We start from the raw sequence: 41,069 nt of genomic DNA, 5'->3' as shown, positions 1-41,069 counted from the left end.
GTCGTTTGGCAATATGGCGGGATTTGGCTTAATTTGAAGATGGTTTTGTACTTGGGAAATTAGTCATTAACCGAAAGATTAGGCTTTCTTAATCCGCCAAGCGACCAAAATTTAGCGTTAAGGCTAAAAAAAAGCAGAAAACAATGCAATTCAATACATGTAAAACAGAAAATATAAAATAATACTTATGATAACACATTTTGAAAATTTAATTAAAAAAGCATATCCAGCTTTTAATTCAAGAGATATTGACACTGCACTTTCTACATTTCATTCAGAAGTTGAATGGCCAAAAGCATTTGAAGGTGGTTATGTAAGTGGACACGATGAAATAAGAAATTATTGGACAAGACAATGGACTGAAATAAATCCAACTGTTGAACCAATTGAATTTAATGAAAGACCAAATGGAAAATTTGAAGTGTCTGTTCACCAAATAGTAAAAGACTTGGAAGGCAATGTTATATTTGACGGAAAAGTAAAACATATATACACATTAGAAGACAGCTTATTGCGAAGAATGGATATTGAAATTTAATAAACATAAATTATGCAAATTTTAAAGTAAAGAAAAGTCAAAAATTAGAAAATAATTCAAAACAACTTATTAATAATTTAAATATTTACTAAAGCCCGAACCGCTAAAAGCAGTTTCAGGAAATTAAAAGCAGTTTCAGGAAATGACGAGAAATGTGGTAAATTCACGTTTTTCTTGTGAAAGAAAAACTAGCTTAGTGTAAAATATGCGGTTACAAAGTTCGCCAATTCTTGAAGCCACGAAATATTCGCGTTATTGTAGAACGACACACTAAAATAAACTCAAATATTTGAGAATGAAACAATCAATAGTTCATATAGCCATAGTAGTAAAAGACTATGATGAAGCTATAGATTTTTATACAAAATAACTACGTTTGATTTGGTTGAAGATATTTATCAACCAGAACAAGACAAAAGATGGGTCGTAGTAGCACCACCAAATTCTACAGGGACAACAATTTTATTGGCAGGAGCTTCAAAACCAGAACAACAAGAATTTATTGGAAACCAAACGGGTGGAAGAGTATTTTTATTCTTAAACTCTGATAATTTTTGGAGGGATTACAATGAAATGGTAATTAAAGGAATTGAGTTTGTTCGAGAACCAAAAAAAGAGGACTTTGGAACTGTAGCTGTATTCAAAGACTTATATAGAAATTTATGGGACTTATTAGAACTCAATGAAGTAAAAAACTCCATATTATTCCATCGCAGTTTTAAGAATAAAAGAAATAGAAAAAACCGCACTTGCAATAAGTGAACTTAAAAAATTACAGCAACTTACAATACTTGAAAAGGGAAATATCAGCTTCGATATACAACAAGAAATTGAAAACCCAACAAGAATAATAATTTCGGAGTGTTTTGCCAATGACCAAAATTTTAAAGAACATTTAATTTCTAAACACTTCCTGGCCTTTATGAAATTTGACTTAGTTGAACTTCAAAAAGGCTACTCAACGAATAAAATTCAATAGAAAACAACGAACCGCTGACAAGGATTTAGCAAAAAAGGCAGAATTGCTAAATTGAAATTTGTACTTCTATAAAACATTTATGCATTGAAACCCCCTTTTTCGCAAAACCTAAGACGTTAGAAGAAATATTATGAAGAAACACACATCAGTATTTGTATTATTTAGTTTCAACAATGATATTCTAAAAGAATTATTTACGAGATTTGGGTTTTAGGCTGGATTTAAAGATAGTTTTATAGTTGGTAAATTTGTATTTAACCGAAAAATCTAGCATCTTTAATCCCAAACGTCGCATTCTATGGCAAAATCCAAATAAAAAATGCTAAAATTATGCTGCAAATTTTTGAATGTTTGCATAAGGTGTTCCGTGGTTAGTGGTGGAGAAAATTCGTCCCAACTGCCAAGACATTACAGGCAAGCATAAAAAGAAGAAGCCTAAATATGAAAAAAGATAATCCTGATTTTGATGCATTTTATAAATCTTAAAAAAATATAGTATGATTATTACGAAAACTTCCTTAAAATTGATTTCCACAACTGTCCTTATTGTGAGTAGCCTTTTATGGAGCTTAACAATCAAAGCTCAGCAAATTACAGGCCCCGAAACTGCTTTCGATGCAAAAGAGGCTAAAGCCCTTTTAGAACCCGGCAAGAGTATTGTTAAAGGTATTTCTTACTACGCACCCAAAGCAAAAATTGGTATTCGGAACATGAATAAGAGCACTTGGAGAATGAATGTAAATGAAGAAGTATTTCTTTATCCTATGACCAAACACTTAGAAGAATGGGCAAAAATGCGAAAGAAAACAACTTATGGAAACAAAATTTATAAACTTTCCAATGAGTGTATGGAATACTACAAATCAGCAATCATTAATGAATATGGAAAATTTGAAATTAAGAATATTAAGCCCGGAAGATATTGGATTTTGACGAATTATGATTGGAGTGGAAATGCATATGGTGATGAAAAAACTCTTAGGTTCGAGAAATTTATCGAAATAAAATCGGATGGAGATGTATCAGATATTAAGCTAACAAATTAAAAGAATAAATGAAAAACAGCAATTTATACTAAAATTTAAAGCAGAAGACCTACCTATAAAAATGACTTTACGTCAGGCAGACTAAGTGCATAATTCAACTTTAGTTTTTTCAATTGAACTTTAGTAATAATATCTACTTTTTTGCTTCGATTTCCTGCCCGAACGCAAAGCTCCAAAATATTCACATTCTATAAAAACCAAAATGCACAAAACAAACTCAAAACAAATTCTAGTCATACTTTTTTTGACTTTAACTGTAAATTTCATTTTTGCACAGAAAAAAGAGTTTAGGGAAACCACTGTTGATAGTTTAACTTTCGCAAATAACAGAAAAATAGTAAACAGCCTCAATACAGATGGCTTTGTAAAAAAAATATTTATTAAAGAAGATATACAAATTCCTTATAGGCTCTTAACGCCAAAAGATAATAGTAATAAACAAAAATATCCTTTAGTAATTACTTTTCATAATTCGACCCGAATTGGAAATGATAATGAAAATCAACTTGAACCGTTTGCCAAAATTTGGTTGCGGCCTGAAATTTACACTCAATATCAATGTTATGTTATCGCCCCTCAATTCAGCAAACGTTCTTCCAATTATGAAAAAAACAGCGATAGTATTCCAATCTCAAAACCTTCAAAAGATGTTTTTGCCTTATTGGAATTAATTCAAAATGTCGAAAAAGAATATTCCAACATTGATACAAACAGAATTTACCTGATTGGTTATTCTATGGGTGGTTCAACAGCACAAAATTTACTCAATATGGCGCCAGACAAATTTGCGGCTGTTGTTTCTGTTGCTGCAGTTCCTGATTTTTCTAATCTTAAAAAATTAAGCAGCAAAAATATATGGCTTATTCACGGAGAAAAAGATGATGAGAATCCTTATGCAGGAAGTGTTGAATTGTTTAACAAACTCTCTTCAAACAAAAAAATGGTTTTTACCACTTTAAATAATCTGAATCATAATAACATTATTATTCCGTTTTTAATAACAGAGGAAATTCCAAAATGGCTGTTTGAAAAGCGTAAATAAAAATACTAACGTTTAAAAAAACGGTCAGCTAAGTGTGCAATCTGACACAGTTTTAATCAAAAATGAACAGAATCTATCTACATGCAATTATAATCATCCTCTTATTTGATAATTGTGCAGTTGAAAAATAGAAAATAGCAAATAATCAGACCAACCCTGATTATATGGTTAAAATAGATAATATAATCCTACACGACAGTTCAAGAAACCGTGAAGTACCAGTTACTTTCTACATTCCGGATACCAACAATAAAATAAAACAACAGTTAATTATTTTTAGTCACGGTTATTATGAAAACAAAGGAGGTTCGAATTTAAAATATTCCTACCTGACCAAATTCCTGGCATCAACAACAACTTCCGCCTGGAGTGCAGGAATTACCGCTATCCGAATTTAATTGGGTCAGTTTCAATTTTGTTTTTTCGGCAGGAATTCCACATTGCTCTTGAGCCAGACAAGCAGTTTGTTTGTTTATTAACAAAAAATCTTTTCCATTAAAACCTAAATCATATTTTCCAATAGTAGTATTCTGATATTCAACCTCAATTTCAAAATCTTCTATTCCTAAAATCTTTTCCGAAAGTTCGATAATATGAATCAGTTTTTGGGGTTTTAAACGATGTTCAAAATCATTGGCATCCCAAAGCTGAAAATTCACAACAGTTTCGTTACGAATCGTTCCTCCGCAATCAATGAAGTTTTTGGTAATTAAACCGACTTCAGTAACATGAAAATATTCCGGAACATAGCTTCCGTTTGGTAATTGAAAATTTACTGCTTCAACAATATTCAGTATTTGTTTAATTTCTGAAAGTTTCATAATTTTAAGTTTAGTTGTTTATTGCAATATTGCGATTTAATTGGCTAAAAAAATGTTTAACAGCATTTTTGATTGGTAACCGTTATAATAATTTTAGAAAAATAATCATTCAAAACAGCAAAGGCTTTTTCATCAATGCAATAACAAATGGCATTACCTTCGATATTTCCTTTAATAAGTCCGGCGTTGTTCAGTTCTTTTAAATGTTGGGAAACAGTAGGCTGGGCAAGAGGCAGCTCATTGACAATATCACCGCAGATACAGGCATTTACTTTAAGCAGATATTCGATAATGGCAATTCTGGCAGGGTGTCCCAAGGCTTTTGCAATTATGGCAATCTGATTTTGTTTGTCTGTAAAGTGATCTGTTTTAGTTGCGCCCATTTTAATATTTTTATATTGCAATATTACGATAAATATTTTTATAAAAATAAAATAATAACATTTTTAATATTTAAAAGGAATCTTAATCACAGTCCTTTTTTAAGATGTAAATAATAATAACAAATATCATTCAAAACGCATTCTTCACATTTTGGTTTTGGTCTGCATATTTCCCTTCCATGAAACGATATTGCCATACCTATTTCTGACCACATTTTTTTAGGCAATACTTCCATCAATTGCTTTTCAACCTTATTGCCATCTTTGCTTTCTTTTGCGATTCCAATTCTGGGCGCAACCCTAATTACGTGTAAGTCGGTAATAATTCCTTCGGCTGGCTGATGGGTTTCCCTTAAAATGACATTGGCAGATTTTCTTCCCAGACCTTTCAAAGCGGTCAATCCATTCATGGTTAACGGAATTTCGTTATCATTTTGAATTGTTTTCGCAATTTCCAAGAGCCATGAAGTTTTGGTGGCATGATTTCGAACCTTGCTGACATAGGGCATAAAAGTTTCAGAATCTGTTTTTGAAAGACTTTTTAAAGTTGGAAATTTAGCGAAAAGGGCAGGAGCAATATTATTTATATTAGCATCGGAATCCTGGGCTGACAATACAACCATTACCAGCAATTGATATGTATTTTCATAATCCAAAGGATGTTTCTTTCCCTTATATTCTTTTAAAATGGGTTTTAAATCGTTTTCCCAATTTTTGTTTTCCTCAAATAAATTCATCTTTACAATTTTAGGGTTGAATGAATTCAACAATTTTTTGAATAACAGTCTGATTTCCTAACAGCTTTCGATGTCCTAAACCTTCTGTTAAAAATAAGACACCGTTTTTTAGATGTTTATGAATGTGAATTCCCGCTTTTACGGGAACTTCCGGATCATCATTGTCATGAATTACCAAAACCGGAATTTCAATTTTTTCTACTGCTTTGTAAGCTGAAAAATCATCCATCTTAACCTGATATTTGTTTTCAAAATAATCACGCAGTCGAATACTAATTTCGGGTTTTAATCCCAATTTAAAAATAAATTCATTCAAAATATCCTGGACAATATCACCACTGCCAATAATAACTGCCTTTTTTACATTCAGGCCATTTTTAATTGCATTTAAAACCGACATTCCGCCTAATGAATGGCCAATAGCAAACTCAAAAGGGCCATATCGCTTTTCAATTTCCAGAACTGATTCAATAAATTCAGACATTATGGTTGTCTTTCCTTCTGATTTTCCGTGAGCCGGAGCATCAAAACTCACAGCAGAAAATCCATTTTCTATTAAAACATCGGCAATTTTAAACAATTGTGTTCCCCGTCCTGACCATCCGTGTACAAGCAAAACTTTTTTCACACTTTCTCCATATTCATACACCACAATCTTTTTATTAATGGATGGAACATGTAAAGTATTTTGACTGCTTTTTGAATCCATATCCAATTCTCTTTTAGGAATCTTATGTTTTATTGGAGTTGTAAAAAGCTTTGCCGCATATTTAGTAACTAATTTAGAAGATATAAGAGCACATATCTTGGTTGTAACAATAATAAATTGTGGAATTTTTAAAGATTGCGTAGGATTAGGCTTCTTTTTTGGCATATCAATAAATTTTATTTGGAGTCTCTATTTTATTTTATTTTTCCTAAATTTAAAAAACATAAAAGTACCACAAATATGAAAGTGTTCGGTATAATTTAAATTACAATTTATTCTAATTATTTGATTTCTAAATGGAAATATTTCACATAAGTGCAGAATGTTACCCAATGGCAAAAGTGGGAGGCTTGGCTGATGTTGTCGGAGCATTGCCAAAGTATCAGAAAAATGCAGGGCATCAGGTCAGGGTAGTGGTTCCGGGTTATGATACAAAGTTTAAAAAAGAAAATGTTTTTGAAAATGTATATTCCGGAAATGTCAAATTAGGAAATTTTGACTTTCCATTTAGTGTATTAAAAGAAAGCACTGATAAGTTGGGTTATGAATTGTACCTGATTGAAATTAAAGAATTATTTGACCGCCCCAATGTATATGGATATGAAGATGATATTGAGCGGTTTTTATCTTTTCAAATTGCGGCTTTAGATTGGATTTTGGCTGAAAATATAATTCCGGATGTCATCAATTGCCACGATCATCATACGGGATTGATTCCATTTATGCTTAAATACAGTTATAAATATGAAGTCTTAAGTAATGTAAGGACGGTTATTACCATTCATAATGGTTTGTACCAGGGTTGGTTTGATTATGATAAAATGAATTATCTGCCTGAATTTGATGTCCGTCATGCCGGATTTTTAGAATGGAATAATTCGTTGAATTCATTGGCTGTAGCAGTTAAATGTGCGCATGCCGTTACGACTGTTTCGCCTAGTTATCTGGATGAAATCAATGTTTCAGCAAACGGACTGGAATCCTTATTTAATAAGGTACGCAGCAAATCAATAGGTATTTTAAACGGAATAGATATTGAAGTCTGGAATCCATTAACCGATAAAATGCTCGAAAAACATTTTTCTATTGAGGATTTTAAAACTGGAAAACAAAAGAATAAAGAAAAATTATGCGAACGTTTTGACTTAGATCCAACACAACCATTGTTTAGCTTTATTGGGCGATTGTTTGAGGAAAAAGGCGGTGATCTTTTGCCTCAGGCTTCTGCATTAGCTTTATCTGAGAATTTACAAAAGATCAATATTCTGATTTTGGGGTCCGGAAATCCGGAAATTGAAACACAATTATTACAATTAAAAGAACAATATAAAGGAAATTACAATGTATTTATCGGATATAATGAAGAATTATCGCACCTTATTTATGCAGGCTCTGATTTTATTTTGATGCCATCCAGAGTAGAACCATGCGGATTGAACCAGATGTATGCCTTACGTTACGGAACAGTTCCGATTGTGAGGAAAACAGGAGGTTTGCGTGATACGGTAATTGATTTTGGGGATAATGGAAACGGAATTTGCCACGATCAGGCATCGGTGGGGGATATTTTTTATTCTATTAACCGTGCCGTAAAATTGTATGCAGATGCTGAAGAATTCAATAAAATAAGAGAAAAAGGAATGGCAATTGATCATTCGTGGGAAAGAGTTTGTCAGGAATATATAGAAATATACAATCAAATAATTCAGAAAAATGAAAACTAATAAAAAAGGAGTAGTAGCCATTATTTTAGGAGGCGGTCAGGGGTCGCGTTTGTATCCTTTAACAGAAACAAGGTCAAAACCTGCTGTTCCAATTGGTGGAAAATACAGACTGGTAGATATTCCGATATCCAATTGCATCAATTCAGATATCTTTAAAATATTTGTATTGACTCAATTTAATTCAGCTTCCTTAAATGCACACATCAAAAACACCTTCAATTTCAGCATTTTCAGCCAGTCATTTGTAGATATTTTAGCAGCTGAGCAAACTCCTGATAATCCCACCTGGTTTCAGGGTACAGCAGATGCCGTTCGTCAGTGTATGTCGCATTTTTTAAAACATGATTTTGAATACGCCTTAATTTTATCAGGTGATCAGTTGTACCAAATGGATTTTAACGAAATGCTGGAAGCCCATATTGCAGCTGACGCCGCAATTTCTATCGCTACTTTACCGGTAAATGCTAAAGATGCTCCTGAATTTGGAATTCTTAAAACCAATCATGAAAGCTGTATTGAGGCTTTTATCGAAAAGCCAAATGCATCGCTTTTGCCTCAATGGGAATCTGAGGTTAGCGAACAAATGCAGGCTCAGGGAAAAAAATATTTAGCCTCAATGGGAATCTACATCTTCAATCGTCAATTGTTAGAAGATTTGATGGCTGACCCCGATACAAAAGATTTTGGAAAAGAAATCATTCCGCAGGCCGTGGGCAAACATAAAATCCTAAGCTATCAGTACGAAGGATATTGGACAGATATTGGAAATATAGAATCATTTTTTGAAGCTAATATTGGTCTGACAGCAGATATTCCTGAGTTTAATCTGTTTGATAATGAAAATAAGATTTTTACCCGTCCAAGATTATTACCTCCTTCAAAATTCAGAGACTCTAATATCAATCAATCCTTAATTTCTGAAGGTTGTATCATCAATGCACAGGAAATCAAAAGTTCTGTAATTGGTATTCGTTCCCGAATAGGCAACGGAACTGTAATTCAGCATTCGTATGTAATGGGTAATGATTTTTATCAGGATCTTGATGAAATGAATCAGGACACACATAATAATAAAAATCATGTTGGAATAGGAGAAAATTGCTTTATAAAAAATGCTTTGGTTGATAAAAATGTTCGCATTGGAAATAATGTTCACATTAACGGAGGTAAGCATCTGGAAAATTTCACCAATGATTTGTATACCATTAAAGATGGTATTGTTGTGATTAAAAAAGGCGCTGTTCTCCCTGATAATTTTAGGATAGATTAATTTTTAGTCCTTAGTAATTAGTCCCTGGTGATTAGTTCTTAATCTTTAGCTATTTGTTTATAGCAAATTAGTAAAGAGTAATTTGGGATTAGTCTTGTGACCTTGATCATGAAAATTCATTAAATGTTCTTTAAAAGAATATTAATTACTTAATAATAATTGCCGAGAATCAAGAACTAAGAGCTATTATTAAAACTAATTACAAGGAACTAAACTAAACTCATATAATTACCAATGACTAACAGCTATTAACTATCAATTAAGTACTAATTAATAATCACGAGGTACTAGCCACTAATTACTAAGTACTAAGTACTAATCACTAAGAACTAAAAACATATGTCCAACGTTATTACGCATTCTCTATTTACTGATTTTGATATCGACTTATTCAAAGCAGGGAAACACTTCAAATTATACGAAAAGCTGGGTGCACACTTAGTGGAAGTTAATGGAGTGAAAGGCGTTTATTTTGCAGTTTGGGCACCTACTGCACAATCAGTTTCAGTAGTTGGAGATTTTAATTACTGGACACAAGGCGAGCATTTACTTCAGGTACGTTGGGATTCTTCGGGGATTTGGGAAGGTTTTATTCCGAATTTAGCCAAAGGTGCCGTTTACAAATATAAAATCCAGTCCAGTATTGACGGAGTTCTAACCGAAAAAGCAGATCCTTTTTCTTTATACTGCGAAAAACCGCCTCATACAGCTTCTGTAGTATGGGATTTAGATTATAGCTGGAAAGATGAAACTTGGATGCAGTCGCGGCAGCAGCATAATGCGTTAGACAAACCCTATTCGGTTTACGAAGTACATTTAGGCTCCTGGAAACGTGGCGATCATAATCGTTTTTTAACGTATTTGGAATTAGCCGATGATTTAGTAGCTTATGTCAAAGAGACAGGTTTTACGCATGTAGAATTTATGCCGGTAATGGAATATCCATATGATCCTTCATGGGGTTATCAATTGGTTGGATATTTTGCACCAACCTCCCGTTTTGGGAAACCTCAGGATTTTATGGTGTTGGTAGATAAATTGCATCAGGCAGGAATTGGTGTGATTTTGGACTGGGTGCCATCGCATTTTCCTGATGATGCGCACGGTTTAGGATTTTTTGACGGCTCACATTTATATGAACATCCTGACCGCAGAAAAGGCTATCATCCGGATTGGAAAAGCCTTGTTTTCAATTACGGGCGTAATGAAGTTCGTGCCTTTTTAATCAGTAATGCTGTCTTTTGGCTGCACTATTATCATATTGATGGTCTGCGGGTTGATGCTGTAGCTTCCATGTTATATTTGGATTATTCCAGAAATGAAGGCGAATGGGAGCCTAATATTTATGGTGGAAGGGAAAATCTGGATACGATTAGTTTTCTTAAAGAATTCAATGAAGTTATTTATGCCAATTTTGATGGTGTTCAGACAATTGCAGAAGAAAGTACGTCATTTCCAATGGTTTCCAGACCAACATTTACAGGAGGATTAGGTTTCGGAATGAAATGGATGATGGGATGGATGCATGATACTTTACAATATTTCCAAAAGGATACCATATATAGAAAGTACCATCAAAACGATTTGACTTTTTCGATGACATATGCCTTTACTGAAAACTTCATGCTGCCTTTTTCACATGATGAAGTGGTTTACGGAAAACAATCGATTGCTAATAAAATGCCCGGAGACGAATGGCAGAAATTTGCTAATCTAAGATTGCTTTACGGCTACATGTTTACGCATCCCGGAACTAAATTATTATTCATGGGTTCAGAATTTGGACAAACTGCCGAATGGAATTTCGAAAATAGCCTGGATTGGCATTTACTGCAATACGACTATCATATTGGAATTAAAAAAGTTATTACCGATTTAAATGCACTGTATAAATCGCAACCGGCATTGTATGAAAAGCAGTTTAGCGGTGAAGGTTTCGAATGGATTAATTATTCCGATCATCAGAATGCTGTTTTATCGTATATCCGTAAAGGGAATAATTCACAGGAAAATTTAATTATTGTATGTAATTTTACTCCTGTTGTCCGTGAAAATTATAGAATTGGAATTCCTGTAAAAGGAAAATTAAAAGAAATATTCAACAGTGATTCACCAATTTATGGAGGAAGTGGGGTTGGCAATTCAGGAATATTGAACATTGATTCATCGCCTTATGATGGCAGGGATTATTCTGTTGAATTAATTTTACCTCCATTAAGTGTTACGATTTATTCTTTTGAATAGTGAAGTCACGTATTTAACACTTGTCATTTAACCAATTTTTAAGTTATAAATTACTGAATTATTGATTTTTCTATATTGAATTTATCACTAAATCAAAAAAAACGTTTTCGTGAATAAACCTAATATTCATAGGGGCTTACTTAGTTTTTTTGTATGTTTGAAAACAAACTTAATTCGGCTTAATTAATTCATCAGCAATATGATTGTAAATACACAATTAGAATACAAAGGAGATTTATATCCATCAAAAATTGTGTCGTTTGAACATCAGGGTGATACCATTTTTTTCAATACGGACAATAAAGTAATCCTGAAAGTTACTGTTCTTAGGGATAGTTTAATTCGTTTCCGATTTACAACTAAAGGTTATTTTAGCAACGATTTTTCATATGCAATCGATAAAACCCAGCTGCATGGCTATAATTTTCTTGAACTTACAGAAGAGGAAACTTTTTTTCAGATCAGAACCAGTAAGGTAAAATGTAAAATTCAGAAAATAGATCTTCGATTATCAATTTTTAATTTGGATGATCAGCTGATTCTGGAAGATGAACTTGGATTTCATTGGGAAGAAAGCTATGAATATGGTGGGAATATTGTAAAAATGAGCAAGTCTTCTAAAGACGGAGAATGTTTTTACGGTCTTGGAGATAAAGCTACTCAAATGAATTTAAAAGGCAAAAGAGTAGAAAACTTTGCTACTGACCAATATGCTTATCAAAAAGACCAGGAACCTTTGTATAAAGTAGTCCCATTTTATATCGGTTTGCAAAACAAACAATCTTACGGTATTTTCTTTGACAATACATTTAGGACTTTTTTTGATTTTTGTCAGGAAAGACGAAATGTAACAAGCTTTTGGGCTGAAGGCGGTGAAATGAACTATTATTTTATTTACGGTCCACAAATGCAGGATGTGGTAACAACTTATACCGATTTAACTGGTAAGCCGGAATTGCCGCCACTTTGGGTTTTAGGATACCATCAATGTAAATGGAGCTATTATCCTGAAAGCAAGGTCAAAGAAATCACTTCTAAATTTAGGGAATTAAAAATTCCGTGCGATGCCATTTATCTGGATATTGATTACATGGAAGGTTTTAGATGTTTTACCTGGAATAAAGAATATTTTCCTGATCCAAAGAAAATGGTGGCTGAATTAGCCGAAGATGGTTTTAAAACCGTTGTAATCATAGATCCGGGAATTAAAATTGACAAGGATTATTGGGTGTATCAGGAAGGATTGGAGAAAGATTATTTTTGCAAAAGAGCCGATGGGCCTTATATGAAAGGAAAAGTATGGCCGGGCGAATGTAATTTTCCTGATTATACAAATCCGGTTGTCCGTGAATGGTGGGCAGGATTATTCAAGGAATTAATTTCGGATATTGGCGTAAAGGGAGTATGGAATGATATGAATGAACCAGCTGTTATGGAGGTTCCAAATAAAACTTTTCCGATGGATGTTCGTCATGATTATGATGGTAATCCTTGTAGCCACAGAAAGGCACATAATATTTATGGTACCCAAATGGCCAGGGCAACTTATCATGGTGTGAAGCGGTTTGCTTATCCAAAACGCCCATTTGTAATTACCCGATCAGCCTATTCAGGTGCTCAGCGCTACACTTCATCCTGGACAGGAGATAATGTAGCAACCTGGGAACATTTATGGATAGCCAATATTCAGGTACAAAGAATGTGTATTTCCGGAATGGGTTTTACCGGTTCTGACATTGGAGGTTTTGCAGAACAGCCAACAGGTGAATTATATGCACGTTGGATTCAATTAGGCGTTTTTCATCCTTTTTGTAGAACACATTCATCTGGCGATCATGGAAATCAGGAACCATGGGCTTTTGATGAAGAAGTAATTAACATAACTAGAAAGTTCGTGAATTTACGTTATCAGTTGTTACCTTATTTGTATACCATGTTCTGGCAATATATTGAAGAAGGTATTCCAATGCTAAAACCTTTGGTCTATTACGATCAGGATGATATTCAGACACATTATCGCAATGATGAATTTATATTTGGAGAACAAATATTAGTATGTCCTATTCTGGAACCTAATTCCTTAGGAAGAAGAATGTATATTCCAAGAGGCGAGTGGTATAACTACTGGACAAATGAATTTTTATCCGGCGGAAGGGAAGTTTGGATTGATACTAAATTCGATGAAATTCCACTTTTTGTAAAAGCAGGAGCCATCATTCCAAAATATCCGGTACAACAATATGTTGGGGAACTTGAATTTGATGAACTGACTCTCGATTTGTATTATAAAAATGGTAAAGAAAAATCGGTAGTGTATGAAGATGCTCAGGATGGCTACGATTATAAAAAGGGGCGCTACAGTTTTTTATCTTTCAGGACTATTGGAAAAGAAAAAGAACTGATTATTCAATTACATAAGGAAGGTAAATACGACACAGCTTACAGTAAATATAAAATCAATTTAATTGGATTGCCATTTAAAGTTACTCAAATAGAAATCGATAATGAAATAGTCGAATTTGATTCGGGTAGTTTTGAATTGAATCACTTCTTAATTGTTGACAAAGAGTTTAATGAACTTCATATCAGCGGAGAATAAAGGATTATTTTTAAGATTATTATAAAAGGCGAAACATCAAAAAATGAAGTTTCGCTTTTTATTTTTTTGAAGCTCCTTAATTATCATATTTTGATAAAATACTATTAATTCCGGTACACCAAAAATGATATCTTTATCAACTTTGCTTAACTATCAAATTAACCGGAATTACTATGAAATCTATTTCACTTCATCAAAGCTGGCTTTATTTTATTTGTTTAATATTCTCTTATACACAGGCACAAAATAAATCTGAAAGGGATTTACTTTTAATTGACAAAGACTGGACTTTCAATTTTGGTCATCAGTACGATACCGAAAAAGATTTTAGTCATGCCACAGGTTATTTCTCTTACTTAACTAAAACAGGATATGGGGATGGGCCTGCAGCACAGGGATTTGATGATCGCGCCTGGAGAAAATTAGATTTACCTCATGATTGGGCAGTGGAACAATCATTTAGTGAAAAAGCAAGTTTTAGTCATGGTTTTAAAACAGCAGGAAAAGGTTTTCCAGAAAAGAATATTGGATGGTACCGAAAAAAAATAAATATTCCCGAAACAGACAATGGTAAAATAATCTCTTTAAAATTCGATGGTGTTTTTAGGAATTCGAAAGTCTTTTTTAACGGATATTATCTGGGAACGGAACAAAGCGGCTATAACGGATTTGAATATGATGTTTCTGCTTATGTAAATTATGGTGGAGAAAATACCATTGTCGTTCGTGTTGATGCCTCAATGGAAGAAGGCTGGTTTTATGAAGGTGCTGGAATTTACAGGCATGTTTATCTGCAGAAAACCAATCCGATTCACATTATGACAAACGGAACTTATGTTACTTCTGAAATTAAAAATGATAATGCAGAAGTTACTGCACAGGTTACAATCCAAAACAAAGGAAACTACAAAGGTACAATTGAACTAATTCAGTACATATATGATGCTTCGGGCAAGCAAGTTGCAACAACTACAGAAAATGTAGCAGCTCCCGAATTTTATAAAACAACAAATTATACTTCAAAATTGGAAGTGAAAAACCCGTTATTATGGGATCTTGAATCCCCGTATTTGTATAAACTGGTAACTCAGATTCAGCAAAACGGAAAAATAATTGACAGTTATGAAACGCCTTTCGGAATCAGAACGATTCGTTTTGATGCAGAAAATGGTTTTTTTCTTAACGGAAAATCAGTAAAACTAAAAGGTACAAATAATCATCAGGACCATGCAGGAATAGGAACTGCCTTGCCGGATGAACTGCAGTATTTCCGAATCAAAAAACTGAAAGAGATGGGATCCAATGCCTATCGTTGCTCACATCATCCTCCAACTCCTGAATTGCTTAAAGCTTGTGACGAATTAGGAATGCTTGTAATTGATGAAACACGTTTAATGGGAATTAACGATTACCATTTGAATGATTTAAAAAGAATGATTGAGCGCGATCGTAATCATCCAAGTATTTTTTGCTGGTCGGTTGGAAATGAAGAATGGAATATTGAAGGCGGAATTGTTGGTGAACGGATCACAAATGTGATGCAGGGATTTACAAAAAGTATGGATACAACAAGACCTGTAACGGTTGGAATCAGCAGTGGTTTCAGAAGCGGAATATCTTCTGTTGTAGAAATTATGGGGTATAATTATCTTGGAAACGGAGATATTGATGCGCATCGAAATCAATTCAAACAACAACCAGGAATGGGAACGGAGGAAGGTTCTTCTTTTGCCACCCGTGGAGTTTATTTCACTGATGATGCCAAACATTATCAAAGTGCCTATGACAGAAAACCTAGACCAAGTTTTTACAGTATCGAGGAAGGCTGGAAGTTTTATGATGAACGGCCTTATTTAGCAGGAGTATTTTTTTGGACCGGTTTTGATTATCGGGGAGAACCAACTCCATACGGCTGGCCATCGGTTACATCCTATTTTGGAATGATGGATGTTTGCGGTTTCCCGAAAGACAATGTTTATTATTTAAAATCCTGGTGGGGAAGTGATCCTGTTTTGCATATCATGCCACATTGGAATTGGAGTGGGATGGAAGGGAAAGAAATCGATGTCTGGGTACATTCAAATTGTGACGAAGTGGAACTTTTCGTGAACAAAAAAAGTCTCGGAAAAAAGAAAATGGAACTCAACAGCCATTTAGAATGGAAGGTTAATTATACTCCTGGAACTTTAGAAGCGATTGGATATAAAAACGGAAAAAAGATTTTAACGGAAACTAAAAAAACAACAGGAATTGCAGAAAATATTCAGCTTTCTTTGGATAAAGAAAATAATTTGAATACAAATGTAAGCGTTGTAACAGTTGAAGTTATGGATAAAAAAGGTTTTCATGTACCAACAGCGAATAATGAAATTATTTTTTCTATAAAAGGTGGAAAAATCTTGGGAGTAGGTAATGGTGATCCAACTTCATTAGAAAACGATAAATTTATTGATGACATAAGCCTTGTTGCCATAAATAATTTTGAGGAGAAGAAATTAGCTTCTGCTGATTTGACTGATCAAAATACTAATGATCCAGAAAACAATTGGATGCCGGCTTTTAAAGAAAGGGATTATAAGAATCAGGCCCCTTCTTATGTTTACAGAGGCAAATTTGAACTATCAAATTCTATAAAAAACTCAACTGTTAGTTTTTTTTACAAAAAAATTGGTCTAAATGCAGTAGTTTTTGTTAACGGAAATAAAATTGCTCCAAGTACTGAAGATCCTCAAAAGTATATTTTTAATTCTATTTTTTTGAAGCAGGGAACAAATACTATTCAGATTATTGCCCCACCTTTGCAAAAAGCAAAAGAATGGGATGTTATGAATACAGATCCCGGAATCATTCAGGTAATTACGCCAGCTGAGCAGTGGAAAAGAAAATTATTTAATGGTTATGCCCAAATTATCATCGAGAAGGATGAAAATACTTCCGAAGTTATATTATCGGCTACAGCCAAAGGACTAAAAAAAGGAACCTTAGTTAAAAAATAGTTTAAAGTTTCAGGTTCGCAATGTTTGTTGTAACTAACCTGAAACTTTAAACAAAAAACTTATTTTATTCTTTGAATAGCATAAGCCGACTGACTTTTATCTCCGGATAAAAGTTTGCCTAATTTTGAACTGATGACATACACATTTCCATCTGAAGCTAAAGCAGCTGTTGTTGGAAAATCCTCTTTTCCAATAGTGGTTTCACTTATTTTGACAGCACTTGTCCAGTTATTTTTGCCTGACAAAGTATATGTTTTGCCTAATGCTAATCCATTTTCAACAACCACCAAATTATTATTTTTATCAAATTCGATACCATCCGGAGCACTAAATGTAGTTCCTTCAACCTCAGTAATGCTGGCGGGATTTGACAGTGATATTTTCAATAATTTAGAAGTATCGGTTTTGGCAACCAACAGATAACCATCCGGATGAAAAACTATTCCGTTTAAACCAAATTCATTTGGTTTGGGCTGAAACAAAGTATTGGTTGCAAATATGGAAGCAGCATAATTTGAATCTAATTTATAAATAACAGGAGAAAATGAATCAGTAATGTAGATATTACCTTGTAAGTCTACGGCAATATCATTTGGGCAAGAACCTGCATTAGGTGTAAAATTCTTCAAGTCTATTTCTTTGATCAATTCACCGGAAGTAAGGTTGAAAACACTCACAGTAGCTATTGAACCAGCGCTTGTTGCTGTGCTTTTTTGCGAGATACCCAAATCGGCATTAGCCACAATTAATCTGTTTCTGGCTTCATCTGTATAAACTCCTGTTGGTAAAACGAGTTTGCTGCTTGTAGCAAAAACCGAAAGTTGTCCTTTTGTATTCATTGCATATACAGCTCCCTTCTGTAAGGAACTAAACAGAAATCTTTCATTTTTAGAATCGTAATCAATTCCCTCCGGATAAAGTCCGACATCCGTTATGATATATTTGTTTTGGAATGAAACCGAAGTTTCTGTTGATTTTTTTTCACTGTCACAAGACAGGAAAAGAATTGAAAATGCTGCAATCAAAATTGTATTTTTCATTTTTATTAATTTAAATTATTTGTCGGTATTGACATTGCAAATTTGTGACAGAATAAGAAAAATAAAAATGAACTGGTTTAGGAAATTAAGTTGAACCAGTTTAACTTTTTGAATTTTTGCGATTGCGTATTTTACTTAAATATTCGGTACTGAAACCAAGATAAGAAGCTAAGGCATATTGTGGAACACGTTTGGCAATAGCAGCATATTTTTCCATAAACTCATCATAACGCTCTTCGGCTGTTTTTGTAAAATTGGATAACAGTCTTTTTTGCTGAAGAGCAAGTGAACGCTGGGTTATAATGCGTTCAAATTTTTCAAGTTTTGGAATTTCCTCCAGAAATTTTTGCTCGTCTTCGTATTCAATCTGAATAAGAACCGAATCTTCCAAAGCCTCAACAAATAAAGTGGCAGGTTCCTGGTAAATCAAACTGCTGTAATCAGAAATCCACCAGTCTTCGATAGCGAAGGATAAGGTATGTTCTTTCCCTTCATTGTCTACCAAATATCCCCTGAAAGCACCTTTTACCACATAACTTTTATGTTTACAGACAAAACCGGGCTGTACGATGAACTGTCTTTTTTTTACTTTGGTAATTTTCAAAAAAGTGGCCAGATGTTTTTTTTCATCATCTGTCAAATCCACATATCTTGAGATATAATCTATAACGGGTAATAAATCATTCATTTAGCAAAGATAAAATTTATTTAAGGAGAAAGTAATATGCATTTAAATATTTGATTTTTTAGAAGTGATACTATTATTTGATTTTCATAACTTTGTAAAATGAAAAATGAACCCCGCGTTTCTGAAGTCGGTACAAATGACTTAAAACTAAAAGGTTTTAAGGTATATGAGATAAATGAAAATATTAGTAAAATTCCAACTTACAACAGGAGAGATTTTTACAAAATTTGTATTTATACAAGTAAAAGCCTGTTGCATTATGCGGATCGAGGTATAGAAACGGATGGAACAGTATTATTTTTTGGAAATCCCTATATTCCATATTCCTGGGAAACTATTTCCTCTTCTTACCAGGGTTATGCCTGTGTTTTTACAGAGGAATTCTTAAAAGTAAATGACCGCTCTGAAAGTCTTCATGAATCGCCTTTGTTTAAAATAGGAGGAACTCCAATATTTTCATTATCAGCTGACCAAAAGCTATTTATAGATTCATTATTTTTAAAAATGATTGCAGAACAAGATACTGATTATGTGTTTAAGGATGATTTAATTCGGAATTATATCAATCTGATTATTCATGAATCAATGAAAATGCAACCTTCCGTGAATTTTTTTAAGCATAAAAATGCATCTTCCAGAATTACATCCTTATTTTTAGAATTGCTAGAAAGACAATTTCCAATTGAAAATAAAACTCAGCCATTAGTATTAAAAACACCACAGGATTATGCACAAAGTCTCGCTGTTCATGTAAATCATTTAAATCGTTCCGTAAAGGAAATTACAGGAAAACCAACTACGGCACATATTACAGAAAGAATTATTGGGGAAGCCAAATTATTACTGCAACACACAGACTGGAGCATCGCTGACATTGGATATTCACTCGGATTTGAATACCCAAGCTATTTTAATAATTATTTTAAAAGACTTACCGGAACAATTCCAAAATCGTTAAGAGTATAAAATGTTTCATATTCATAATTTTTTGTTTGATTTTTATTATTCGGAAGTGTCGTGCTTAATGTAATTTTGACCTAATGCAATATCTTAATCAGGACACATGATATAATATCGGGTTAAAATGGTCCTGAAAGTGTAAATTTTCAGAAGAATTAACAATAACTAATCTAAAACTATATGTCAGTACATTACACAACCGTTACAGAAGAAGGTAAGATTCCCAATACATATATGACCGGAGAGGTATTTTACAAAAAACAAACAAGTAATATTCATCCGGAAAATACCGTTATAAAAGAAGTAGTTTTTGAGCCTGAATCAAGATCTAACTGGCATATTAACTCCAGTCTGCAATTGCTTATTGCAACAAATGGTGAAGGTTATTTTCAGGAAAAAGGCCAATGCATACGAATACTCTGTAAAGACGAGGTCATTACTATTTTACCTGGAGTAGAACATTGGTATGGTGCAACACCTTTTAACAGCTTTTCGTACATTACCATCATTACAGAGATTGATAAAGGTTCTGGACAATGGCTTAAAAGCGTAACAGATAATGAATATTATAGTTTGATAAATAGCGTGGTTAAAAAATAAATTCTTAATGAGTTTATTTTTTAAGCTGTAAAAAATAGTTTCATTCCTTCTTCAATTGATTAATTAGTACCGAAGAAACTTTTAAAACAGTTCCATGACGTGTACCTTTAGGAAAACTAACCTGTTCAGAAATGTCTTCCCAGCCTTTTGAAGTCTGTTTTATCGCTCCATATTTTTTCAGAGTGTATTTGTCAAAATAAACAATCCATTCATTATTTACCTGAATGGCTGTCGGACCTTCTGCCCAGTAATTTCCTGTGATTGGATCACCAGCTTTTGTATATGGGCCTTCAAGATTTTTACTTGTGGCAATTTTCAAATTTTTCTGTACAGGAACTTTTGTTTCATCTTTAAGGTACATCGTAAATCCATTATCTGTTTTTACAATTGAAGCATCGATAACATTAAACCCCGGATCGTAAAGCAATTTGGTTTTAGAGAATTTTTTGAAATCCTTAGTTTTGGTATAATAAATTCGATGATTGTATCCTTTTTCTTCTTCCGATTTGGTTTCCGGAAATTTACTATCAATTGTTGAAGCCCAGTAGATCATGTATTCTTTTGATTTTTCATCATAAGTGATTTCCGGTGCCCATGTATTTCTCGTTTTTTCTTCATGCGCCATAACCGGAATAAATTCTTGTTTCGACCAATGGATTAAATCTTTAGAAGAAGCATACCCAATTCCTTTATCTGTCCAACTCACAGTCCAGACCATGTGATACAATCCATCGCCGCCTTTTATGATACAGGGATCACGCATTAATTTGTCTTTACCCACTTCTGGAGTCAGGAAAGATTCCTCTTTTTTTAAGGCTTCCCATTTATAGCCGTCTTCACTGTAAGCCAGATGCAGGCCATCTTCACCATTTCCTTTAAAATAAGAGAAAACATAACCATCCGGTTTTAAAATATAATCATTTGCTGCCAGCCATTTTGCACAGGTTTCAGGCCAAAATTGATTTGTTCCCTTAACTCCTAAGCCAAAACCATGTCCGCCATTTTCGTAAATATGCATTTCAGCAGGTACTTTTTCCCTTTTTAATGCGAGGTAATAATTGATAATGTTTTCAACAGGAACCGCTTTATCATCTGTAGCATGAATCAAAAATGCTTTTGGAGTATCGGCAGTAATTTGTTTTTCATTTGAAAATTTTTCAATAAGCTCTGATGAAGGATTTTTACCCAATAAATTATTTTTGGAGCCTTCATGTGTAATACTTTCCTGCATTGAAATTACCGGATAAATCAAAATAGAAAAATCAGGTCTTGCACTTGTATTATCAGTTGATTCATATACTCTTTCATTATAATGTGTCGATAGAGTTGAAGCAAGGTGACCTCCGGCTGAAAATCCCATAATTCCAATTTTATTTGGATTTATTTTCCATTTTTCAGCATTTTTCCTTACCATTCTAACTGCTTCCTGAGCATCCTGTAATGGTCCAACCGACTTGTTTTTCATAATTAAATCGCTTGGTAATCTGTACTTTAAAACAAACGCATTTATTCCTAAAGTAGTAAGCCATTCGGCTACTTTATGTCCTTCTTTATAGTTGGATAAATAGCTGTAACCACCCCCTGCACAGATAATGACACAAGAGCCGTTCGATTTTTCTGCATTGGCAAAATAGAGGGTAAGTGTAGGCTTAACTACTTCTTTTACTCTTTTTACGTTTCCGTTGTCTTCATAATCGGTTTTTTCAGTATATTCTTTAGACTCGATTGCATTGGGAACTTTATCCCACAATTGAATTTCTTTCTGTTGGGAAAAAGCATTAATGCTTATCCAAAAACATAGAAAGGCTATAGCAAGTTTGGTATTATGGAAGTTTTTCATGAATTCTATTTCGATAATGTACAGTATTCCTGTAAAGTTGCACATTTTTTTTATTTCATCTTATAAATTTCTGAACCAGCCAGTAAAAAACAACCTAATCCGTAATCTTCAAAATCAGGAATTTTATCATACGATAAGGGTTGTCCGTCTTTGGGCTCTTTTCCTGTCGATTGCAGGTAACCTAAAAAACCATTATCATGCAAAGCATCTTTAGTAATGGCATCCCATGCTTTTTGAATCACAGGTAAATACGTTTCTTTTTTCAAAATTCCGCTGTTGATTCCGTATGCTATTCCGTACACAAATAGCGCAGTTCCTGAGGTTTCTTTTTCGCCAAAATTCGTAGGATCATGTAAACTTACATTCCAGAACCCATCCGCTCTCTGAATCGGAACTAAAGCTGCTGCCATCGCTTTTAAATCTTTTACATATTGTTCTCTGTGAGGTGCATTCTTCGGAATTATCGTCAATACTTTTGCCAAAGCACCAATAACCCATCCATTACCGCGGCTCCAATAGCAATCTTCGCCGTTTGGTTCTTTGTACGGAGGATCAAAATCGGCATCACGCCACCACAAACCGTCTTTTGGATTAAAAAGCCCGTTATCACCATGTTTATTTCTTGAATACATATACATTTCGTACATCTTTTTATAGTAATGCTCATCATTTTCAAGAACTCCCAATTTAGCAAAAACCGGCATTCCCATCTGAATAGCATCAATCCATGACCAGTCATCAAGTTGAGGCGTATTCAACAGCATGTTGATATTGGCTTTTGTGTTTTTTATTTTTTCAGCATCCGGTTCTAAATTGTACAGATCAATATAAGTTTGAGCTGCGCAATAATTATCGGCATTACGGGTAACGTTTCCGCCGTTAAAACCCCATTTGTGAAATTCTGACCAGTTGTATGCATAGTTATAATAGGCTTCCTTAGGAAAAATTTCATGTAAAGCCATCAATCCTTCATAATATACTGCACGTGTCCAAATGTTGCTGGGGCGTTCTTTATTAGTAACGATTGTTTTTCCTGTTTCAGGCCATTTTTCCATAAAATAATCATTGGCTAAAATCATCTGTTTTAGTACTAATTTTTTATCAAATGATTTTTGTGCGTTTGTAGTGTTAGTATAGGAAAGGCATATAACGAAGAATAAAACTATTTTTTTCATTTTTTAATTTATTATTTTGGGAAATTAATTTTGCTGTTTTAAAGGTGTAATTGTAATAGGGCCTAATAATCCGGAAGGCATTGGCGCCCATTTTGTGGCATCGAATTTTTGATAGTCTTTGTCAACCATATTGATTTCATAAAAAATCTTCCATTCTTCTCCTTTTAATTCTTTATCACGAATCCGGTTGGCAGAAAGGTTTGTTACCTGAATTTTTAAAGTGTTTTTTCCTTGTTTTAATTTACCGATGTTTAATTTATAAGGAACAGACCATGCTGTACCCATGAGTTCGTCATTTAGCCAAACTTTTGCACTTTCACGGACATCGCCTAAATTTAAGTTCCACGATTCTGTTTTAGAATTTGGATTATCAAATTCTAAAGTGTATGTTGCTGAGCCTGAAAAAGCTTCTGCATCCGGGCTAAATTTTGTCCAGGACCCTAAATTTGAAACTGATGTATTTGAAGGTAACTTAGGACCTCCTTTATCAAAAACAATTTTCCAGTTTCCTTTTAACGCAATTGCATCAGCGGTTGGTTCGTAATAATTCCATTTTTTTTGCGAAGCAGTATTTTCAGTTTTTAATAAGAATGATTGTCCGGGTTCCATTTTTATTTTTACCAATGTCTTATTAGGTGATTTCTGTACAATTGCATTTCCAAATTCTCCATTTAAAGGATTTAAGAGTATTACCTCCTTATTACCGATTTGTAATGGAATAAAATCATCAATAGTTTTTGGAGTATGATTAACCAAATAATATATTTTTTCGCCCTCAACATTTCTTCTGATGAATTTTAGTCCGGTATCGACAAGTGTTTCAGGATATATCTGAGACTTCTCTAAAGCTTCAAAAATATTAGAAACAGGTTTTACGGATTCTTTATTTTCAGTTAAAACAGATTGAAGTTTTGTTTCCTGAATTTTATAATCATTAAAACCGGGAACAGAATCCGGTAATCCCTGAAAAATAATTTTACCCCCGGCTTTTTGTAATTCTATCAATTTTTGCAAAGTTGCAAGAGGCATTTTTTTACATGAAGGAACAATTAATGATTTAAAAGTACCCCCTGAAAGAATAATTTTTCCATTAATTACTTTGGCTTCGGCAATAAAATTATCAGAAATAAAATCGACTCCGTAGCCTTTTTTCATCAAGTCTTTTGTGGTGTCATAAAAGGAAGTTTCAGTTAGCCATTCAGATAACGAATGTATTTTGAACTGAAAAAACAAAGTTCCATTATGATATTTGTCCCAAGTATCAAAAATAGGCCAGTAAAGCAATATTTCATTATCTGATTTTCCTTGTTGCAGCATCGATTGACAGTTTGCTATATAAGAAAACAAAGCAGGTGCATCCTCCCAAATGCTATTAGTTTCATTAAAATTTACTGAAGCATAAAATTTCCATCCCGGCCAGGCGGCACTTTCAGGTGAATAAGTAGAGCCATGAAGAAAAATATGATTGACACCGTTTAACATTAAATCCTCCGCTTCTGGTTTGCATTGTGACAAAGCTGTTTTAAAATGCTCTCTTAACCAGGTAAATGTTTCTGATGAAACCAGATTTTTTCCCGAAATATGTGCAGCTGAAGATGAGAATTTAAGCATTACAGGATCAGCATCGCCTTCCCTAATATCCTCTTTATCACGTCTGAAACCGGGAATATCAAATGGCATAGAACCAAAAGTTTCACATTCAGGAATATCTGCAGAAGCATATAAATCAATTAAATTTCCAGGAGATCCATGTGCCTGAAGTTTGGTTCTGAAGTTTTTTGAATGTGCCCATTGCGTCCACGCATTATCAAATTTATTCAATAATAAGTCGGCTATGGTTTGTCTGTAATCGCTTCTTATTCGGTTAGCAACTTCATTGTCGGTTTCATTTAATAATAATGGTAATTGTTTTTTAAGGTCATAACCTCTTCGATTTTGAAATTCTTCGAAGAAATTAGAAGTAAAATCAGTACCGTAAACTTCATAGCTATCGTTAAAAATAGCCCTGATTTTTCCTTCACGTCCTTTTAAAGCATCGTTGAACGGAAGCACATAAGAATTTAATGCTTCTTCTGAATAATGATCTAAAGTATAGCCTTTGCCACCAGGAGCAGACCTTTTTACCTGTTGTCCGGTTTTGCCACTAAAAACAGCATATATAGTATAATCTGTTTTTTTTGCTTTCCATTTTAGTTTGTTTGGTGCTGATATGTTGGGTAGGGTTACAGAAGATCCTTCAATGCCTTTATCACTTAGCTTTGAATTTTTGTTTTTTAACTGATTAGTCAGGTTTATGTATCTCCCATCGCTGCCAAATGCTATTACATATAAAAGTTCCGAAGGAGTTTTTTCCTTAGTGTTTTCAAGTTTAATAGTCTTATCTATTGTTTCATTTTTTTTTAACTGATATTTTTCTACAATGAGTTTTGTAGCTGCGTTTGGTAAAGTAACATGAGAACCACCGTAAGGCCAGCCAGTTCCTAAAACCATATCGACCTGCATATTAAGACTATCTGAAATATGAATTGTATAATCCAGCATTTCAATCCATTTCGGAGACAGATAATCTATGAAAGTATTTTCTTGTCCTTTTACTCCATATATAGGAGTAATTTCAACACCACCAATTCCGGCTTTATGAAAATTAACAAGGCTCTTTTTTAAGTTGTTTTTATCTACGGCACTTCCCATCCACCACCAACGGGTCCAGGGCTGGTTGATATTAGTTGATTTTGGCCATGGTGATATTGTCTTTTCTTGTGTGTAAGACCTGAAGCTGACTAAAATAAAAATTAGAAGAATGAATGTTCTTATAGTATGTTTCATTGTAATAGGAATCATTGTTTATTAATAAAACAATTATTTGGATATTTTATTTAGCTGATAAGTAAAAATAGAAGTAGTTTACCAAATGCCTATCCTGTAGCGTCCTGTTTGTTTATTGATACTGCAATTTAAATATATCAATTTATGGTTTTAAATAACTATTACTAAAGATGAGAATTCATATTATGTTATAATAGAATATTTTATATTGATAATCAGTTTTTTATATGTTTTATTATCCCTTATCACTAAATAATGATAATTAAAATATAAGTAAATCACAGGATACTACAGGATGCTGGCAATTTCTGTTCTCTATAGATTTGAATATAATAAAATTTGCCCCAGATTTTTATTTTTTTTGAAGCAAAAAACCATCTCTTTTTTGAGATGGTTTTTTTATGTGTAAATAATTCATTAATGTTGATAATCTTAATATTTATTATTTCTTAATTGTTAAAAATAAACAAAATTATCCTATTATTGTTTTAATATTCAAGCTAAAAAAACATAATATTTATAAAATATATATTTTTTTTTAAGTTTTAATATTTAGTAATTTCCTAATTGTTTTGACTTATAAATCAACTTGTTAAAGGCTATATTCAATTTTATCAATTAAAATTTTTATGTAAAATATTGATAACTAAGACTATAAAACTTAATATCTACAGGATAGTACAGGATAGAGCGAAGACTACTTCTGGATAAATTTGAAACAACTAATAAATTAACCAAAAATTAACTTTTTATGAAAAACAAATTTAGTCTTCTGTTATTATTTACCTTGTTTGCGTTTATGCATACATCGGTTTATGCGCAGAACAAGGTGGTTAAAGGTACAATTACTGATGCTTCAGGGTTACCAATACCAGGAGCAAATGTACTTCTTAAAGGAACAAAACAGGGTACAAGTACAGATTTTGATGGTAAATATTCTATCAGTGCAGCTACAGGACAAGTTTTGGTATTTTCATCTACTGGTTCAAGAACCGTAGAAATGACAGTTGGCCAGAATTCAGAGATCAATGTAAAGCTTACAGAAGAAGTATCGCAACTTAATGAGATTGTTGTGGTAGGTTATGGAACACAAAAGAAATCTGATTTGACAGGAGCAATTGGAAGTGTAAATGCTCAGCAATTAATGAATCGACCTGTAGCCAATGCGGTAGAGGCATTGCAAGGAAAGGTTGCGGGGGTTGATATTACCACTAATGAACGTCCGGGAACTGTTGGTAGTGTACGTATTCGTGGTAATCGATCTTTAACAGCAAGTAATAATCCTCTTTATGTTGTAGATGGAGTTCCTTTATTATCCGATTCTTCTATTGAAACGCTAAATCCAAGGGATATTGAATCGATGGATATTCTTAAAGATGCTTCTGCTACAGCTATTTATGGATCACGCGGTGCTAACGGAGTTATTATTATAACAACTAAACAAGGAAAAAACGGCAGATTTAACTTAAATTATGCAGGAACTGTCACTACTGCAGATATCGTAGACAGGTCACCATCAATGAGCGCATCTGATTTTATTACTTTCAGACGCTGGGCTGCATACAATCTTGATTCTACTAAATATCCACACCCGGATTCACCTACTCTTGCCAATGATAAATTAATTTTTGACAGTGCCTTAGATGGCCAGACATCAAGAGATAATGTATTGAAAGGATGGGAAAGCGGTACATGGGATCCTTCAAAGGTGACCAATACAGATTGGACTGATTTTGTAACCCAGACAGGACTTAGTACAGAACACGTTATAAGTGCAAGTGGAGGATCTGAAAAAATAAATACATATGGTTCAATAGGTTATCTGGACAATACAGGTACACAAAAAGGGCAATGGTATAAACGTTATACTGCAAAGCTTACTTCTAACATCACTCCCGTTCCATGGTTTAAAATGAATGCTTCCATGAATGTTTCCTGGAGTGAGCAGGATTACGGTATGTCAACTTTAAGTGCAAGAAGCGGTACATCTCCAGATGCCATTTATGGTACAGCTAAACAAATTTATAATATTGCTGTTCCTTATGACGCAAATGGTAATATAATTATTAATCCGGGTGGTGAGTCAGGTGTATATACAATAATGGATGAATGGAACAGAAGTACACAACAGTCTCAAACATTCCGTGCTTTAGGTAATTTTTCTGCCACTTTTGATTTTGGAAAAATATCAAAGCCATTAGAAGGACTTACTTACAAAATAAATTTTGGACCAGATTTTCGTCATTGGAGAGAAGGTGTGTATATAGACGGAACATCATCACTTAAAGTAAATTCAAACGGTAGTGCGGGAACTAATTTTGCACGTCTTCAAAACCGTCGTGATTTATCATGGACAATAGACAATATTATTAGTTATGACCGTACATTTGCCGCTAAACACAAAGTAGGTGTAACGTTACTTCAGACAGCATCATCATGGGATTATGAGACTTCTTCAATGAGCGCTAATAATATTCCAAAACCTTCTTTTATCTGGAATGCAATGGGTTCTGTAGATGCTACAAATGCAGCTAATAATGCTCGTATGGGCTCAGGTATTAATCAACGTGGGATTAATTCCTATATGGCCCGCGTAAATTATGGATTTGATAATCGTTATTTATTGACCATGTCAGGACGTTGGGATGGAGTCACACAATTGTCTGAAGGACATAAATGGGACTTTTTTCCTTCTGCTGCATTGGCCTGGCGTATCAATAATGAAGAATTCTTAAATGATGTTACCTGGATTGAAAATCTAAAACTTCGTCTTGGTTTTGGTTCTGTAGGTAACTCGTCAGTTAATCCTTATGGGACTTTAGGAAATATCAGTCAAATATTCCTTCCTTTTAACGGTATGAGTAACCAAATAGGTTTTACAACTAATGAACCATATTACACCGATACTCAAACAGGAATGCCTAATCCAAATTTAGGATGGGAAAAAACAACACAATACAATTTTGGCGTTGATTTTAGTTTCTTAAACAATAGAATCAGCGGAAGTATAGAAACTTACAGATCTAATACCGATAAACTATTATTGAGAGTAGATATACCGCCTGTATCTGGTTATCCTTATATAGTTTCTAATATTGGTAAAACAAAAAATCAGGGTTATGAGCTGACTCTTAATCTTATTCCGGTTCAGACTGCAGGAGGATTTACATGGGAAACCAATTTAAATGGTGCATGGCAGAAAGATGAAATTGTAGAATTAGCGAATGGAGCAAATGATATGGTAGGAAATTCATGGTTTATTGGAGAGTCTATTGCTGTTCGTTATGGGTATGATAATCAGGGACTTTGGCAAAATACACCGGAAGATCTTGCCGAAATGGTGAAGTGGAATGCTAACGGAGCCAAATTTACACCAGGAAATGTACGCCCTAAAGATCAAAATGCTGATTATAAAATGGATGCTCAGGATCGTGTAGTTGTTGGTAACAATAACCCTAACTGGACAATGGGATGGAATAACAATTTTAGTTATAATGGTCTGGAGTTAGGCGTAAATATTTATGGACGTATGGGATATACGGCTTCTTTAGGTGGAGAAGCTTTGACCTCTCATGCCAATCAAAGAGAAACAGATTACTGGACTCCTGATAATCCAAATGCTGAATTTCAAAAACCAATCCTTGGTCAGGCAACATCTGGTTCACAAGATCCTTTTTCAGGACTTCTTGGGTTTCAAAAGGCATCTTTTGTAAAAATTCGTAATATTTCTTTGGGTTATAATTTATCTAAAGATGCCTTAAATCAAATTGGACTGGCAAACATGAAACTTTATGTTCAGGCAGTAAATCCAGGCAGTATTTATCAGTCTTTAGACTGGTATGATTTTGATACGGACAGAACTTATTTCAATCGCAGTTTTGTTATGGGTATTGAAGTTGGATTTTAATAAAAAATATTGTGACGAATTGAAGTATAACAATAAAAGTAAAAAAATGAATAATATTAAAAATATAGGAATTGGTCTTTTATTAATCGCGGGGTTGTCTTTTACTTCGTGTACAAAAGATTTTCTGGATGAAGAACAGACAAATGCATATTCGACTGCTTATTTTGATACCCCCGAAGGTCTTCAGGCTTTAACAGTATCTTTATACGGAAATATTCGCTGGCATTTTGGTTTTGAATGGTCTTACGCTAATACACTTTATGGAACTGATGAGTTTACTAATGCTAATGACCTTACTAACGAGATGTGGAATACCTATGATAACAGGTACGGACCTGCTGGAGCCTCACCAGCTACTGGTGCAGCTAATGGAAATTCAACTTCTCCGGCAGCACTTTGGGATGAAATGTATTATGGAATCGCATCTGCAAACACCATCATAGCAAAAGCAGAAACAGTAATCCCAGATTTAAAAATTAGAAATCGCTGTTTAGCGCATGCTTATTTTTTAAGAGGGTATAATTATTACAGGCTTACGGCACAATATGGCGGCGTTGTTCTGCAGACGAAACCTATTGTTGGGGTTGTTCGTAATTATACACGAGCTACTGATGAACAATGCTGGGAACAGGTGACTTCAGATTTCCGCAAAGCTTATGAACTTTTTGAAGGTGAAGTTTTTACTTACGGTAAAGGTGTTACCTGGACAAAAGCGACTGCTGCACATTTTCTGGCAAAATCATTACTTTTCCGTGCTTCTGAACGAAATAATTCATGGAACAGTTCTTATAAAGATATGGATCTTAAGGAAGCTATTGATGCTTGTAGCTACGCTATTACATCTCGTGGCGCTCTAACTTCTAATTATAGTGATCTTTATGCTAACTGGACAGGAATTGATTGTCCAAATGAGCAACTAAGTGAAATTTTAATGGCTGCTGCCCATAATGGTGATGCAGCTACTGTAGGACGTTTTGGAAACCGCACGTATAGTTATTTTAGCCCACAATTTTCCAGTTTTGCAGGAGGATGGGTGGCACGTGGAGTATGGATAGGTGCTATGGACTTTCAGCGTTGTCGTCCTACCGAATATAGCTATGCAGTTTACAATCACGTCAATGACGCCCGAATGTGGAAAACATTTAAAACTGTTTATGGTGTAAATAGTGTAAGAACTCCTAATCCTAATGGTGTTAAATTAGGTGATCCGGGTATTGTAATGATATTGAATACTAAAAACGACAATACTTATAATGCCTATAAATTTGGCGCAACTGTTCAGGCTCCAAACTGGAAAGATGATGCAGGGCGTTTACCTGAATGGACAGTAGGAATCAGACAAACTCCAAATGCCGGTAATTTGACAAGTAAAGTAGGTCAGTTTGTTCCTAACTCCTTAGTTCTTTACCAAAATGGGGCATATGTTGCTCCTACATTTAAAAATCAGCCAATTGCCAATTTCTTTGCAGGAATTAATAAAACTGAAGATGGTTCACGTACTGCGGAAAGAGGAGATGCTCATCGTGATGTTATTATGGCCCGTCTTGCAGAAACTTATTTAGTCCGTGCAGAATGTTATGTTCGCTTGCAGGATTATGGTAAGGCAATGATAGATATTAATGTTGTAAGAGCAAGAGCCCAATGGAAAAGCGGAGAAAATAGATCGTATTATAGTGATGGTTCACAGGCATTTAAAGTGAATCCATTAAATACTGGTTCTGCAGCAACAAATTTTGTAAATTCAAATTTAGACATGAATACCTATTATTTGTCTAATCCCGGGGTTCCGGTTACAACAGCTGCTTCAGATTTGAAGTTAACAACATTTCCTGCTAATCTTCCTGCTGAAGATGAGGACGTTTTAACTAAAGTAGGTGCTGCAAGTAATTATGAACGTGCATTGCATTTTATTTTAAATGAACGTACACGTGAATTATTAGGTGAATTCCAACGTTGGGAAACGCTTTCGCGTACAGGAACATTGATAACACGTGCGAAAGCATTTAATGCAGAAGCAGCACCTATGATTACTGCCGGTAAACATGAACTACGCCCAATTCCACAATCATTTATTGATGGATTGTTAAATGAAGACGGTTCTAACTTATCAGCGGCACAAAAAGCAGCGTGGCAAAATCCAGGTTATTAAAATATGTTTAGTTTTTTGTTTTTTTAAATTGCCGTCTCATAAAATGAGACGGTTTTTTTTATGTAATTGGTTAAAAAACAGGGAAGCACAGGATACCTATATTTATTAGTTACTTTACATTTAAGGTTCTGGCATAAAATTCAATTCTAATGATTTACATAAGGAATCTGTTTCTGTTTTTAATCTTTTTTTTTAATCTGAAATTCATAAATGCTCAGGTAAAATTACCAGCTTTGGTAAGTGACAATATGGTTTTACAGCAAAATGCAAAAGTTAATTTATGGGGCTGGGCTTCTCCAGAAGAAAAGATAAATATTCAGTTAGGGTGGCAAAATGCTACGGTAGAAACAATTGCAAACTCAACCGGAGATTGGAAAGCAGCTGTAGATACTCCAAAAGGAAGCGAAAAAATGTATTCAATAACAATTGAGGCAAGCAATAAAATTGTCCTCAATAATATCCTTATCGGAGAAGTCTGGATCTGTTCCGGACAGTCAAATATGTATTTCCCTGTTGGGAAGGAAAACGGAACCTGGAAAACGGGCGTAAAAAATTATACAGAAGAAATACAAAATGCCAATTATCCTAATATCAGATTATTTACTGTTTTAACAAATACTTCTCCAAAACCACTTGACGATGTTAAAGGAAGCTGGGCAGTATGTTCGCCCAATACAATCAAATCATTTTCAGCAGTAGCCTATTTTTTTGGAAGGGAATTAAATCAGAAATTAAAAATCCCAATCGGTTTAATTTCAACTTCCTGGGGCGGAACAAAAGCCGAAGCCTGGACTTCACAAAATATTCTTGAAGCTAATCCGGATTTTTTACCTATTTTGGAAGATGATGCAAAAAATGAAAAAGTATATCAGGAAAAACTGGAAAACTATTATTTGAATTTAAAGAACGAGCGATTAGCTAATAATAACGATTTATCAAAATCAGAACTTAAAAAACCTAAAAAAGAAGATAATAAAACTTCCTACGTACTTTATAATGCGATGCTGCATCCATTGATAAATTATACAATGAAAGGGGTAATCTGGTATCAGGGCGAGAGCAATTCCGGCAAAGCATATTTGTATCAAACATTATTTCCTAACATGGTTAAAAGTTGGCGTGATGATTGGAAACAGGGAGATTTTCCCTTTTATTATGTGCAGATTACACCACATAAAGGACAAACTCCTGAAATCAGGGAAGCACAATTATTATCATTAAAAAGAATACCAAACAGCGGTATGGTTGTTACTACTGATATCGGCGACACAAACAATATTCATCCAATAGACAAACAGACTGTGGGTTATCGCCTGTCGCTGATTGCAAGGGCAAAAACTTACGGAGAAAATAAATTGGTATGTTCAGGACCAATGTATAATCATTTTAAAATTAAAAAAAATCGTATTCAATTGTTTTTTGATGATGTAGGTTCGGGTTTTAAAAAATCTTCCGAAAATTTAAAAGAGTTTGAAATTGCAGGTGCAGATAAGATCTTTTATCCTGCCGATGCCAAAATTGATGGGAAGATAGTTTTTGTTTCGTCAGAAAAAGTAAAAAAACCTACGGCGGTTCGTTTTGCATGGAAACCTGTACCGGAGCCCAATTTATTTAATGCTGAAAATTTACCGGCATCTCCTTTTCGTACTGATGATTGGATAGATGAAAATCCTGTAAAATAATTGTATCTAAATTTATTAATTTGTTTAAAGTATAAATGTCAAAAACATATCTAAAATATTTTTTACTACATATCTTCACCATATTGATTTGCTTGACAATGTCAGCACAAAGGGATATCAAAAAAGATAAAACACATATTGCTGATAAACCGTTATATCGCGATCCTGTTTTTGACGGAGCTGCCGATCCCAGCATTATCTGGAGCAAAGAAGATAAAAAATGGCTGATGTTTTATACGAACCGAAGAGCCAATATTGGTGGAAATGGTGTGAGTTGGGTACACGGGACACCTATTGGTATTGCCGAATCATCAGATGGTGCTCATTGGAAATACAAAACCAATTGCAATATCGGTTATACTATGAATGATGCTACCTACTGGGCTCCCGAAGTTATCTATTACAAAGGAAACTACCATATGTACTTAACTATTGTGCCAGGTATTTTTGAAGATTGGTATCATCCGCGTTATATTGTTCATTTGACAAGCAAAAACTTAATCGATTGGAAATTTGAATCGCAATTAAAACTGGCTTCCGAGCGTTGTATTGATGCTTCTGTTTTTCAAACGCCCGACGGAAACTGGCGCATGTATTACAATAATGAAAACGATGGAAAATCTATTTATTATGCTGACAGTAACGATTTATACCATTGGACAGACAGCGGAAAAAAAGTAATAAAAGACAGAGGGGAAGGCCCTAAAATTTTTAGGTGGAAAGGAAAAAACTGGATGATTACAGATCCATGGAAAGGTTTGGCTGTTTATTCTTCGGGTGATTTTATAAATTGGAAGCGACAGGAGAAAAATATTCTTCAAATTCCGGGAATGGGAGAAGATGACAAAGTAATTGGCGGACATGCTGATGTTGTTGTAAATAATGACAGGGCCTACATTTTTTATTTTACACATCCCGGAAGAATACCCGGAAATAAGGGCATCGACAGTTTTGAAACCAGAAGAAGTTCCATACAAGTCGCAGAATTAGAATATATAAATGGCGAGATTACCTGTAATCGTGACAATACAGTTAAAATTAACCTTAAAAATTAAAAAATGGCAAACATAATTAGAAATGCTTTTAAAATGAAGTTGAAACCAGGTTTTGAAGCAGAATACAAAAAGCGACACGATGAAATCTGGCCGGAATTATCCCGTTTACTTTCTGAAACCGGAATACAGGATTACAGCATTTTTTTGGATGAAGAGACTTTAATTCTTTTTGCAGTTCAAAAAATAAGTGCTGATTTTGATGAAACTCTTCTCCCAAATCATCCAATCGTAAAAAAATGGTGGGAATTTATGGGAGATATTATGGAAACAAACCCTGATAATTCACCAGTTACAATTGTTTTGAAGGAAGTTTTTCATTTAGATTAATTACTTTTGTAAGTATCATTAATAAACAAAACAGTAACAATGCATTCCCAAAAAACTTTCTCTTTTATTCTTTGTTTTTTACTAATTTTTTCAGGATTGTATGCTCAGCAAAGAACCATTACTGAGTTAAACAAAGGATGGAAATTTTTCAAAGGAAAAAAAGAAAATGCTTTTCAGAAAGAATTCAATGATAACAAATGGGAGAAAGTTACCATTCCTCACGATTGGGCTATTTACGGTCCTTTTGACAAAGAAATAGACAAGCAAACCATAGCTATTATTCAAAACGGTGAGAAATCAGCAACTGAAAAAACCGGCAGAACTGGTTCACTGCCTTACATTGGCGAGGCTTGGTACAGAAATGAATTTTCGGTTTCTAATTTTGATAAAAACAAAAAAGTCATACTTCTTTTTGAAGGCGCCATGAGTGAGCCAAAAGTATTTGTAAACGGCAAAAAAGCAGGAGAGTGGAATTACGGATACAATTATTTTTACCTTGATGTAACCGATTTTGTGTCTGGTACTGAGAAAAACAGTCTGGCGGTTCATGTTTCTAATTTAGGATTATCATCAAGATGGTATCCCGGAGCAGGTTTGTACAGAAAAATAAAATTGATTGTTAAGAATAAAGAAAGTATTGATCAATGGGGAACGTTTATTACAACGCCGGTTGTTACAAAGGATTTGGCGAAAGTAAATATTAAAACAAAAGTTACAGGTGAAAATCTTAAAATTGTCATCAAAATAAAAGACGCAAATGGAAATCAAGTGGCTGAAAATAAATCGGATGCCATTTTCGGAAATGAATTTGAAGAAAATATTGCAGTAAAAAATCCGAAATTGTGGAGTCCGGAGACGCCTTATTTATACACAGCCGTTACTCAAATATATTCCGGTGATGTTCTGAAAGATCAAACTAGTACAAAGTTTGGAATTCGTACCATAAAATATGAACCTAATAAAGGATTTAGTTTAAATGGTGAAATCCGAAAATTTAAAGGAGTTTGCCTGCATCATGATTTAGGACCTATTGGAACAGCCATTAACAAAGCAGCTTTACGCAGACAATTGACCATTTTAAAAGATTTGGGTTGTAATGCGATTCGTAGTTCTCATAACATGCCATCACTGGAACAGCTTGAATTGTGTGATGAAATGGGTTTTATGTTTTTAGCCGAAACTTTTGACGAATGGGCAAAACCGAAAGTTGAAAATGGTTACAACCGTTTTTTTGAAACCGATGCCGAAAAAGATATTATCAATCTGGTTCACGCTACCCGTAATCATCCTTCGATTGTAATGTGGAGTTCAGGAAATGAAGTTCCCGATCAATGGGGAGCAGAAGGTGTAAAACGTGCAAAATGGCTTCAGGAGATTTTTCACAGAGAAGATCCGACCCGACCGGTTACCGTAGGAATGGATCAGGTAAAAGCTACGATGGAATCCGGATTTGGTGCCTTGATGGATATTCCGGGATTGAATTATCGTGTTCATTTATACGATGAAGCTTTTAAAAAATTCCCGCAGGGATTTATATTAGGTTCAGAAACTGCATCGACCGTAAGTTCTCGTGGGATTTATAAATTTCCTGTAGAAAAAGCAGTATCTAAACAATATGACGATTTCCAAAGTTCTTCTTACGATTTAGAATATTGCAGCTGGTCTAATTTGCCAGAAGATGATTTTATTCTTCAGGATGATAAACCCTGGGTAATTGGGGAATTTGTATGGACAGGTTTTGATTATTTAGGAGAACCAACTCCTTACGATGAAAAATGGCCTTCGAGAAGTTCGTACTTCGGAATGAGTGATTTAGCTGGTCTGCCAAAAGACAGATTTTATTTGTACAGAAGCCGTTGGAACACTACTGATAAGACTTTACACATTTTGCCTCATTGGAATTGGGAAGGAAGAGAAGGACAAACAACACCGGTTTTTGTTTACACCAATTATGATAGTGCCGAACTTTTTATGAATGGAAAAAGCATGGGAATTCAGAAAAAGAACAATTCAACCCCACAAAGCAGATATCGTCTGATGTGGATGGATGTTAAATATGAGCCGGGGACATTAAAAGTAGTCGCTTTTGACAAAGAAGGAAAAGCTGTTGCTGAAGAGGAATTGCATACTGCGGAAAAACCTTATCAGATAAAACTCGAAGCAGACCGAAAGAATTTGGAAGCCAATGGTGAAGATTTATCTTTTATAACGGTTTCAGTCGTGGATAAAAACGGAAATCTTTGCCCAACTGCCACTGAGCAATTAAAATTTACTGTTACAGGAAAAGGAACCTATCGCGCGGCTTGTAACGGAGACGCTACTTCACTAGAGCAATTTCACTTGCCTACTATGAAATTATTCAGCGGTAAATTGGTAGTTTTAGTACAATCGACTGAAGAAGCCGGTAAAATAGAATTATCGGTAACGGGTAAAGGACTGAAGAGTAGTAAAATTGTTTTGAATTCGAATAAAATGTAAACAGCAATGCATGAAGCTATATAAAAAAAGTACATTTTTTTGGTTGATACTGCTTTGCATGTCATTTCAAACCTGGTCGCAGGACAACAGAAGCTTTAAGGTTTTTCAATTTCCGGCTAACAGGATTCCAACAATTGATGGAAACCCGGAAGACTGGAAAATGGTTCCTGAAAGTTATACTGTCGGTATGGATCAATTATGGGAAGACAGCGGAAAACATACCAAATCAGATTCAAAAAACCTGGATGTAAGCGTTAAAGTTGCCTGGGTTAAAGGATTAAATCGTTTGTATTTTTTATATGAAGCGTATGATGATTATTGGGATTTTTCTTCGTCGGGTCTGCATAATGATACTTTTGAAGTTGTTGTAGATGCTGATCAGTCTGGCGGACCGTTTATAGACAGGTTTCATCCTAATCCATCCTTGACAAACACGATGGATGCCTATTTTTCCTATCATGGAGTTCATGCTCAAAACTATCATATTTTTACTCCTTCCGAAGGTAAAGACTGGACTTTGGTTTGGGGAAGCCAGCCGTGGATTAAGGAATTGCCGTATGCAAATGCTGCTTCCAATTATAATTTTAAACCTGGGGAATCAGGAAAATTGACGTTGGAGTTTTGGATAACTCCTTTTGATTATGCAGGAAATGATCAGTCCAGAGCTGTTGAATCTGTTTTGGAAGAAAATAAAAACATAGGACTTTGTTGGGCAATTATTGATTATGATGATGTTACTAAAGAAGCCAATAATGGTTTCTGGAATCTCTCCAAAGAACACAAAATGTACGGTAATGCTTCCTATAGCCTTACTTTTAGATTAATGCCTTTGGAAGAACAATTTAAAAAGGCGATCAATGCAAAATGGACGTTCAACGTTATTGATAAAAATAAAAGGACTGTAGCATTTATCAACCAGTCTGAAGGTGAAATTGAATCTTGTAAATGGGATTTTGGTGATGGTACAACCTCATCAGAAAAAAATCCAATACACGAATATAAAGAAGCAGGTAAATACATTGTTGTTTTAGACATCTCAGGTTCAAAAGGAAAATCAAGACTTTCTAAAATCTGGGATGTAGCAGTAAAATAAGTATAATAAATAAAACTAATAATAATGAAATCTAAACTATGTCTGTCGATAGCATTGTCAGCAATGATTTTTGCAAGTTGTAAAGTAGCACATAATTCTTCGTCCACTAAAATTGTTTTAACAAATGATTCGGATTTGAAATTGTCACAAAAAGCAATTTTAATAAAAAGAAGTGCACTCCATGAAAAAATAGTTAAAAATTTGTTTACTCTTATTCTTCAAAATTCGGACACGATTCCAGCTCAGGTAAATGACCTTGATGGAGACGGAAAATGGGACGAGTTATTTTTTACTACAGATTTTTTGCCAAAAGAAAAGAAAACGGCATTGCTTAAATGGTCAAATACTGATCCTGAATATACAATTAAAACCAGTGTAAGATTTGGTAAAAGAGAAGCTAAAAATTCACCCGTGCAACCTGCAATCCAGGAAATTTTAATGGCTGACCAAGTGCATAAAAAATTGGGGTTTCAAAAATATCAAACTGATGGACCAACCTGGGAAAATGATAAAGTTGGTTTCAGGCATTACTTGGACGGAAGGAATTCAAAAGATGTTTTTGGTAAAAGAACTCCCGGAATTACACCTGAAAATGTGGGTATTAACAGCAAAGGTGGCGTAGAAGATAATTACCATCAAATGTACGATTGGGGAAGAGATATTTTTCCTGTTGGAAATTCAGCCGGGTTAGGCGGTTACGGACTGCTTGTTGGAAATGAAATCAACAGACTTGGAATTATAGCCTCTGATACTTTGAATAATATTGAAAAAACGACTTTTAAAATAGTGAGTGAAGGCCCGGTTAATTCGGTTTTAAGTTATCATTACCAAAATTGGAAAGCTTCAGGAAATAAATATCAGGTACAGGAAACGGCTTCTATCTGGCCGGGAATGTATGGCTATAAAAATACAGTTGCCCTAAATGGATTAAAAGGAAATGAAACTTTATTAATTGCATTTTCTAATCTCAATAACCAGAATCCATTGCAGGTGATTGAAGCAGGAAATTACGTTTGTTTTATTCTGCATGATAAATTAACATATGAAAGACAATGGGTACTGGGAACGGCTATTATCATTCCGAAAGAAGGCTACCAAGGCTATATCGAAGCTCCAAAAACTGGCAAATTGACAGATTCATATTTAATAAAAATAAAAGTACAAAATAATCATCCAATTAGTTATTATCCAATAGCCGGATGGGAATTAAGTGCAGATCCTAACTTTAAAGACTCTGCTTATTTCACCAACTATGTAACCAATTTGGCAAAACAGCTTTCTACCACAATATATGTAGAAATAAGCAGATAAATCGGTTACTATTAACAAAAATACCAGTCATGAACTATAAATCAACCAAAATTGCAGCATTATTTGCTTTTGGTATTTGTACAGCCGTAAATGCTCAGACAAACGATGCTACAACACCTTTGCACTTAATGCAGCCTGATTACCCAACACCTTATATTATTCCTGAACAGAAAAACATAAAAGCAGTTTTGGACAGAGTTTATTTTTTTCTGGATAAAAATTCGGCTTCTAAAATTGTAAACGCAACAACAAAGGCTGAAATTACTGACTATAAAAAAAATAAGGAAGATGTTATCTTCGAGCCGGGAGCTTTCAGGCTGACCAGTTACGAATGGGGTGTTACCTATGCCGGAATGCTTTTGGCTTCTAAAGCTACAGGTGAAAAATATTTTGCCGATTATTCGAATAAAAGAATAAAGCTAATCGCTGATGTAGCCGAAAATATTCAGGAAAAAAACATCAAAGACAAAGACATGCTGAAAACGCTTCATCCCGAAGCATTGGATTTTGCCGGAGCGCTTTGTGCAGCTTTTATCAAAGCCAAAAATGACGGATTGAAAGCCAATATCGACCCTTTGGTAAACAATTACATCGACTTTATCAGCAATAAACAATTTAGATTAAAAGATGGAACCTTAGCACGAAACAGACCGCAGGATAATACACTCTGGTTAGACGATATGTTCATGAGTGTACCTGCTTTAGCCCAAATGGGAAGCCATACCGGAGAGGTAAAATATTTTGATGATGCCGTAAAACAAGTTAATCAGTTTTCTAAAAGAATGTTTAACGAACAAAAAGGGATTTACATGCACGGCTGGGTAGAGTCGATGGAAGTTCATCCACAGTT

At 34.3% G+C, this 41,069-nt stretch carries 31 protein-coding genes; 22 read left to right on the top strand and 9 right to left on the bottom strand.

Going from position 1 to position 41,069, the window contains the following annotated elements:
- The first annotated feature begins 187 nt into the window (after positions 1-187).
- From ABI657_RS10145 to ABI657_RS10120, 6 genes are all read left to right on the top strand, one after another.
- The gene (locus ABI657_RS10145; protein WP_348097142.1) at positions 188-538 is read left to right on the top strand and encodes a nuclear transport factor 2 family protein; all 351 of its coding nucleotides are present in this window, start codon (positions 188-190) and stop codon (positions 536-538) included.
- Between the two features lie 295 nt (positions 539-833).
- On the top strand, positions 834-908 hold the full coding sequence (locus ABI657_RS10140; protein ID WP_348097143.1) for a VOC family protein: 75 nt from the start codon (positions 834-836) through the stop codon (positions 906-908).
- An 11-nt stretch (positions 909-919) separates the two neighbouring features.
- Positions 920-1,300, top strand: a complete 381-nt coding sequence (locus ABI657_RS10135) for a VOC family protein (RefSeq protein ID WP_348097141.1) — start codon at positions 920-922, stop codon at positions 1,298-1,300.
- A gap of 714 nt (positions 1,301-2,014) precedes the next feature.
- Positions 2,015-2,563 carry a hypothetical protein gene (locus ABI657_RS10130; RefSeq protein ID WP_348097140.1) on the top strand — a complete coding sequence of 183 codons (549 nt, stop codon included), beginning with the start codon at positions 2,015-2,017 and terminating at the stop codon, positions 2,561-2,563.
- 202 nt (positions 2,564-2,765) lie between these two features.
- A complete protein-coding gene (locus tag ABI657_RS10125; protein ID WP_348097139.1) occupies positions 2,766-3,605 on the top strand; it encodes an alpha/beta fold hydrolase in 840 nt (279 codons plus the stop codon).
- A gap of 164 nt (positions 3,606-3,769) precedes the next feature.
- Positions 3,770-4,003 (top strand): hypothetical protein, encoded by a 234-nt coding sequence (locus tag ABI657_RS10120; RefSeq protein ID WP_348097138.1) that lies wholly within the window; start codon positions 3,770-3,772, stop codon positions 4,001-4,003.
- Here ABI657_RS10120 and ABI657_RS10115 read toward each other — a convergent pair.
- From ABI657_RS10115 to ABI657_RS10100, 4 genes are all read right to left on the bottom strand, one after another.
- Positions 3,953-4,426: a DUF6428 family protein gene (locus tag ABI657_RS10115; protein WP_348097137.1), complete on the bottom strand. Its 474-nt coding sequence runs from the start codon at positions 4,424-4,426 to the stop codon at positions 3,953-3,955. The two genes, ABI657_RS10120 and ABI657_RS10115, sit on opposite strands and share 51 nt — an antisense overlap.
- 56 nt (positions 4,427-4,482) lie before the next feature.
- Positions 4,483-4,809, bottom strand: coding sequence for a metalloregulator ArsR/SmtB family transcription factor (locus tag ABI657_RS10110; RefSeq protein WP_348097136.1), 327 nt, complete (start codon positions 4,807-4,809; stop codon positions 4,483-4,485).
- An 86-nt stretch (positions 4,810-4,895) separates the two neighbouring features.
- Positions 4,896-5,546: an endonuclease III gene (locus tag ABI657_RS10105; protein WP_348097135.1), complete on the bottom strand. Its 651-nt coding sequence runs from the start codon at positions 5,544-5,546 to the stop codon at positions 4,896-4,898.
- 10 nt (positions 5,547-5,556) lie between these two features.
- Positions 5,557-6,420 (bottom strand): alpha/beta hydrolase, encoded by an 864-nt coding sequence (locus ABI657_RS10100; protein ID WP_348097134.1) that lies wholly within the window; start codon positions 6,418-6,420, stop codon positions 5,557-5,559.
- A 131-nt stretch (positions 6,421-6,551) separates the two neighbouring features.
- Here ABI657_RS10100 and ABI657_RS10095 point away from each other — a divergent pair, with 131 nt between their 5' ends.
- The 5 genes from ABI657_RS10095 (at position 6,552) to galA (ending at position 17,088) form a co-directional block, all read left to right on the top strand.
- Complete coding sequence (locus ABI657_RS10095; protein WP_348097133.1) at positions 6,552-7,979, top strand: glycogen synthase; 1,428 nt, start codon at positions 6,552-6,554, stop codon at positions 7,977-7,979.
- Positions 7,969-9,249, top strand: a complete 1,281-nt coding sequence (locus ABI657_RS10090) for a glucose-1-phosphate adenylyltransferase (protein WP_348097132.1) — start codon at positions 7,969-7,971, stop codon at positions 9,247-9,249. Before ABI657_RS10095 ends, ABI657_RS10090 begins: the two co-directional genes overlap by 11 nt.
- 339 nt (positions 9,250-9,588) lie before the next feature.
- On the top strand, positions 9,589-11,493 hold the full coding sequence (glgB, locus tag ABI657_RS10085) for a 1,4-alpha-glucan branching protein GlgB (RefSeq protein WP_348097131.1): 1,905 nt from the start codon (positions 9,589-9,591) through the stop codon (positions 11,491-11,493).
- 199 nt (positions 11,494-11,692) lie between these two features.
- Positions 11,693-14,092, top strand: coding sequence for a glycoside hydrolase family 31 protein (locus ABI657_RS10080; protein ID WP_348097130.1), 2,400 nt, complete (start codon positions 11,693-11,695; stop codon positions 14,090-14,092).
- 173 nt (positions 14,093-14,265) lie between these two features.
- Positions 14,266-17,088 (top strand): beta-galactosidase GalA, encoded by a 2,823-nt coding sequence (gene galA / locus ABI657_RS10075; RefSeq protein ID WP_348097129.1) that lies wholly within the window; start codon positions 14,266-14,268, stop codon positions 17,086-17,088.
- 59 nt (positions 17,089-17,147) lie between these two features.
- Here the strand turns inward: galA and ABI657_RS10070 are convergent, their stop codons facing one another.
- Entirely contained in the window at positions 17,148-18,128 is a 981-nt protein-coding gene (locus tag ABI657_RS10070; RefSeq protein WP_348097128.1) for an SMP-30/gluconolactonase/LRE family protein, read from the bottom strand.
- A gap of 100 nt (positions 18,129-18,228) precedes the next feature.
- A complete protein-coding gene (locus ABI657_RS10065; RefSeq protein ID WP_348097127.1) occupies positions 18,229-18,816 on the bottom strand; it encodes a Crp/Fnr family transcriptional regulator in 588 nt (195 codons plus the stop codon).
- Between the two features lie 99 nt (positions 18,817-18,915).
- Between ABI657_RS10065 and ABI657_RS10060 the strand changes: the two genes are divergently transcribed.
- Both ABI657_RS10060 and ABI657_RS10055 read left to right on the top strand, forming a co-directional pair.
- A complete protein-coding gene (locus ABI657_RS10060; RefSeq protein ID WP_348097126.1) occupies positions 18,916-19,782 on the top strand; it encodes a helix-turn-helix domain-containing protein in 867 nt (288 codons plus the stop codon).
- Between the two features lie 174 nt (positions 19,783-19,956).
- Positions 19,957-20,376: a cupin domain-containing protein gene (locus tag ABI657_RS10055; RefSeq protein WP_348097125.1), complete on the top strand. Its 420-nt coding sequence runs from the start codon at positions 19,957-19,959 to the stop codon at positions 20,374-20,376.
- 40 nt (positions 20,377-20,416) lie between these two features.
- Here the strand turns inward: ABI657_RS10055 and ABI657_RS10050 are convergent, their stop codons facing one another.
- Genes ABI657_RS10050 through ABI657_RS10040 form a run of 3 tightly spaced genes read right to left on the bottom strand, consistent with a single transcriptional unit; the run spans position 20,417 to position 26,217 of the window.
- Positions 20,417-22,261 carry an alpha/beta hydrolase fold domain-containing protein gene (locus tag ABI657_RS10050; RefSeq protein WP_348097124.1) on the bottom strand — a complete coding sequence of 615 codons (1,845 nt, stop codon included), beginning with the start codon at positions 22,259-22,261 and terminating at the stop codon, positions 20,417-20,419.
- Between the two features lie 5 nt (positions 22,262-22,266).
- Entirely contained in the window at positions 22,267-23,391 is a 1,125-nt protein-coding gene (locus ABI657_RS10045) for a glycoside hydrolase family 88 protein (protein WP_348097123.1), read from the bottom strand.
- Positions 23,392-23,415: 24 nt separating this feature from the next.
- Positions 23,416-26,217 (bottom strand): glycosyl hydrolase, encoded by a 2,802-nt coding sequence (locus tag ABI657_RS10040; protein ID WP_348097122.1) that lies wholly within the window; start codon positions 26,215-26,217, stop codon positions 23,416-23,418.
- A gap of 751 nt (positions 26,218-26,968) precedes the next feature.
- Between ABI657_RS10040 and ABI657_RS10035 the strand changes: the two genes are divergently transcribed.
- The 9 genes from ABI657_RS10035 to ABI657_RS09995 all read left to right on the top strand — a co-directional run.
- Positions 26,969-30,124, top strand: a complete 3,156-nt coding sequence (locus tag ABI657_RS10035) for a TonB-dependent receptor (RefSeq protein WP_348097121.1) — start codon at positions 26,969-26,971, stop codon at positions 30,122-30,124.
- Between the two features lie 46 nt (positions 30,125-30,170).
- Positions 30,171-32,273: a RagB/SusD family nutrient uptake outer membrane protein gene (locus tag ABI657_RS10030; protein WP_348097120.1), complete on the top strand. Its 2,103-nt coding sequence runs from the start codon at positions 30,171-30,173 to the stop codon at positions 32,271-32,273.
- A gap of 149 nt (positions 32,274-32,422) precedes the next feature.
- The gene (locus ABI657_RS10025; RefSeq protein WP_348097119.1) at positions 32,423-33,955 is read left to right on the top strand and encodes a sialate O-acetylesterase; all 1,533 of its coding nucleotides are present in this window, start codon (positions 32,423-32,425) and stop codon (positions 33,953-33,955) included.
- Positions 33,956-34,053: 98 nt separating this feature from the next.
- Positions 34,054-35,010 (top strand): family 43 glycosylhydrolase, encoded by a 957-nt coding sequence (locus ABI657_RS10020; protein WP_348097118.1) that lies wholly within the window; start codon positions 34,054-34,056, stop codon positions 35,008-35,010.
- Positions 35,011-35,013: 3 nt separating this feature from the next.
- Entirely contained in the window at positions 35,014-35,337 is a 324-nt protein-coding gene (rhaM, locus tag ABI657_RS10015; RefSeq protein WP_348097117.1) for an L-rhamnose mutarotase, read from the top strand.
- A 39-nt stretch (positions 35,338-35,376) separates the two neighbouring features.
- Positions 35,377-37,815, top strand: coding sequence for a DUF4982 domain-containing protein (locus tag ABI657_RS10010; protein ID WP_348097116.1), 2,439 nt, complete (start codon positions 35,377-35,379; stop codon positions 37,813-37,815).
- Between the two features lie 10 nt (positions 37,816-37,825).
- Positions 37,826-38,908: a PKD domain-containing protein gene (locus ABI657_RS10005; RefSeq protein ID WP_348097115.1), complete on the top strand. Its 1,083-nt coding sequence runs from the start codon at positions 37,826-37,828 to the stop codon at positions 38,906-38,908.
- Positions 38,909-38,932: 24 nt separating this feature from the next.
- Complete coding sequence (locus ABI657_RS10000) at positions 38,933-40,219, top strand: DUF4861 family protein (protein WP_348097114.1); 1,287 nt, start codon at positions 38,933-38,935, stop codon at positions 40,217-40,219.
- A gap of 29 nt (positions 40,220-40,248) precedes the next feature.
- Positions 40,249-41,069 (top strand): glycoside hydrolase family 88 protein (locus ABI657_RS09995; protein ID WP_348097113.1); only part of this gene is annotated, 821 nt, incomplete at its 3' end.

The organism is Flavobacterium sp., from assembly GCF_039930565.1.
Taxonomy (GTDB): Bacteria; Bacteroidota; Bacteroidia; order Flavobacteriales; family Flavobacteriaceae; genus Flavobacterium.
Note: the sequence above shows the minus strand (reverse complement) of the source record. Positions and strands in the feature narration are given on the sequence as shown.

Bases quoted from the DNA above. Each gene is read 5' to 3' on its own strand.
- ABI657_RS10035 (WP_348097121.1), top strand. From the start codon at position 26,969: ATGAAAAACAAATTTAGTCTTCTGTTATTATTTACCTTGTTTGCGTTT.
- ABI657_RS10105 (WP_348097135.1), bottom strand. From the start codon at position 5,546: ATGAATTTATTTGAGGAAAACAAAAATTGGGAAAACGATTTAAAACCC.
- ABI657_RS10025 (WP_348097119.1), top strand. From the start codon at position 32,423: ATGATTTACATAAGGAATCTGTTTCTGTTTTTAATCTTTTTTTTTAAT.
- ABI657_RS10055 (WP_348097125.1), top strand. From the start codon at position 19,957: ATGTCAGTACATTACACAACCGTTACAGAAGAAGGTAAGATTCCCAAT.
- ABI657_RS10030 (WP_348097120.1), top strand. From the start codon at position 30,171: ATGAATAATATTAAAAATATAGGAATTGGTCTTTTATTAATCGCGGGG.
- glgB (WP_348097131.1), top strand. From the start codon at position 9,589: ATGTCCAACGTTATTACGCATTCTCTATTTACTGATTTTGATATCGAC.
- ABI657_RS10040 (WP_348097122.1), bottom strand. From the start codon at position 26,217: ATGAAACATACTATAAGAACATTCATTCTTCTAATTTTTATTTTAGTC.
- ABI657_RS10060 (WP_348097126.1), top strand. From the start codon at position 18,916: ATGAAAAATGAACCCCGCGTTTCTGAAGTCGGTACAAATGACTTAAAA.
- ABI657_RS10005 (WP_348097115.1), top strand. From the start codon at position 37,826: ATGAAGCTATATAAAAAAAGTACATTTTTTTGGTTGATACTGCTTTGC.
- ABI657_RS10095 (WP_348097133.1), top strand. From the start codon at position 6,552: ATGGAAATATTTCACATAAGTGCAGAATGTTACCCAATGGCAAAAGTG.
- ABI657_RS10080 (WP_348097130.1), top strand. From the start codon at position 11,693: ATGATTGTAAATACACAATTAGAATACAAAGGAGATTTATATCCATCA.
- ABI657_RS10130 (WP_348097140.1), top strand. From the start codon at position 2,015: ATGATTATTACGAAAACTTCCTTAAAATTGATTTCCACAACTGTCCTT.
- ABI657_RS10020 (WP_348097118.1), top strand. From the start codon at position 34,054: ATGTCAGCACAAAGGGATATCAAAAAAGATAAAACACATATTGCTGAT.
- rhaM (WP_348097117.1), top strand. From the start codon at position 35,014: ATGGCAAACATAATTAGAAATGCTTTTAAAATGAAGTTGAAACCAGGT.
- ABI657_RS10090 (WP_348097132.1), top strand. From the start codon at position 7,969: ATGAAAACTAATAAAAAAGGAGTAGTAGCCATTATTTTAGGAGGCGGT.
- ABI657_RS10045 (WP_348097123.1), bottom strand. From the start codon at position 23,391: ATGAAAAAAATAGTTTTATTCTTCGTTATATGCCTTTCCTATACTAAC.
- ABI657_RS10115 (WP_348097137.1), bottom strand. From the start codon at position 4,426: ATGAAACTTTCAGAAATTAAACAAATACTGAATATTGTTGAAGCAGTA.
- ABI657_RS10125 (WP_348097139.1), top strand. From the start codon at position 2,766: ATGCACAAAACAAACTCAAAACAAATTCTAGTCATACTTTTTTTGACT.
- ABI657_RS10145 (WP_348097142.1), top strand. From the start codon at position 188: ATGATAACACATTTTGAAAATTTAATTAAAAAAGCATATCCAGCTTTT.
- ABI657_RS10050 (WP_348097124.1), bottom strand. From the start codon at position 22,261: ATGTGCAACTTTACAGGAATACTGTACATTATCGAAATAGAATTCATG.
- ABI657_RS10065 (WP_348097127.1), bottom strand. From the start codon at position 18,816: ATGAATGATTTATTACCCGTTATAGATTATATCTCAAGATATGTGGAT.
- ABI657_RS10010 (WP_348097116.1), top strand. From the start codon at position 35,377: ATGCATTCCCAAAAAACTTTCTCTTTTATTCTTTGTTTTTTACTAATT.
- ABI657_RS10100 (WP_348097134.1), bottom strand. From the start codon at position 6,420: ATGCCAAAAAAGAAGCCTAATCCTACGCAATCTTTAAAAATTCCACAA.
- ABI657_RS10110 (WP_348097136.1), bottom strand. From the start codon at position 4,809: ATGGGCGCAACTAAAACAGATCACTTTACAGACAAACAAAATCAGATT.
- ABI657_RS10000 (WP_348097114.1), top strand. From the start codon at position 38,933: ATGAAATCTAAACTATGTCTGTCGATAGCATTGTCAGCAATGATTTTT.
- galA (WP_348097129.1), top strand. From the start codon at position 14,266: ATGAAATCTATTTCACTTCATCAAAGCTGGCTTTATTTTATTTGTTTA.
- ABI657_RS10070 (WP_348097128.1), bottom strand. From the start codon at position 18,128: ATGAAAAATACAATTTTGATTGCAGCATTTTCAATTCTTTTCCTGTCT.
- ABI657_RS10120 (WP_348097138.1), top strand. From the start codon at position 3,770: ATGGTTAAAATAGATAATATAATCCTACACGACAGTTCAAGAAACCGT.